Source organism: Desulfovibrio gilichinskyi (assembly GCF_900177375.1).
Lineage (GTDB): Bacteria > Desulfobacterota > Desulfovibrionia > Desulfovibrionales > Desulfovibrionaceae > Maridesulfovibrio > Maridesulfovibrio gilichinskyi.
Window position 1 is genome coordinate 57672 of record NZ_FWZU01000004.1, and the last position, 57671, is coordinate 115342.

Consider the following 57671-nt stretch of genomic DNA (forward strand, 5'->3'; position numbering starts at 1 on the left):
ATGACGAGGAAACTCCTGACTCAGCTTCCATGTGTACAAAAATACTGGAAGAAGCCGGTATTGCCCTCGTCCCCGGTTCCGCTTTCGGTGATGACCGTTGTATCCGCTTTTCTTACGCTCTTGATGATGAAATTCTTAAGAATGCGCTGGAAAAAGTCGGTAAAGTATTGATGAAAAAATAAAATGTTCGTAAAGATAGTCATATTTGATTAGTATAGGCTCTTGCCTCTCCCGGAGAATATTTCCGGGAGAGGATTACGAACCCTTAATAGCGGAGATCGAGTATGGCATCGAACATTATTGACTGGACTGACAGTTGGCAGGATAAGCTTGATATAAAATCAAAGTATGCATCTGCTGAAGCTATTTCCGGCAGATTCAGCAAAGAAGTTGCCGAAGGTAAACTCCCTTTTTGTTCCATGCCGTACATGGCGGAACTTTTATATGATCTTGAAGGCTTAGAGAGCTACGTTAAAGGATTCGAGCACATGCTGCTGCTCGGAATCGGCGGTTCCGCACTCGGAGCCAGAGCGTTACAGAAAGCTTTTTTCTCAGCGCAGGACGAACCTTGTCATGAAGGTCCATGGTTTTGGATAGGAGACAACGTTTGCGCAAAAACTCTTGAATCTTATCTCGAAAAACTCCCTCTTGAAAAAACACTTATTGCAGTTGTTTCCAAATCAGGCGGAACAATTGAAACTATCAGCCAATATTTTCTCATTCGCAAAAAAATGAAGCAGAAAATGGGTGATAAGTGGAATCGTAATTTTCTTTTTGTTACCGACAAAAAAAACGGTTTCCTTCGTGAACAGGCTGATGAATTATCCATCAAAACTTTAGAAGTTCCTGACAACCTGGGCGGAAGATATTCCGTTTTGTCAGCTGTAGGACTGCTGCCGGCCATGTTTATGGGTATTGATTACCGCTTGCTTGTGGAAGGTGCATCCGCCATCCTCGCTCCGCTTGCTTCACCGGAGCTTAGCAGTGAAGCCTTACTGAAACATCCCTCGTACAAGTTAGCCTGTTGGAACGCTGCGCTTATGGAAAAAGGTTACAATGAGCTGATATTTTTCTCTTATATTCCGCAATGGGCCTGTTTCGGTCAGTGGTTTGCGCAGCTATGGGCAGAAAGTTTGGGCAAAGAAGGCAAGGGCAGCCAGCCTATTCCGGCAGTCGGGGCAACTGATCAGCATTCTGTTAATCAGATGTTTTTGGACGGGCCGCGCAATAAGGGATGCCTGTTTTTAACCTGTGATTCTCTTGCTGACGGCGAAAAATTTGTCGAGGATATCCCTGATAAGTTTTCATATATCAAAGGGAAAAATTTCGGTGATTTGATTCATGCTGAAGGATTAGGAACTAAAATGGCTTTATCGGCCAACAAAGTTCCTCTTGTAGAAATAAAAATGGCTGAGTCGTCTGAAGAATGCGCCGGCCGCATGATGGGACTTCTTATGGCGGCCACTATTTTCACAGGTTGGTTGATGGGCATCAATCCTGTAGACCAGCCTGCTGTTGAACTTGGTAAGCGATTAGCCAAAGCGCGCCTCGGAGCTGACGGATTGCAGGATGAGAAAAATGATCTCGAAGCTTTTTTGAGCGTAAAACGTGAAGAACAAGTTTTTTAGTGGATAATGAGATATTTTCTGCCTCCGGCGGCTTAAACCCTTTTGGGAAAAGGGTTTAAGAATCCTAAAACTTTTTATTAAAGAAGAGTTTTGCAATTAAAAAAAATCGGTCATTCATTTTATAGTTTTTTAAAAAATCGGTCGTTCATATTAATGGATGACCGATTTGATTTTGTTGCATAAGACTAATAAAGAATATTTCAAAAGATCAGTCTAAACTAAAAGTTTTTGGAGATTTTTAAGAGCCTTTTTTTTAAAAGGATATTAAATCGCCAGAGCCTATTGTTTTTAAATCAGGAGTTTTAACATTTGGATTCTAAAGCTAAAGATCCACAGATTCAGTCGTTTCAATTAGTTAAGTTGCTATCATGGACGCTCTTGGTCGTAATTGTAGCTAGTAGTTTAGGGCTTTCTGTTTTTCTTGCAAAACATGCGGATGAAACTCTTCTGGAAAAACAGAAGGAATTTGCTTTGTTGCAGGCTGAAAACCTTAATCATCAAATATATAGAAGATTTATTCTTCCGACAGTTATCGGTTATGGTAAAATAGGGCTTAAAAATGAAGAACAGATGACTCGGCTGGATCAGGTTATCCGTTCCACAATTCACAGTTTTAAAGTCAGCGAAGTAAGAATTTACGATCCTAATCTTATTGTTTCGTATTCGTTGAATAAGGAAAATATCGGTAAGACAAATTTAGGCGGCGAGCTTATTAAAAATGTTATCGACAGCGGTAAGCCTAAATATGAATTTATAAGTAAAGAATCTACAGTCGAAGCAATTTTTGATTTTAACATGCGCCCGGGAACGATGCTTTTAAAGATTGTTTATCCGCTGCGTTCCGAACAGAGTTTGAAAATTGATGAGAATATAATTATAGGTGCTTTGGTCTTTACTCAGGACATTACAGAGGATTATCAGTCTGTTATAAATTTTGAAAGATTGATTCTTTTTACCTCTTGTTGCTCGGCACTTATTTTGTTTGCAACTATCATGGCAATCATCAAACGCGCTGATATAATTAACCAACAACGTATTAAAGATCGCCAGCTTTTTGAGAAAGAACTTAACCAGAGTGAAAAGCTTGCAAGTATCGGGCGAATGGTTTCCGGCGTTGCACATGAAATACGTAATCCTCTTGGAATAATAAGTTCGAGTTCAGAATTGCTTCTTAAAAGAATGAAAGAGGCTGATCCGATAAATATCAAAATACTTTCGGCTATTCATGAGGAATGCAAAAGACTGAGTAGAACTGTCAGTGATTTTCTGGATTATGCAAGACCGCGTAAACTCACTTTAGTTTCAATTGATCCGGCTGAGTTACTAGATAAAATAGCTGTATTTATGGATGCGAATTGTCATGAAAGCGGCATTGAAATTAAACGTGAGTATGTGCATGGACACATAGTATGCGCTGATGAAGATTTGCTATACCGGGCTTTTTATAATCTTGTAGGAAACGCTGTGCAGGCTGTTGAGAAAAACGGCTGTATACATATTTCCATAAAAGAAGTTGCAGACGGGATATCAGTTGTTTTTTCTGATACAGGGCCTGGTTTTAAATCTGAAATAGTCGACAAAGTTAAAGATCCTTTTTTTACAACCAAAGACAGTGGCACAGGGCTGGGGCTTGCCATTGTTAATAATATTGTGAAAAGCCATGATGGACGGTTTACTTTAGGAAATAATCCAGAAGGCGGGGCGCGGTTAGAAGTATTTTTATCCACAAAACATGAGTGTTAGCATTTAATTGGGTGCTGATTTAAAAATTTTGAATAGAGTGTAAAATTATGGCTACTAATATTTTGATACTTGATGATGAACTGAACTACCTTCTCATTTTGGAAGCAATGCTTTCAGATGAAGGGTATAAGATTACTGCGCTTTCAGACCCCGAAACAGGGTTGGCTTTTCTTGATGAATCAGAAGTTGATCTGGTTATAACCGATATGAAGATGCCCAAGCTTACCGGAAGCGATGTGCTGGCACATGTTAAAAAGAATTTTCCATACATCCCTGTGATAATTATGACTGCGTTCGGGTCTATTGAATCAGCTGTTGAAGCCATGAAAATAGGGGCTTTTGACTATATTACCAAGCCGTTCGCCAATGAAGAGTTGCTGCTTTCAGTCACTAAAGCGGCTCAATTTGCAAAAACGCAGCAGGAAAATAGAATGCTGCGTGAACAGATTAAAGATCGCTATTCTCCGAACAATATCATCGGCCGTTCAAAACCGATGCTTCATGTTTTTGAAATGATTCATAAGGCTGCCCCCGGTAATTCCACAGTTCTTATTACCGGAGAATCCGGTACCGGTAAGGAGTTGGTTGCGCAGGCTTTACATCAATCTTCCCCGCGCTGTGATAATCCTTTTGTTTCGGTAAACTGCATGGCTTTGAGCGCAGGAGTTCTTGAAAGCGAACTCTTTGGTCATGAGAAGGGGTCTTTCACCGGGGCAGTGGCTCTAAGGCGCGGACGCTTTGAAATGGCTGATAAGGGCACATTGTTTCTGGATGAGATAGGTGAACTTTCTCATGATATGCAGGTTAAACTTTTAAGAGTCTTGCAGGAAAAAACAATTGAACGTGTCGGCGGAGTTGATTCGATTAAAATTGATATCCGCATTGTTGCAGCGACTAATAAAAATTTAAAGCAGGCTGTTGAAAACGGTACTTTCCGCGAAGATCTTTACTACAGGTTAAATGTTGTAAGTATTGAACTGCCTCCTCTTCGTGAGCGCAGGGAAGACATTCCTTTTATGATTGATCATTTTCTGGCTAAGTATTCTGCTGATAATAATAAAACATTTGAAGGTTTTTCACCAGCTGCGATGGATTATATGTCTGCCTATGAATGGCCGGGAAACGTTCGCCAACTTCAAAATGTTATTGAACGGTGCGTTGTTCTTACTTCAGGTACAGTGATTAAAACTGACGATCTTCCTGCTGAAATTAAAGACGAAGAAACACAGTTTAAAAGTGCTGTCGATTTGTTGCCGACCAAAATAAATCTGGCTCAGGCTTTAGATAAAATTGAAGCAACGCTTGTCCGCAGAGCTTTGGTGCAAAGTAATTTTGTTAAAGTAGACGCCGCAGAAATGCTGGGCCTTTCTAAAAGTCTGCTTCAGTACAAGCTTAAAAAATACAATATAAGCGGGAAGTAAGCTTTCCGCTTACTCCTGAAAATCATAGACAGTATAGCTGCTCATAAGTTCCAGCAATATATACGGGCTGACGTTGTTTCTTATGCATATAACAGCGTCAGTTATCATTTTAAGCTTGATTTCAAGTTCCAGTGTATACGCTTTTTTGCGCTCGCTTAGTATCTTTTGCAGATATTCATCATCAATTTTTGCGAAAATCAGTGATAACCCTTTACGCAGAAATTGATCATCAACTTTCTGGGTGAATTTTTCCATTTCCGCATGTCCTTTTTCTTCCACCAGAAGCTTCAGTTTAAAAAGACTCATTGCAATATCTTCCGGTGGAAGGTGCTCCGTTACTGACGGATAAAGCAGAAGAGGAGCGTGTTTTATTAAACGTTCCTTTATCGTTTCACTGTCCGAAAAGAATAGTGCGAATTTTGAAGATAGCTCATTTGATTTTTGATTGCTGCTTAGCGAGAGAAGAAAAGTTTCAATTAAATCTGTCCGTTTTTTATAATCAGCTAAAATTTGAGAGCGTAATTTTTTTGATTCTTCAAGAACCTGTGCGTCGCTGTTGTCATCGATCGATAGTCTGAAAATTGATGAGCTGAATACGTCATCCAGCCGTTCTAAAATGAGATTTTGAACTTCAGGTTTCTTTCCGAAAAGACTTTTGTTGTTCTTTGCCGCCAGATTCCACCATGAAATAAGGTCGTGTAAGTCATTTTGATTGAAATTAAATATTGGGAGTGAATCAGAAAAATTTATCATTTCTGCTGACATATCAAAAAAGGAAGCTTCAATATCTCCTGCTTGGCCCTGCCTGATGAATCCTGAGTTTACCAGATCTTCTACTCTGTCAAGCAATGCTTCACAGGCTTGTTCAACATCAGTTAAAGAAAGCGGTAATTTTTCTGCGGCGTACGCATGTAGTAAAGAAGAAACTTTTTCCCGGCGGATTTTGTTTAAATTTGAAAGAATAATTTCCCGTGATTGGTCAGAAAAGGCAGCAAGTATTTTTGCTGTGGTTTCATTACTTATGTCACGGGTGAATACTTCCTGAAGATAATAATCCGGCATCAATGTAAGTGATTCCAGCCTTTGATCGGTCTTGAGATCAGATATTTTGATCATGGAAATTTTCTCCGTTGTTCATAAATTCAAAATCCCTTCCGCCGGTAGCGGAAGGGATTTTGATATGTAGTCGTTTGTAACTGCGATATTTAAAGAACCGGAAGGTATGTATTTAATTCATACTCAGTAACCTGAGTTCTGTAAGCATCCCATTCTTTGATTTTATTTTTGTATAGATTGCTGTGAATGTGATCGCCGAGACATTCTTTGACCAGTTCACTTTTCTTCATTGCCACTGCAGCTTCATATAAATTGCCGGGAAGAGCTGTGATTCCGTGTTCTGCGAGAGTCGGAGGATCCATTGCAAAAACGTTTTCTTCGATAGGTGAAGGAAGTTTGTACCCTTCATCAATTCCCTTAAGGCCAGCTTCAAGCATAACAGCAAAGCATAGATACGGATTTGCTGCCGGATCAGGAGAGCGCAGTTCCATTCTGGTTGCGCCTTCTTTACCCGGTTTATACATGGGAACACGTACCAGAGTAGAACGGTTTTTTCTGGCCCATGCTACGTAAACAGGAGCTTCGTATCCCGGAACAAGCCGTTTGTAGGAGTTTACCCACTGGTTGGTTACGCAGGTGAATTCTGGGCAATGTTTCAAAATACCGGCGATGTAGCTTTTGCCTTCAGGGCTGAGGTGGTATTCATCATTGGCATCGAAAAATACGTTTCTTCCGTTCTTAAATAAAGACTGGTGAACGTGCATGCCAGAACCGTTAACGCCATACATCGGTTTAGGCATGAAAGTAGCGTAGATGCCGTGTTTACGGGCAACTTCTTTAACTATTACGCGGTAGGTCATAGCCGTATCGGCCATTCTCATACCTTCGGAATAGCGAAGATCAATTTCATGCTGGCTCGGGGCTACTTCGTGGTGGCTGTATTCGACGTCATATCCCATCTGTTCGAGAGAGAAAATGATGTCGCGACGGATGTCGTTGCCGAGGTCAAGTGGAGGCGCATCGAAGTAACCGCCTTTATCAATGATCTTAGTTCCCTTTTCATTTTCAAACAGGAAGAATTCGAGTTCCGGTCCTACATAGAAAGTGAAACCTCTGTCCGCGGCTTTATCGAGTGTCTTTTTAAGAACCCACCTGCTGTCCCCTTCGTAAGGAGTGCCGTCAGGATTTTGAATATCGCAGAACATACGGGCCACAGGTCGGTCGGTCGGTCGCCATGAGCACATTTGAAAAGTTGTCGGATCAGGTAAAGCTATCATGTCTGATTCTTCGATTCTGGTGAAACCGAGAATTGATGATCCGTCAAATCCCATTCCTTCCTCAAAAGCTGATTCCAGTTCTTTAGGAGTAATCTGAAAGCTTTTCAGCGTACCGAGAATATCAACAAACCAGAATTGAACAAAGCTGATATTGTAGTCCCGTACAGCTTTAAGAACATCATCCGCATTTTTGCAATTAAAGACAGGCGCATCCATAGTTGCTTTCCTCCTGATTGAAGAAGTTATTATTTAATATGTTTTAAGATTGGCAATATCTGTTTAACGTGTTGTCATTTATGAAAAAAACACACGGGCTCAACTAATCATTAGATTATAGCTGAGTCAACGGTATTATTGCAAACAGTATTAGTAGAATTTCTAAACTGAAAATCAGATCTCATCAATCCGGTCACGAACTTCACGGAAGAAAGAAAAAAGAAACGGCTGGTCTTTAGGTTCTGAATTGATATCCAGCCTTGTAAAGAATGAAACAATGTTTCCTTTAGGGGTTCTTGTGCGCTGAAAATAAAGTTCGTGGAGCGGGCCAGCCGGAGTTTTGAATGAAAGAATCCATTCTACTCCTTGTTTGCGCCATATTTTAATGGAATTAATATCTTTTTTAGTTGTAACGAGATCAACAAGTTCTTTCAGCGTAAAGGGGTGGCCGGGTTTTCCGGGCATACCGAGAAAATCACCTTTATCAGAATGAATGACTACCGGAAGCTCAAGAAAGTCGTTTTCCGGATAAACTGGGCTGGAGTCGGATTCAATGGTGTATGAACTGGAATCACCATGTTCTTTTTTAATAGTAATAACTTTTTTGGCAGTAACCTTTTCAGATTGCGGCAATCCGCTCGCTGCAGAGATAATTTCTTTTATCTCAGAAAGTAAATGATCCTGGCCGGAGCTGTTAGCTTCCTGCTTTTCAATAAGTTCAGTCAGTTTTTTTTCAACTTTTGCAAGCCGCTGTTCAGCTCTTGCCTGTGAAGTTACAAGACCGGCCAAGCCGTTCATCATCTGCATTGTCACGCGCGTAAGTTTTTCCAGTTCTAAACTGGATTCATCACTTTTTTTCGTGCTTACCGATAAGGGCTTATTGTCTTTAACAGATTCAAATTCAATGAGAAGTTTATCACGTATCTGCTTTGACGATAAATTATTAGCAAAGAGTTCTTTTATACGCAGGCAAAGTTTATCCGCACCTTTTTTAAAGCGCAGGGGTTTACCGTGTCCTGCAATCATGAAAAATTCAGGAAATTTTTTGCGGTAACTTTTAATGGTGGTGACAGACACACCTGTTACTGCTGAAAGGTCTTTATGAGTAAATGTGTCTGCAGTCATTGGTCTGAAATATCCTGTTTTTTGAGTTATGTTAATGCGGGCTGTTCGTGGAACGCTATATCGTCGGCTCTAAAATTATCAGTAATATATTTGCCTGTTAGTTATCGATAACTGTAATAGTCATATAGGTCAATAGGTGAATGGTTTTATGGTTGGATATACGGAAAGATGGTGAATGTCAGGGCAAGGAGCGAGAGTAATATTTAGTGGATCAATTCGGATAATCAGTTCTGAAAGCGTGTAAGCAGCGAGATAATGAAAAGTACAACCAGCGCGGCCAACAAAATCGTATTGATGTTGATGCCGCCTTTAATCTTTTGTTTTCTGCGGTATCCGAAGATCAGAAAAAGGATGGCTATGAATATCAGCAGCTTGAACATATAGTGGTGAAAGCCGTTTAAAATTATTTAAAAATTCATCGTTAACGCAATCTGATCACTTTGCCTGATTTAGGTTGAGATCGCCAGAGTTATATTTGCTGAAAATAATGAGTTGAGCCGCAAATTGATGGGTTAATTAGCGGGGAAGCATTGCTTCCCCGCGGTATACATTCTGCTAGATTACTTTGTTAAGCGGATACTCAATGATGCCTTCTGCTCCCATTGAGATAAGTTCGGGGATGAGTTCGCGAACGGCGATTTCTTCAATCATGATTTCAACTGAAACCCATGATGCATCGGATAGCTCTGCAACCGTCGGTGAATTGAGGCTAGGCATAACTTTCATTGCTTCAGGAAGAACAGCTTTCGGCATATTCATCTTAAGGCCGACCATCTTCTGAGCTTTAAGCGCGCCCTGTAAAAGCAAGTTGATGTTTTCAATCTTTTTACGCTTCCAAGGGTCAGCCCATGCCTTTTTGTTGGCGATGAGCATTGTGTTTGTGGCCATCAGTTCGGATATGATGCGAAGTCCGTTTGCTTTGATGGTTGTACCTGTTTCGGTAACTTCAACAATAGCATCGCAAAGACCTTCTACAACCTTGGCTTCAGTTGCTCCCCATGAGTATGAAACTTCAACCGGAACGTTGATCGATTCAAAGTATCTTTTGGTGAATCCCATAAGTTCTGTGGAGATTCTTTTTCCGGCAAGATCCTGAGCAGTTTTGTAAGGAGAATCCCCTGCAACGGCTAAAACCCAGTGTGCTTGGCGATTACTTACCTTTGAGTAAATAAGGTTGGAAACTTCAACAACATCCGACTGATTCTCAAGGATCCAGTCTTTTCCGGTCAAACCTACATCGAGAGTTCCGTTTTCAACGTACTGAGAAATTTCCTGCGCACGGCACATGGCACATGTCAGTTCATCATCGTTTACATCAGGGAAATAATTGCGGGGGTGCAGATTTATTTTCCAGCCGGATTTTTCGAAAAGATTGATTGTTGCATCTTGCAGGGAGCCTTTCGGCAGACCGATTTTTAGCATATTGGACATTATTTATAAACCTCCTTGGGGTCAAAGATAAAGGGTGAACATTCTGTAACTTCGCCATCCTTCAGTTCACGGAAAAAGCAGCTTCTGTAACCTTTGTGGCACGCAGCTCCGCCGATCTGTTCGATCAGCAGTACCAAAGTATCATCATCGCAATCAATTCTGATGGACCTTATTTTCTGTACATGACCGGATGTGCCGCCTTTATGCCAGAGAGTTTGACGGCTTCTGCTCCAGTAATGTGCTTCACCTGTCTCAATGGTTTTATTCCACGATTCTTCATTCATGTATGCCATCATCAGGACTTCTCCTGTTTCAGCATCCTGTGCAATGGCAGGCACTAGTCCGTTCATTTTTTCAAAATCAGGCTTAATCATACAATCCTCTGCTTTGATAGGCTTTGTAGCCGCGTAATTTTAAATTTTTAAAATGGAATATTTTTCCAGGTACTCACCAATATTAATTAATCCTGTAAGTTAAAAAAAAAGCGCCAACCTGAGGTCAGGCGGCGCTTTTAAGATTGCTTGTAGGAAAAAATGCGATTTATTCGCTTTTGTCCTGACACTCCTTGCAAACGCCGAAGAGGTACATTTCATGATGGGAAAGCACAAATCCGTGCTTTTTAGCTAGTTCTTCCTGAAGATGTTCAATTTCAGGATCTACGGCTTCTATAGTCTTGCCGCAATGTTCGCAAACTAGATGGTCGTGATGTGCATGACCATATTTATGCTCGTAACGGAGCACACCATCATTAAAATCAACAGCTTTAGCAATGCCGGATTCGTCGAGGAGTTTTAAAGTACGGTAAACAGTTGCCTGTCCGATGGAAGAGTCTTCCTGACGGATAATATTGTACAGTTCTTCAGACGAAACATGACCTTCTTCATTCAGAAAAGCGTCAAGGATGGCTCTTCTCTGAGGGGTCATTTTTAGTCTCTGTTTGGACAGATATTCTGAAAAAATGTCTTTCGCTGATTTCATTAACTGTACTCGATTAACTGATTATTGCCGTTAGGACTAAAAACCCCCTACAATGTAATAAAGGTAAATGTCAAATCATCATTGCTCATAGCCGCACATAATAGTATGAATGTCGCAACTTAAAGGCAATTTTATGTCGATATTGATAAGAATTTGACAAGGAGCTTAGAAATGGAAGTTGAACAATTTATAGCCGAATGGGATGAAGACTCTACCGGAGCCAAGGAAATTTTTGTTACACTGAAAAATCTGCTTGAGTCACTTGAAGCAACTGATCTGGAGTTTAAAGCCAGACCGGGCATCACCTATTCACTTCGCGGAGTAAAAAATACTCAGAGCAAGTGGCCTCTCTATGTAATGGTTGATGTAATTGATGACGACCCGTCAGAACGTTGGCTTTCAGTCTGCTTTTTCGGCGATACAATAACCGACCCCGATGAACTCGGAGATCTCGTTCCCGGTGGACTTCTCGGTCAAGACGGGCACTGTTTTGACGCTGATGATTCTGATATGACCGACTACCTTGTCGCCAGAATTAAAGAAGCTCACGCCAATCAGTAATTCTGTTTAATAATGTTTTATTAAAGTTACATATTTTAAAAATCAACCGGTAAACATTTAAGGTGGTTGCCGGTTGATTTCTTTCTGTGCTTTGCGCACAGCTGTATTGTGTCTTATGGTTGTTTCAGCGGAGATACTCTAGGCTATGACTACCAGAAAAAATACTGAAACCGTATCTTGCAGGCTTCTGCCTTTCATGGGCAGCGGTGTGGAAGTTTTGCGCGCTCATTATGTGACTCAAGTGGATACCTGAATCATTATCGCCGCTGGCTGCTACCACAATAATTTCAGTATTCGGGTTTGCATGGTTTTTACCCGCCGGAGTCTATGATCTGCTAACTGTTGATCTGACGACTGCCGGAACGATAGCCTGGCTGGCAGTCGTATATTACGGAGTGGTTGTCACCGTCTTAGCTTATCTTTTCTGGTTTGCCGGAATTGTTTTAGTGCCTGCATCTGTAGCAAGTGTGTTTGCAGGAGTTATGCCTCTCTCGGCTGTTGCTCTTTCCGCTTTGATTCTTGGAGAAAAGCTGCAATGGTTTCATTATGCTGGGTGTTTTTTTGTACTGAGTGGTATTTTTTTAATCTCCGGTGTCGGTTCTGCCGGATTCAAATATAGATTTAAAAGAAAAACCCCCGCAACAACCCCGGCTGGTGATTGATAGAGATCTTTTTAGTTTTTGATTGAATTATTGAGCTTTTTCCTGATATCTCATAGACTCCTTAGGTTTATTGTTGCTGAAAAAAAACGGAGTAAACATGAGTAAGCAAAGAGTTAGCATTCAGGGTGATCGGCCTGTTATTGAAAAAATGCTGCTTCCGTTTAATCAATTTGTAAAAATTGAATCATCCGGAGGAGTCGTTCTTATACTTTGCACTATTGTTGCTTTGATATGGGCTAACTCCCCGTTTGCTCATTTTTATGAAACTTTTAAAAATATTCCTCTTACTGTCGGGGTCGGTGAATTTGTTCTTTCAAAACCTGCGATTCTTTGGATCAACGACGGCCTTATGGCTGTGTTTTTCTTTCTTGTAGGGCTTGAAATTAAACGTGAGGTTTTGGTAGGCGAACTGAACTCTCTGAGGCAGGCTTCCCTGCCTATTTGCGCAGCCTTCGGCGGAATGGTTGTTCCTGCTCTTATTTATGCTTTCTTTAATCAGGGTACACCTTCTGAAGGCGGATGGGGCATCCCCATGGCTACGGACATTGCGTTCAGCCTCGGCGTACTGTCGCTTTTAGGGGACAGGGTGCCTATGAGCTTGAAAATTTTCCTTACAGCAATCGCAATTGTTGATGACATCGGGGCAATTCTGGTTATTGCTGTTTTTTATTCAACCGGAGTGTCTCTGTGGATTATAGGTGTCGGCCTGTTTTTCTTTTTGCTGATGATCATGCTGAACAAAATGGGTGTTCGGGCTCCGCTTCCTTATTTAATTCTTGGTATATTTATGTGGCTGGCGTTCTTAAAAAGCGGCGTCCATGCAACTGTTGCCGGAGTGCTTGCTGCAATGACAATTCCTGCTTCCACAACTATTTGCTGTAAGGATTTTGCTTTTTCAGTCCGTAAAAGTTTATCGGAATATGAAGCTGCGGGCGGCAACAGTCCGGTTACTCTTTCAAATAAACAGATGCTTTCTTCACTTTCGGAGATGCATGAAGATATAATGATGGCTTCACCCCCATCAAAAAGAATTGAGCATAATCTTCATTACTATGTGGCTTTTGCTATTATGCCTATATTTGCTCTTGCAAATGCAGGTATAAATTTTTCAACTGGTGGCGGGGGAAGCGGGCTGGATATTTTTCATCCGGTAAGCATCGGGATTTTTTTGGGTCTTATTGTTGGTAAAACTATCGGAATTTGCCTTGCCAGTTGGCTGGCTATTACTATCGGAATTGCAGATAAACCTGACAATATGCAGTCTGGACATTTTGTGGGCGCTGCTTTGCTGGCAGGTATCGGATTTACTATGTCTATCTTCATTACAAATCTGGCATGGAAGGACAGTGCAACGTTTATTGTGGATGCAAAGTTCAGTATTCTCGCCGCATCCGTTGTTGCAGGTCTTTTAGGATTTCTGGTTTTGCGTAGTTGCCGCCTTGCAGCAAAGTGTGAGGCATAGCCGTAGTTATGTTATTAGAGTTCAGTAAAGATCAATTACAGATAGTGATAGCTCGCTACAGTGAAAATATTGAATGGTTAAAAGCGTTTAATCGTTTCGCAATTGTTTACAACAAAGGTGAAACTATTGTTGACGGGGCCGTTGTCCTGCCGAATATCGGTAGAGAAGGACATACATATCTGACACATATTGTTAGAAATTATTATGACCTCCCGGAATATACAGTCTTTTTGCAGGGTTCTCCTTTTTTCCATATGAAAGAAGGAGCTGATTGCGCAAAACTTGCGGATATTATTAATGAATCTCTTACTAAAAAAGTTCCTTTTAAAGGTTTTGCGTGGTTCCGGCTCAGGTGTGATCGTCTGGGAAGGCCACACCAAATGTCTGACCCTGCAAGTAAGGGAAAATGGTCCGGCTGGGGCAAAGATATTCCTGTAGGCGAGGTTTATGAAAAATTATTCAATAGAACCCCTCCTGAGCAATTTATTGCGAGCGCGGCGACAGGACTTTTTATGGTTCGCAAGGATAGAATTCTTACCCGTTCCTTGGAATTTTACAAAACGGCACTTTCAATTATTGAGGCTGATCCATGTGATGAGCATAATACAGGGCATGCTTTTGAACGATTATGGCAGGTTATTTTCAACGGCAGTAAAGCTATAAATCCTTAACGCTCATATTTTATATTTTTCTGCCGTCCTTCTGCTTTTTTTCTGCACATTATTCATGATCAAAAATGCAAGGCTCATCTTGATTATTTTCGTTATTTATTCTTTTTAAATAATTCACAGCAAAAAACGTGAACAGTGTTTACAATTTTGGTGAGGCTTGATATTTCGGGCTTTATGACAATAGCAGCAAAAAAGAAAATTGATCATGATCGCATGAAACGTATGATTTTAGATGCAGCGAAAGAGCTCTTTGCCAAGGACGGATTTGATAATGTTTCAATACGCAAAATAGCGTCACGTATTAATTACAGTCCTGCCGCTCTTTATCGATATTTTAGCAGCAAAGAAGATATTATTCTCTGCCTTAAGCAGGAAGGTATGCAAAAGTTCGGAGATGCTCAAAAGTATCTGGCAGATATCGAAGACCCATTTGAAAGGGTTAAAGAGTGTGGGCGGATTTACTTAGCTTATGCCTGTAATGAACCTGAATATTATGATCTCCTTTTTAATAAAGTTGCGCCTTCTTTTTGTAATCCTGAAAAATGGGCAGGAAAATCTAGTCAGTCTTTTCTTAATTTCAAAGAAACTGTTCGCGAGTGCATTGAAACAGGAGTGCTTGGCGATGTTTCAGTTGATACTACTGTGGCTGCTTTGTGGGCTTGTGTTCACGGGTTGTCGTCACTGGCGATGACCGGAAGGCTTAAAAGTTCGCTGCCTGATATTGATGTTGATAGTGTTTTTGAAAATGTTCTTAGTTTTATAACAATTCCCCAAATTGAGCGGGAGAAAATGAGAAAGGCGAAGTCAGATGAAGATAAAAAGTAGCTGTGTTGATTTTTTGCTTTCTTTTATACTGCTTACGTTGATCAATCTTGTATATCCTGCAACGGTCATGGCTGCGTCGTCTGATATTTTTGAAGCGGTGGCCGCGCCGCGGGTGATCTCTTTGACTGGATTCACCAGACCGAGAGTTGAAATGACTCTGGTGAGTGAAGAATCTGCCATGTGCATTGCTGTACATGCCGATGTAGGTGACACCATCGGCGCAGACGGGCTGTTTGTGAATCTTGATCCAAAATTTATCAATCTTGAAATAGCACAGCTGAAGTCTGATATCGACAGGCTTAAGTCAGATATGAGCTACTACCATAAAGAGGCTGACCGTTATATTAAGCTGGTTAAAAAGAATACGGCTTCTCAATCAGAACTTGACCTGCATATACGTTATTTGAACAGTGCTGAAAGCCTTCTCAGGTCAACTCAGCTTAAGCTTAACGTTAATGAGGAGCATTTACGCCGTTATACTCTGCGTGCTCCTGCCGGTTGGAGAGTTATCAAACGTTATATAGAGCCGGGTGAGTGGGTTACTAAAGGTGAAAAAGTAGCCGAACTGGGAAATTTTAAGACTCTTTTAGTTCCGTATGCTCTTACAGTGAAAGAGCTTGATAAGATTGACAGTATGGGGGGCAAAGTCACCCTTGATCTTCCTGATATTGATAAATCTGTTATAGCAAATCTTGAACGAATCTCCCCTGATTTTGACCCTGAATCACGTAAAATTGATGTTGATTTTAAGATTGCGACCGGTGATTTTAATTTCAGAGGCGGACTTCGTACAGAGCTTAAGATTGAAATGGTTGATCCGGGCGGGGCAGTGATTGTTCCTGCATCTGCTGTTGTTAAAACATATGACGATTACTTTCTTGTCAGGCCTGACGGAGTGAGGGTTAAAGTGCTTATTCTGGGTAAAATGGAAGATGGAAAACTTCGTGCTTCATCAAGGGCGGTAAAAGCCGGTCAAAAGTTTTTGCTGAAACCTTAGTTTTGGAATGTAATCAATGAAGATTTATATTTATTCAGTTGATTGCAAGACGGGTGCAATCAGTCAAGGAGCCTTTGCATGAAGGGACTTATAAGTTTCACTTTGAAGCAGACGGTTTTTATCAATATAATTTTTGTAGTGTTGATGGTCGTCGGGATTTATTGTGCCTATGATCTGCCTGTTGAACGTTATCCTAATGTTCACATGGGTAAGGTTGTGATCACGGGATTCTTACCGGGTGCTTCCCCCTCAGACGTTGAGGCTCTTGTAACAAAGAAGATTGAAGATGCGCTTGATGATCTGGAGAACGTCGAGTACATACGCTCACGCTCTTTCCGTGAACGTGCCAGTATTCTTGTAAAATTCATTGATGATACTGATTACCAGAAAAGTTATGATGAACTTCGCTTCAGAGTCCTTTCTATTCAAAATGACCTGCCCAAAGATATGGACCCGCCTAATTTCTCAGAAATCAATGTAAGCGAGTGGTTACCTGTTATCAGAGTGTGTCTTGTCGGTGACAGGGCTAACCGTGCACTTTCGATGATGGCTGATGAAATGAAGGTCCCGCTTCGCAAAATTCCCGGCGTTAACCAAGTTGATATTGAAGGCGAATATGTTCGTGAATTTCATGTTAACCTTGACCCCAAAAAATTAATCCGCGCGAAAGTCACTTTTGATGATGCTGCCAGAGCTTTGGAAGATGCTAATATTTCTATTCCTGCCGGAGATTTTGTTTCAAATAACGGAGAGTATGTAATTGTCGTTGACCAGCGGTACCGTACCAGAGAGGAAATAGCGGGAACAATTATCCGCATGGACGGTGACGGATCATTTGTAACAATTGGCGATGTTATGAGTGATGCTAGGGTTTCGTACCGCGATCCTCAGGTGATAACTTCCATTAACGGCCAGAATGCCGTGACCCTTAAGATTGTTAAAACGCAGGACGGAAACGCAGTTACCATCGCAGAAGATGTTGAAGCTGTTGTTGCCTCATTCAAAGATGCTCTGGAGAGGGAAGGGGTTAAACTGGTACTGACCAATGACCAGCGAATCCACATCGATGAAGCCATGAAAACGCTTGGCCTCAACTTGCTTGTAGGTATTGTGCTGGTTTTTGTGATTATTTATCTGGTTATGGGATTTCGCAACGCAATGCTGACTACAGTAGGTGTTCCTTTCGCATTTCTTGTGACCATGCTGATCATGCATCTGACCGGTAATTCTCTTAATCAGATAACACTTTTTTCTTTTGTTCTGGTGAGCGGGATTATTGTCGATGACGCCATAGTTGTTGTTGAAAATATCTTCCGTCATGCGCAGGAAGGTAAAAATTTACGTAATGCCGTCATTGACGGAACTTCCGAGGTCTTCTGGCCTGTTATTTCGGCAACTGCAACTACGGTTGCGGCCTTTTTGCCCATGCTTATTATGACCGGTTCAACCGGTGAATTTTTTGCTCAGGTTCCAAAGGCGGTAACTTTCGCGCTTATAGCTTCATTGATTGAAAGTTTGCTGATTCTTCCCTCTCATTTTCTGGATTGGCCCGGAGCAAAAAAACTTTCAGAGGCCGGCGATAAACTAGCTCATGAACCTGTTTTTATGAGACCTCTTAGACGCTGGACGGATAAACTGCTTTCACTTGTCATGCGTTTCCGTTTTACCTCGTTAACGATAGTTTTCGGTGCTTTTGTTCTGGCTATAGCCATTCTTGTTGTTTCCGTTTCCGGCGCGATTCCGTTAATTAAAATTAAGTTTTATCCTGATGATTACAGTTTGTATTATATTGAACTGGAAGGGCCAGTTGCAACATCCATCGAAGTTACTTCTGATAAATTGAAAAGGATATCGGTATTTATTGAAAAAATGGGTCCGGGCATGTCTACATCTGCCACGGCTTTTGCTGGATTCTACTTTAGCGAAGACTATGAAATGATGTACGGAAGTAATCTAGGAAATATTGTTGTAGAATTGCCGGCAAAAGATAAGCAGGTTTTTGCTGATGCGCCTAATAATGATCCGGGAACTCATCTGACATATATACGCAAGGCTATTGATAAATTCGGAGGGGATGGCTGGACTATTCGTGTCCGCCCTGAAAAAGACGGCCCGCCTACTGGGAAGGATTTAAATATAAGGATCCTTGGGTCTGATCATGTGGCTGTGCAGGGTCTGACTGCGAAGATTCTTAATTTTATAAAAGAGAATAAAGAACTTGGACCACAGCTTGTTAACCTGAGTAAAGATGAGGGGACCCCTAATAGAATATTCAGATTTTCACCTATGAATGAGCGTATTGCAGAATATGGCTTAACTCCGAAACAGGTTGCAAGTCTGTCTGGATCAATTTTAGACGGTCGCTTTGTCGGTAAATTCAGACTTGCAGATGAGGATGTGGATCTGCGTTTAAAGATCGATCCTGAATTTTTAAATTCGCCTGAAGACGCACTCGGCATTCCGGTGCTTGAGCATAACGAAAGCCCTATCCGTCTAAGTGATTTGTGCAAGATTTCAATTTATATGGAGCCGGGACAGTTTAACAGATTTATGACTCAGAGGGCCGTTACTATTACAGCTAATATTAAATCCGGATCAAGGCTTTCTCCGGCTATTGCTGTAAACAGAGTTAAAAAGTTTTATGAATCCGTGCGTAATGATTACCCCGGAGCCTCAATCAACTTCTCTGGCGAATATGAATCAACAAAAAAGTCTTATACTTCACTTCTTTATGCGTTTTTTACGGCTATTTCGATAATTTATCTTATACTGGCTACCCAGTTCAAATCATATTTGCAGCCGGTAATCATTCTTTCTGCTGTAGTCTTTTCACTTACCGGGGTTATTCTCGGAACCTTCTTGTCTCAAACAGTTTTTACGGTGAACAGCTTTATCGCAACTGTGGGGGTAACAGGGGTTGTCGTTAACGATTCTCTGGTGTTACTGGATTTTATTAATAAACTTTATTTGGCCGGTATGAGCCGCAAAGAGTCTCTGCGCGAAGGGGTCAGAATAAGGCTCAGGCCGATTTTGTTGACAACTTTAACCACAACACTCGGATTGTTGCCCATGGCAATAGGTTTTCCTTCATATTCGCTTGTATGGGGAGCCATGGCTTCAACTTTTGTGACGGGGCTGTGTACCGCTACTTTCCTGACTTTATTTATCATTCCCGTTGAGTGGGATTTGCTTATGGGATTTATGGAGTGGAAAGAAAAGCGTAAAGAGCGTAAGCAGACTATCCAGCTTGATAATTAATCTACAACTCTCTGCAACTTTTACTGTACATTAGGTGGCAAAAAGCGTGAATGAACTTGAACAAAAACTGGCAGAACTTAACAAGCGGTACGGAGCTGATCTTGGTGACCGCGTTGAAGGCTTAGAAGGCTTTTTGTCTGAATATGTTTCATCCGGCAGCAAAATTGCTCTTGAAAAATTGTATAAAGGAGCTCATGCCCTTGCCGGTTCAGCAAAAACTTTCGGGTTCGCCGATGTAAGCGTTGTCGCAAAGAAACTTGAATTGTCTGCCCGTGAGTCTGATGATGCAGAAATTTTATTCGTCAGATTATCTGAGCTTAAAAAACTGATTTCTTCCTGATTATTACAGGGTTTAATAATAACAAGAGGGTGCTGTTTTCATCCAGATTTAAGGGGTGAAGGCGGCTTCTATGCTGTTTTTATGGTTGCATAGTGTTCTCTTGATGGTTATAGGCACCAAACTATGAGTAAAGATCTTATTATCGTCGAGTCCCCAGCAAAGGTAAAAACCATCAGCAAGTTTCTTGGTAAAAATTATCAAGTGGCCGCATCAGTCGGTCACGTTCGAGATTTGCCGAAAAACAAGCTTGGTGTTGATGAGGGTGGTGATTTTACACCCCAGTATCAGATCATCCCCGGTAAAGAGGATGTAGTTAATAAACTGAAGAAAGCGGCAGCCACAGCTGACCACGTCTATCTGGCACCTGACCCCGACCGCGAGGGAGAGGCTATCGGATGGCATGTTGCGGCCATTCTTAAGGACGTAAATCAAAACATAAGCCGTATTCAGTTTAACGAAATTACAGCCCGCGCCGTTAAAGAAGCTCTTGAGCACCCGCTTCCGCTCAATGAGCAGCTCTTTGATTCTCAGCAGGCCCGCCGGATTCTTGACCGCCTTGTGGGTTATAAAATTTCTCCTATTTTATGGAAAAAAGTTAAGCGCGGTATCTCTGCCGGAAGGGTACAGTCCGTTGCGCTTAAGATTGTAGTAGAGCGCGAAAAAGAAAGACGTCTCTTTATACCTGAAGAATACTGGCTCTTTAAAGCTGAACTGGAAGGGAATAATCCTCCTCCGTTCAGCGCAGATCTTTGGAAGATAAAAGGTAAAAAGGCTGAAATAGGTTCTGCCGATGAAGCCGAAGCTCTTGAAAAATCTATTAAAGATGTTCCTTTCAAGATTACCGATCTTACTGAAAAAGAGCGCAAGCGTGATCCGCTTCCTCCGTTTATTACTTCCACCCTTCAGCAGGAAGCAAACCGCAGACTCGGATATTCCGCCAAGCGGACAATGACTCTTGCCCAAAGACTTTATGAAGGGGTTGAATTAGGCGATAAAGGAACAACCGCACTTATTACTTATATGCGTACTGACTCCGTCAGAATCGCCGATGAAGCCCGTGATGCGGCAAAAAAACTCATTCTTGAGAAATTCGGGAAGGAATTTTATCCTCCCAAAGCCAGAGTATTTAAGTCAAAGGGCAGTGCGCAGGATGCTCATGAAGCTGTCAGACCGGTTGATGCTACTATTCTGCCTGAAGACGTAAAAGCTTTTCTGCCGCCTGATCAGTATAAAGTTTATAAACTTATCTGGGATAGATTCATTGCTTCCCAGATGGCGCAGGCCCGTTTCTGGGATACGGTTGTGACCGTTGAATCCGGAGACACTCTCTGGCGTTCGAAAGGTGAGAGACTGCTCTTCCCCGGTTTCATGCGGGTAACAGGTAAAACCGGTGATGAAAAACTTATTGAGCTTCCAAAACTGGAAATCGGTGAGGATCTTAAGGTCAATAAGATAGACAAAGAACAGAAATTTACTCAGCCGCCGGCCCGTTACTCCGAAGCTTCGCTCGTGCGTGAGCTTGAAGAAAAAGGAATCGGCCGTCCTTCCACTTACGCTGCAATTATTTCTACAATTCAGGATCGCGAATACGTAATCATTGAAGATAAGAAGTTTGTTCCGACCGAGCTTGGCTTTGTTGTCAGTGATCAGCTTAGTGAACATTTCAAGGAACTTATGGATGTCGGTTTTACCGCAGCCATGGAAAAACAGCTTGATGATGTAGCTGAAGGGAAGGTCCAGTGGACTTCCTTAATGAAAAATTTTGCTGACGGATTTTACCCAACCCTTGAGGCTGCGCAGAAAGATATGAAGCGCGGCGGAGAAGATACCGGCATTGTATGTGATAAATGCGGGTCTTCCATGGTTATCAAGTTCGGGAAGACCGGAGAATTTTTAGGCTGTTCAAATTATCCAGACTGTAAAAGTATTGTTAATTTTGCCCGTGACGAAAAAGGCAAGATTATGATCCTTGAAGATCAGCCTGCCGAAGACACAGGGGTTACTTGCGAAAAATGCGGTTTGCCGATGGCGATCAAGCGTTCCAGCAGAGGTGAATTCCTCGGTTGTACCGGTTACCCTGACTGTCGCAATATTAAGAACTTTGCGCGGGATGACGAAGGTGTAATCAAGGTTGTTGAAACAGAAGAGTCGCAGGTTGTAGGCACATGCCCTGAATGTAAGGGTGATCTGATTATTAAGAGAGCCAGAACAGGAAGCCGCTTTATTGCCTGCAGTAATTATCCTGATTGTAAGTTTGCAAAACCATTCTCTACAGGGGTTAAATGCCCGAAAGAAGGGTGCGAGGGTGAACTTGTTGAAAAGAGTTCCCGCCGCGGTAAGATCTTTTTCTCCTGCGATCACTATCCTGATTGCGATTATGCTGTCTGGTACCCGCCTGTTGACGGCCCCTGTCCTAAGTGCGGACACCCTGTTCTTGTTAAAAAGACCACTAAAGCAAAAGGAACACACATTGCCTGCCCTGAAAAAGGATGCGGTTATACTCAAGAAGAAGAGTAGTGTGTATCTCACTGTTTTATGAATGTTTTTGCATAAGTCTAGAAAAAGTACAGATTTAATCTAGATTTATATATGTATTTAAAAGCCCTTTCCGAGCATGCTTGGGAAGGGCTTGATTGTTAAAAGTATGGTTATCGTCAGTATAAATAACTGACGATAACTGAGTTGGCGTGTACTGCTTTTTTCGTGTAGTGCTTTCAGTAGCGAAAAATTAAAAAATCAAACAAGATAATTTTCTTCCACAGTGTTAACAAAGACACGGATTGAAATAATAAATGAGGATTAATCAATGTCAGAATTCAAATTTGGGTTTGTAGCCCTTTTAGGTCCGCCGAATGCAGGCAAAAGTACTCTTATGAACCATTATCTGGGGCAGAAGGTGGCGATCGTCTCTCCAAAGCCTCAGACAACCCGTAACCGTATCAGCGGTATTTTAAGCGATGATGATTCGCAGGTTGTATTTTTGGATACCCCCGGTGTTCATAAATTGCGCGGCAAGATGAATCGCTTTCTGCTTGAGACCGCCTGGGATGCTCTTGCAAATTCAGATGTAATTGTCGTTTTGTTTGATGCAGCTTTTTTTGCATCGAAACCTCATCTCATGGAACAGGAGCTTTCTCCTCTGCTCAAACCTGTTAACGGCTCTGGTCGTCCTGTTTACGTTGCCGTAAATAAAATCGACAAAGTTAAAGATAAAGCTATGCTTTTGCCGGTCATGCAAAAGGCGCAGGAAATGTGGCCGGATGCTGAATTTTTCCCTATTTCCGCGCGCAAGGGTGACGGGGCGGATGTTCTGCTTGAAAAGATTAAAGCCGCACTTCCTGAAGGCGCACCCATGTTTCCTGAAGATCAGATCTCAACTGTTCCGATGCGCTTTATGGCTGCCGAAGTTATTCGTGAAAAGCTTTTCATGAGTCTTCAGCAGGAGCTGCCTTATTCTACTGCTGTTGAAATTGAGTTCTGGAATGAGGATCCTGAGAAGAATCTGGTTAATATCGGAGCCATTATCTACACGACCAAGAATAACCATAAGGGAATGATCATCGGTAAAGGCGGTCAAAACCTTAAGCAGATCGGCATCAAAGCCCGTACTGAAATAGAAGAAATGCTTGAACAGAAGGTTATGCTTGAACTTTGGGTAAAGGTCAGAGAAGGCTGGACCGAAGATGTCGGATTCCTCAGATCAATCGGTCTTGGAGAATAGCAAACAGCCTGTTTAGCTGGGTCGCAAGACGGGAAAGTTTTTTATTCGCCTAATGATTCTGTTTTCGATAGGTAAATTAAGAGCTTTCTTGTCCTTTTATTTTCTTTTTATTAAAGAAATATTTATTAACAACCGAAATCTAATATATACCGGTTCAATGCGGTTGGTAGTAAGCTAATGGAAAATAGGGAAAAAGAACTTTTAGAAAATATTGCTGCGGTCAACAAAGATATTGCTGACGCGGTTGAAAAGGCAGGAAGAAAGCCCGGATCTGTCACACTTATGGCCGTTTCCAAGCTCCATCCTGCTTCTGACATTGAAATCTTATTTCGGGCTGGTCAGAGATGTTTCGGCGAGTCTTACATGCAGGAATCTCTGGCAAAACAGGAAGAACTGGCTCATTTGGATATAGACTGGCATTACATAGGCGGTCTTCAATCCAAAAAAGCGAAGTATGTTTCTGGAAGGTTTTGCGCTATACATAGTGTTGATTCAATTAAGCTGGCAGAACTTTTGAACAAAAAAGCGTGTTCGCTTGGAGTTGTTCAAAATATTCTTATCCAGGTTAATACTGCCGGAGAAGAGCAGAAAAGCGGTGTTGCTGAAGAACAGGTCCCTGCCTTAATTGAACAGATTGCTTCGCTTGATAATTTGAAACTGACCGGACTCATGGCTCTTCCTCCGTTTTTTGGAGATCCTGAAGGTGCGCGTCCATATTTCGCAAGGTTACGCATGCTTTCCGAAGGCATGGAAAAGTTGTTCGGAATTAAGCTTCCTGAGTTATCAATGGGCATGACCGGGGATTTTAGAGTTGCAATTGAGGAAGGCTCTACAATGGTCAGAGTCGGGACAAGAATTTTTGGACAGAGATCGGGTTAAGCTCCCGGCTCACAACACACGGGTAGGCGGACTAAATGGATCTGGGTACCGTAATAGGAATAGTTCTTTCATTCGGGCTGGTACTTGCGGCTATTCTAGTCGGAAGTCCTTTGGCTATTTTTATTTCTGTTCCTTCTGTACTTATTGTTATCGGGGGGACAATCGGAGCTTCGCTTGTTAATTATCCGGCAGGGCACATTGTCGGTGTTATCGGAATTATTAAGAAAACATTTTTTTCAAGCCTCGAATCTCCTTCTGATATCATTGCTAAATTTATGGATTTTGCCAATCGCGCCCGTCGTGAAGGAATCCTTTCCCTCGAACCCGCACTTAAAAGTATTGAAGATGATTTTTTACGCAAAGGGCTGCAACTGACTGTTGACGGGCTTGAACCTCAGGTCATTCAGGATATTCTTGAAACTGAAATTCAGTATCTTGAAAACAGACACGAAACAGGGGCAGAAATCTTGAAGGTTTTTGCTGACTTTGCTCCGGCAATGGGAATGATCGGAACTGTTATCGGTCTGGTGCAGATGCTCCAAACTATGAGTGACCCCAGTTCCATCGGCCCTGCAATGGCCGTAGCTCTGCTCACCACGCTCTACGGAGCGATTCTGGCAAACCTTGTGTTTACTCCTATGTCCGGTAAGCTTAAAATCCGTAGTAAAGAGGAAGTTCTCTTGCGTGAAATGGTCATGGAAGGGATTATTTCAATTTCTAAAGGAGAAAATCCTAAAATAATTGAAGAAAAGCTCAACAGTTTTCTTCCTCCTAAAATTCGCAGAGTTGTAGATTAGTTTTTTTTCTGAACTTTGACCGGGGTCTCAATGGGTAGAGAGAAAAAACCTGTACCGCCTGATGGGCAGCCGCTCTGGCTTATAACATTCAGTGATCTTATGACGCTGATGCTTACTTTTTTTGTGCTTCTGGTAAGTATGTCTGTTGTTGATGAGCGGAGAAAGCTGGTAGTTCTCGGGTCGATTATCGGTACTTTCGGCTTCGGAACTCAGGGTTATGACGTTCTTTCCACAACTGATACACGCAGAACTGTTGAAGTGGGACCGCTTGAAGTAAAAAATGACCTTGAGCTGGTAAAGCCTCTGCTCTGGGAGTTTGCAGACGACGATTTGCGGTTTGAGTCTAACAGGTTTGTTCAGATTATTTCTATCGGCGGTGATGTTCTGTTCGCCCCGGACAGTTCCCAGCTTTCGGATAAAGGACTTAAGATTTTAGACACAATTATGCCGATTTTAAAGCGTGTGAAAAATCCTATTCTGCTTGCCGGGCATACTTCAATTTTGCGCGATGAGCTGGGCGAAGATTACAAAGTCGAGGATAAGGATCTTATTCCTGACATTTCTTGGAAAATTTCTTTGAACAGAGTGCTCGCTGTCTATACACATCTAGTTCAGAGCGGGATGAATCCGGATATGCTTAAGATGGAAGCTTTCGGGAAATTTAATCCCCGTTATCCCAATGACACTCCTGATGGGCGACTTAAAAATCGCAGAGTTGATATAGTGCTTGATACAAGAAATCCTGCTATTGAGCGTGAGCTTAAAGAATATCAGCCTAAAAAAAGTGTTAAGCGCGACGGCAATTTTGATTATGACGGGTTTGTTTTTCCGATAAAGGATTCTGTGAATCCAAAACAGGGTAAGCAGTAACAATTATTTAAATTATGGGTAAAAAAAAGCAGAAAAAATTTCCTGATCCGGGTGGAGCCTGGCTGGTCACCTTTTCTGATCTTGTTACGCTTCTTTTGACTTTTTTTGTGCTCTTGCTCAGTATGGCTTCCATGGACCAGAGTTTTATTACGAGAGTTACGATTACTCCGGCGGAGCTTGGCTTTCTTTCCAAAAGAGGTTCGGGCAAGGTCACAGCCAAAGTCGCTTTGGTAAGTGAAATGATGGAACGCCCTTGGGAAGTGATTGAAAAGCAGAACAGGATTAAGGACTTATTATTCCCTGATGATATCCTTCCAGCGGATATGGATAAGTCCACACTTGAAGAGAATCTGAAAGTTCTTGCAAAACCAGAAGGGGTTGCTCTTGTGCTTACAGACAAGTTGCTCTTTCCTCTCGGCACGTATGAACTTGATGACAATGCGAAAGTTCTGCTTTATCAACTGGTTCCTGTGCTTGAATATCTTGCAACGGCTGATATTAATATTTCGGGATATACTGATGATGTGGGAGGGATGAATCCTTCCAATTTTGAACTTTCCGGGCGGCGCGCAATGTCTGTGCTTACTTATTTTGTTGAGCAGGGTATTACTAATCACAGACTTACAGTGTCGGCTTATGGTCCAACTTACCCGATGTTCAGTAATAAAACACCGGAAGGCAGGAGCCAGAACAGACGTGTTGAGATTTTGATTAAGACAACTCCCCATTTGGGCGGGTATTCGTAGTTTCGCATAGTTAACACATAAGAGGGCTGATTATTATGGCCGATGAAGTAGAACAAGAGTCGAAGAAAAAGGGCGGTTTGCTGAAGTGGATTATTCTTATTCTGCTCCTTGCTGTTCTTGGTGGCGGTGGTTTTTTTGCTTACAAAAAGTTTTTTGCAGCAGCTCCTAAAGATGCAGCTGAAACCACGCAGGCGGAAGAAAAGGCCGCTGATCCTAATGCGGCTCCTCTGCCAGGAAATGGATTCAGTGTTACCTTGCCGACCTTTGTAGTAAACCTTGCGGACCCTCTCGGGCGCAGATATTTGAAGCTGGGTATTGATGTTGAAGTCATAAGCGAAGAGGCCGTTGCTGAGCTTAATAAAAAAGAGCCTATGGTCAAAGACTCGCTCATTTTGCTGCTTTCCAGTAAGACTTTTCAAGATCTGTCCAGCATGGAGAATAAGATTCTCCTTAAAAAAGAAATTGTGGACCGACTCAACCAGATAATGGGCGGAGCTAAAGTTTTACAAGTATATTTTACAGATATGGTTATTCAGTAGCACGCTTTTTGCTAATGCTGTATTGTACTGTCGGATTAATGACGTTTTAACACGGATTGCTCGGCAGACAATAAATGATTAAGCCGGAGGTTTGAGGCAATTATGGCTGACGATCTTGAACAGGATAAGCTCGCTCAGGAGTGGGCTGACGCACTAAACGAAGATTCTAAAAGCGGTGATGCTTTAGGGTCAGACCCCGGCAACGGCAATGATGATGCTCTTGCTGACGAGTGGGCTTCAGCTCTTTCCGAACAAGGTGACGGAGACGGCGGTGAAGACGCGCTTGCCGATGAATGGGCGGCAGCTCTAGGTGAGCAGGGCGATGACGAAGGTGCTGCCGGCGGCGGTGGTGATGCCGCGCTCGCTGATGAATGGGCTTCTGCGCTTGCTGAAGATACCGGAGACGATATCCGTAAGGAGAAAGAGCAGGAATTTCTTCGTACTCAGACTCGGGATGCTGATTTTAAAGATTTTACAAGCGAAGCAAAAAATCCGCGCCATGACGGATCAAGAAGAGATTTAGATTTTATTTTAGATATTCCCCTTGATGTTTCCGCTGAACTGGGCCGCACCAAAATGCTTATTAATGAGCTGTTGCAGCTTGGGGCAGGTTCTGTTGTGGAACTTACCAAACTTGCAGGTGAGCCTCTTGAAATTTATGTGAACGGAAAGCTCGTTGCCAGAGGCGAAGCTGTTGTAATTAATGAAAAATTTGGTATCAGGCTGACTGATATTATTAGTCCTATTGAAAGGGTTAAACATCTTGCTTAACGCATCCATGCCGATTGCAATGGCTCCTCCGGAGGTTGGATTCAGTTCTGTGCTTAAAATGTCCGGAGCACTGTTTTTTATTCTGGCAATGCTGCTGCTGGCTTTTTATATTCTGCGGCGCCTTAATCTCGGTGGAACTTTCTCCCCGTTGCGTTCAAGAGATTTGCAGGTTGTAGAGCGGCTTCCGCTCGGACCGCGTCAAAATATTACGGTTGTTAAGTATCGTGGTCAGGATCTTGTACTCGGTGTTACTCAGGATAGAATTACTCTGCTTCAAACAAGGGACGAAGTTAATGGAAAGGATGACAAAAAATTTGCCGGGATTCTTAAAAAAGAAACTTCCGGCTCTGCTGACTCTTAGCGCAGTCTTGCTGCTGGTTTTGCCCGCGGTTGTTTTTGCGCAGGACCAGACCATTCCGACTTTGACTCTGAACCTTGCTGCCGGGCAGGAAGAGCCTGAGCAGGTTTCACGTCTGCTTGAAATCCTTTTTTTGCTGACAGTTTTGGGTATGGCTCCATCCATACTTCTGACCATGACTTCTTTTACAAGAATTATTATTGTCTTTCATTTTTTGAGGCAGGCAATGGGTACCCAGCAGATGCCGCCGAACCAGATTCTTGCAAGTCTTGCAATTTTTATGACTGTAGTAATAATGATGCCGACAGGGAAAGCTATTAACGACACAGCATTACAGCCATATCTGAACGAAGAAATCGGTTTTAAAGAGGCTCTGAACAAAGCGCAGATTCCAGCTAGAAAGTTTATGTTCAAGCATACCAGAGAGAAAGATCTTTCAATTTTCTATTCCATAACAGGTGAAGTAAGACCCAAAACTAAAGAAGACGTTAACACCATGCTTTTGGTTGCAGCTTATACAATCAGCGAACTTAAGACCGGGTTTACCATCGGATTTTTGATTTATGTACCGTTCTTGATTCTTGATATGGTTATTGCCAGTATTCTGCTGGCTATGGGTATGATGATGCTGCCGCCTGCAATGGTTTCGTTACCGTTTAAAATTCTTTTGTTTATTATGGTCGACGGCTGGTCCTTGCTGACCGGTTCGCTTGTTAATACTTTTCAGTGACGAAGCCGTAGATTTGTTCTGATGGAGTGGTGCGACCTTGAAGTGGTTTGTTAATATACGGAGATAGTTATGACCCCTGAATTCGTTATCGGATTCGCAAGACAGTCAATTGAATTGTCCCTTACGCTGGCGTTGCCGATGCTCGGGGTCGGTTTGGTCGTAGGTATTTTTGTAAGTGTTATTCAGGCCGCCACGCAGATTCAGGAAATGACACTTACTTTTGTTCCGAAAATCGTATCTATGTTTATTGCTCTGCTTATAGCCTTTCCGTGGATAATGGACAAAATGATTGATTTTACTCGCAATATTTTTATAAATCTTCCTAATTACATACGGTAATTTTTTGATTAATTTATCATAAAAAAGTCCTTGGAACTGCTAAGTTTCAAGGACTTTCTAATTTATAAAGCAGAGTTGATTAAACTAAATTTCTGGAAAATTCGCTGATAAGTATTGCACCGGCCTGTGCAACGTTAAGCGAGTCGAATTCTCGCCTGAAAGGGATGTGAATCAGCTCCTGACATCGTTTTTCAACACCGAGTCTGATTCCTTTTTCCTCGTTACCGAGAACTAATATTGCCGGCCCCGTAAGCTTTACATCATATACAGGATTTGAATCGTCTGCCAGCCCAGCTCCATAGGTGTTTATGCCCATATCAAGGGCTTTATCTAATGCCTGAGAAATATTTGAAACTCTGGCAATAGGCAGTTTTGTCAACGCTCCGGCACTTGCCTTAACAGCTCCTGGTCCGAGAAATGCCGCGCCGTGGCGAGCCACAACGAGTCCTGCTCCGCCTAAAGAATACAATGTTCTGGCGAGAGTGCCGACGTTGCCGGGGTCTTGAACCTGATCAAGTACCACGAGAAGAGGGAGTGGTGCCTCGGAAAGGCCTGCTAAAAGTTCATCGAAGTCTACAAATGACAGTGCTGCCACTTTCGCGATTAGACCTTGATGATTCCCAGAAAAAATACGGGCCAGTTCTTCTTTTTCTCCAATTTTATATTTGATGCCGAACTTTTTACATCTTTCAATCGTTCTTTCGAAATTTTTGTCCTGACGGCCTTTTTGAATATAAAGCATGTCAATGCTCTTGGGGTCGTTTAAAAGCAGTTCCTGGACAGGTTTCCGGCCTACAATGATGGAATTCTCATCTTCTTGTGAATTATTTTTCATTAAAATTACCTTGTATTGCGAAATTATTATTTTGCGGTAGTTATGGTTGAGAGCATTTACACTGATTTTTACCCGATTGAGCAAGGTAAATGAACAAAAAAATGGTATTTGTCTATTCAGCCGTATTAATTGTCAAAAAAATTCTAAATTAACATTTAGTGATAAATGAATGTCATTTTCGCTAAGTATATGTGAACCGGAAATCATAAAAAATAGCATAAACCCCCGCTGTTGAGCCGACTGTGGCTCTTTAATCCTTTTGTTTTGCTATTGCAAACCTTCAAACTTTAGTATAGCTCTACTAATGTTTAATATTGACCCTTGAAATGGATAAAAGAGCTTTATTCTTAAACGGTTAAATGCTTTTTAACTTAACTAACCAACTAAAACCTATAGTTTTTCTAGAAAATTTATGGATATAAATAGCATATATAACTCAAAGGTGGAGCAGACTATGAGTAGACCGAAATTATTCCGTTTGATTGCGCTGCTGGCCCTTTTCCTTATTTTTTCAGGGTGTGCGCATAAAACCGTAACTTCGGAGTCAGAACCTGAAGTTCTTTTTACAGATAATAGTACTGCCGAGGCTGATTATACTGATGCAGGAGTTGAAACTCTTGATCCTGAGCTTGAAGCAGTGCCTGCTGAACCTCAAGAATTGACACCGGAAGAACAGAAAGCGCTGCTTTCCAGTAGTTGCGGAATAAATTTTGACCTTGATGTTCATGATACTAAAGAAGTACAGCAGCATTTTGGTTACTTTACACATAAAGCTCGTAAAACTTTTACAAACTGGCTTAAACGGGCCGAACCGTTTTTGCCTTATGTCCGCGAAGTTCTCTCACAGAATGATATGCCACAGGATCTCGCGATGCTTCCTTTCGCTGAAAGCGGGTATAACTCCATGGCTTATTCAAGAGCCGGAGCTGCAGGGATGTGGCAGTTTATGCCTTATACAGGGCGTAAATACGGCCTTAGGGTAAACTGGTGGGTAGATGAACGTAGAGATCCACATAAAGCAACACTTGCTGCAGTTGAATATTTGAAAGTCCTTCATGAAATGTTCGGTGATTGGTATTTGGCACTTGCTGCATATAATGCCGGGGAAGGTAAAATCGGCAGAGCCCTGGAAAAAACAGGAGCAGAAGACTTTTTCGATCTTACACAAAAGAATCACCAACTTAGCAGAAAGTATAGACTGAGAGCTGAAACAAAAAATTACGTTCCTAAATTTATTGCTATTTCTAAGATTTTTAAAAATCTTGAACCACTTGGATTTGAAAAAATTAATTGGGAAAATGGTTTAGAAGTAGAGTCTATTAAAGTTCCTGGTGGAACAGATTTACTAGCTCTTGCAAAATCCTGTGATATGAAGTGGAGTGATTTTCATAAGTTGAATCCTCATTTCCGCAGACAAGTCAGCCCGCCTGATGTTGTTACAAATGCATATTTACCGCTTAGATTAATGGCGAAGGCTTCAAGCTATCTTGAAAGCCCTCGTTCAAGGCCTTTTGCCGGATATAAACGTTACAAAGTTCGTAGTGGTGATTCATGGAATCGTATCGCCCGTAACAACCGTGTTCCAGTTGATGTTCTTAAAAGTGTGAATAACGCTAGATCCAATTTGATTAGACCCGGCCAGTTTGTAATGATTCCTGGAAAAGGTGGGGCAGACTTTTTTGATACTCGTGAAGTCACAAAAACTCGCCGTACAGCGCAGAACAGGGCAAATTATAAAGTCCGAAACGGGGATACCCTATGGGATATAGCCAGCCGTTACAGTGTTAGTGTAAATACTCTTAAGCGCTCAAACGGGTTGCGTACTTCTAAGCTTAAAATCGGGCAAAAAATATTTATCCCTGACAATTCAGCTCAGAGTACAAAGATCTCCAATGCCAAGGCTGAAAATGTAAATAACCAGTTGGTTCAGTATAAAGTTAGGCGTGGTGATAATCTGTATGGGATAGCTCGCCGCTTTGGTGTTAAGGTGTCTTCACTAATGGAGTGGAACAGACTTAATTCCAAAAGCATTATTAGACCGGGTGACAGCATCAAGGTCTATGTCCAGTAAGTTTTAATAGTTGTTTATTAAAAAAAATGCCCGTTGCAGTCACTGCAACGGGCATTTTTTTTCCTGAATAAAATTTATAAATGCTCTAGTAAAAGTTCTCTGGCTCTTAACTCATCTAAATCGAGTCCTGTCCATATTTTAAACTGCGCTAACCCCTGATGTAAAAACATTTCAATTCCGCTGAGGGTTTTACAACCTTTTGCTTTCGCTTCTTTAAGAAAAATTGTTTCAAGAGGGTTGTAGATTAGATCGTAGGCTATTGTTTTCTTATCAACATTATCCATGATCATCGGGTTGAGTTCTTGCTTGTCACCAGACATTCCAAGTGAGGTTGAATTTATGATTAGATCATAATGTTCATCACCACGTTTCTTCCAATCAAGACTTGATATCCCGAATTCTTCAGCTAGATCGTCAGCTTTGGATTTTGTTCTGTTTGTAATTGAAATTTCTTTTATTTGCAGACTTTTAAGACCTACAATAGCCGCGCGGGAGGCCCCGCCTGCGCCGAGAAGTAATGCGTTTTTAACATGATCACAATGCGGCCTGAGCGGCTCTGAGCAACCTGCTGTATCGGTATTGTCACCGATCAGTTTATCTTGTTCCCAGTATAGAGTGTTAACAGCTCCCACTCCCTTTGCGCGTATGGTCAGTTCATCAATGTAGTCCATTACGGAAATCTTGTGCGGAATGGTAACGCTTGCTCCTGAAATTGGAAGAGTTTTGAACGCATTCATAAAGTCGGCTATCTTTTCAGGAGCTGTAGGCCATGCCATATATACAGCATTTATGTCTTTTTGTGCAAAACCCCAGTTATGTAGAAGAGGGCTCATTGAGTGGCCGAGAGGGTAGCCGATTATTCCGAAAAGTTTTTCAGGCTTGAAAACGTTCATTCTTGGCTCCTTGGATTAAAAGAAAGCCCGGATAGATATGCAAAAAAGCTTTTCTATCCGGGACTTGATAGCCGTTATGATTACTGTGAATCTGTTAATTACGCAACCGCGTCCGCTCCGGCTTGCAGGGCTTCGGCGTTTTTTGGAATAAGGTGGCTGTAATGAGCTGAGATTACATTAGGAAGGCTGTCAATAACGGACTTAAGGTCCATAATACCGCTTGCTTTAATGAATGCCCCAAGGGCTACCATGTTCGCCATGCGTGTATTGCCCAGTTTGTCTGCAATATCGTTGGCAGGAACGAGGTATGACCTGATGCGTCCTGTCTCAACCAGTTCTTTATCAATCAGAGATGAGTTTACGATCTGGATTCCACCGTCCATAAGCCTCGACTGGAATTTATCGAGCGAAGGGCGGTTCATCGTAATCAGACTGTGCGGGTTGCGGATGATTGGAGATCCGATTTCTTCTTCCGAAAGAACAACGGTGCAGTTGGCTGTTCCACCACGCATTTCAGGTCCGTATACAGGGATATAAGTGACATTAAGTCCGGCGTTCATACCCGCATACGCCAACAGATTGCCGATAAGCATGACACCCTGTCCGCCGAATCCGGCAATAATGCTGTCAATATACTTGCTCATCTGGTTAATCCTCCGTTTCCACTGTTAAATCTTTAAAAACTCCCAGCGGAAAGTAAGGAATCAGTTCTTCTTCGATTCTTTCGTTCGCTTTGATAGGGGTCATTCTCCAGTTTGTCGGGCAGGTTGCCAGAAGCTCTATAAATCCGAACCCAAGTTCTTTCTGCTGAACTTCAAAAGCTTTTTTCATAGCTTTTTTGGCTTTACGGATATTTTTAACATTGTTCAAAGCGACGCGGGCAGAAAAAGCTGTTCCACCAAGCTGACTGATTATTTCAGCCATGCGGATAGGCATACCTTCTTTACTGGCATTACGTCCGGCAGGGGATGTTGTGGTCTTTTGACCCACCATTGTAGTAGGTGCCATCTGTCCACCTGTCATTCCGTAAACGGTGTTATTTACAAAGATGATTGAAACGTTCTCACCACGGTTTGCGCAGTGCATAATTTCAGCCATACCGATTGATGCAAGGTCCCCGTCTCCTTGATAGGAAAGGACAAACTTGTCTGGACGTGCCCTTTTAACACCTGTTGCGACAGCCGGAGCGCGTCCGTGAGGAGCTTCAACGCTATCAACATTAAGGTAGTTGTAAAGGAATACAGAACAGCCGATGGCGGTAATGAGAAGAGTGTTCTCGGTCAGTCCCATTTCGCTGAGCAGTTCTCCTGCCAGTCTTTGCGCTACGCCGTGCTGACAGCCGGGGCAGTAGTGGGTAGGGATATCTACAAGTGCATCGGCTTTGTCGAATGCTAGAATTTCTTGTTCACTCATATCTATTTGCCTCCAAGACTTTTGAGGATTGGCTCCTCGAAGTCATCGGGAGTGGGGAGGTTGCCAGGCAGAAATCCGAAGAAGTCTGAATCCGTAATGGTGCGGATTGATAGGCGGACGTCTTCAACCATCTGCCCAAGGTTGTGTTCAATTGTCAGGAATTTTTTACCTTGTTCAGCAAGTTTCTTAAGGTCATTTGAAGGGAACGGGTAAAGTGTAATAGGTCTGAACAAACCTACTTTATGGCCGCTGCTTCTGAGTTTTTTGACGGTGCTTTTCACTATTCTGCCGATTGAACCATAGGCCACCACAACAAGCTCGGCATCATCAATTTGGTATTCTTCCTGTTGAGTGAATTCTCCCATGTCTTCGTACTTTTTCTGCAGGTGTTCATGGTGAGCGGCTAAAGAGCCTTCACTGAGGAATAAAGATTTGAGAATGCGTCCTTCGCGTCCTTTGGCTCCGCAGATACGCCAGTCATGACCTTCATTTTTATCAACTTCTTCAGGAGTCCATGTAATGACAGGTTCTTTCATCTGTCCAAGAATGGCATCACCTAAAATCATGACAGGGTTGCGATATTTAAAAGCAAGATCAAAGGCTTTAATTACCAGATCGTATGCTTCCTGACATGTCCCGGGAGCGAGTACTAAGACTCTGTAGTCACCGTGCCCGCCGCCTTTTACTGATTGAAAATAGTCTCCCTGACTCGGGCCGATATCGCCAAGTCCCGGTCCACCGCGGTTCATATTGACTATCACGGTAGGCAACTGACTTCCGGCAAGATAGGAAATGGCTTCCTGCTTCAGTGATATGCCCGGGCTTGATGATGACGTCATGCTTCTGACGCCGCATGCAGCAGCTCCGATGAGCATGTTTGCAGCCGCAACTTCACTTTCAGCCTGAACAAATTCTCCGCCCACAGCCGGTAATGCTGCCGACATATATTCAGGGATGTCGTTTTGCGGGGTAATGGGGTAGCCAAAGTAACATTTGAGGCCTGCGGCTATAGCTCCGCGGGCAATGGCCTCATTACCTTTGATAAAAAGTTTTTCACCGTTTTTCGACATTTTATTCTGCTCCTTTGGCTTTCGGGGTCCTGTAGACGCGAATGGCCACGTCCGGACACATAAGTGCGCAGGAGGTACATCCTGTACATTTATCCATGTCTTCAGCCGGAACTTCTGCTACTTTGTAGCCGTGCTGATTGAAACGGTCGGATTGCCTTATAATTTGCTTTGGACAGGCAACAGTGCAAAGAAGGCACCCCTTACACCGTTCTTCCAAAAATTCAACTCGGGACATCCTGAACTCCTGTTACCGTGATAGAAAAACCCGCAATTATACGGGCTGGAGACCACTACGGACTTTAATAATTTTTGAAAGGCCTACAGTATAGGCCGACTATTAATTAGCAGCGTATAATGAAATCAAATTGGGTGCAAACTTTTGGAGTGTTCTGACCTCATATTACTTGATGTACATCGAATCACCATACGAAAAAAATCTGAATTTGTTTTCAATAGCTTTCTGGTATGCATTCAAGACATTATCCCTGCCGGCAAGGGCCGAAATCATAATGACGAGTGAAGATTCCGGTAAGTGAAAATTAGTTATCATACGGTCTACAACTTTAAATTCATAACCTGGGTAGATAAAAATATTTGTTTCTCCCTTAAATTCACAGATTTTGCCTGTTTGCTGAAAAGCTCCTTCAAGAGTTCTGGCAGAAGTTGTGCCGACTGCAATTACAGGGCGTCCTTCATCTTTAGCTTTTTGGATTGCGCGGGCTGTTGTTTCCGGAATTTCAATGTACTCGTTGTGCATTTCATGTTCGCGGATGTCTGTGGTCCTCACGGGACTGAAGGTTCCGTACCCGACATATAAAGTTACTTCGGCTTTTTCTATATTTTTTTCACGAAGTCTGTCTTCAATTTCCTTTGAAAAATGGAGACCTGCTGTCGGAGCTGCTACCGATCCGGCTTTATCGTCACAGGCGTATAGTGTTTGATATCTGGTCGTATCATTTTCATCGGCTGCGCGTCTGATGTATGGGGGGAGTGGGATTTTCCCATAAGTTTCAAAAATTTCTTTTAAATTACCTTTCCATTTAAGCTCTACTTCTGAAAGCCCGAATTGTCCTTTACCTAAAACAGTAAGGTTCATTTCGCAGTCGAATATTACTTCGCTACCTGTTTTTGTCGGCTTGGATGATCGCAGTAACCCTTTAACTATAGCTTTATTGCCTTCAGGCGTAACTGTAGGTTCAATTAAAGGAACGGGGGTTAGAAGTAAAAACTCAACTCTGCCGCCGGAAGGCTTTTTTCCGAAAATTCTGGCAGGGATAACTTTTGAATTATTTGCAACCAGCAAAGCTCCTTCAGGTAAAATATCAGGAACGTCAGTGAACGATTTTAGCTCAGTCCCACCTGTAACCTTATCTAAAACCATCAGTTTGGAACCGTGTCTTTTTTCGGTAGGGCACTGCGCAATGCGATCTTCCGGTAATTCAAAATCGTAACTTTTTAAATTTAAATCTTTTGGGATTGTCTTCATTTTTTCAGTTTTCATTATTGGTGATAATCTGGTAAGAATCTTTTGAACAAGCAGGATGGTCCTTTTTAGAACATCGCCTTATGCTTGATTGTACGTTTAAATATGTTGTTTTATTCTCACGTTGATCACGAACTTACGGATTATACTATGAAATGGTTATCAGTTGCGGAAATATCCAAGATTACTATGATTCCTGCTCCTACGGCAAGGCGTTATGCTTCGCTGTTTAAGGAGTACCTTTCCTGTAGAAAAATGGGCAGAGTAACAAAATACCCAGAATCTGCAGTTGAAATTTTTAACCGTATAGTTTCCCTCTATAATGAAGGTCTGGTGACCACCGAGATAGAGGAAAGGCTTCGCTCAGAATTTCCTCGTACTATCGAGGTCAGTTCAACTGAAAGGTCAGTCGCTGCCCAGCCTTTAATGAATGTGCAGGCGGAGCTTAGCGGTGTTTTTTCAGAAATGATGGCGAATATGGCAAAGTCGCTTGAAGTTGTTGCCAATCAAAAGTCCATCATTGATGAACAGCGCGAAGATATATACAAACTCAAAAAAGCATTTGTTCTTCTTGCTCGCAGTCAAAAAAAAATCAAGGCTCTTCCTCAGCTTGACATCAGTTCGATTACCGAGGGATACGACGAAAGAGCTACCGCTCTTGAGCAGAAGGATATCGAACTTGAAGAAGTTACTTCTGAGTTAGCTCAAGAAAACAGTAGCTTGCGAACTAAAGTTGAAGTTATGGAGGCTGAGCTTGTCAGACTTCGCCGCGATCGTAGAGAGATGGAGAATTATTTCCTTGATAAAATAAAACGTCTTAACGGTTAGGCTTGTTTAAGACAATTGATTTATGATTCTATTGTATGTAGAAAAAGTCTAGAAGATATTTTGATTATGCTTTATCTAAAGCGTAAGTTGTTTGATGCTTATCTTTTAAGATATTAATTTAAATTTAATTATTGCAACATGACTTTGTTTTAAATACCGGAGGAATAGATATGCGCAATGTACTAAGATTATTAATTATTTCAATATTTGTTATGCAACTTTTTGCTTGTGTAGGTGCTAAAACAACAAGCTCAGAAGAACCGGCTGTTGCTGCTGTCGGAGCAAGTGAGAGTTATGAAGAATTTGTACCTTATACCGAATTTGACGATATAGCCGTTCCTAACGAGTTAAGCCGTGTACCAGAAAGGACCTTTATTTTTGAAAATAAAGAATTCAAGACAGGTATGATTGTAATGAAAGGCCGCGTTGAAAATCAGTCCCTGATTGATTTTTTCGTTAATCAGATGGGAAAAGATAATTGGACAAAAGAAAGTTCTATAATTTCACGTATGTCTACTCTAGTTTTTCATAAACCTTACAAAAGCTGTATGATCCGTATTACCGATGGCACATATAATACTGAAGTTGAAATTTATGCGGTAGAACTTAAAGCTGAATCTATGCGCGAAAGTGGCGGGGTTCAAGAGCAGAATATAAAATAATGAATGAACATCTAAGTTTTGACTGTTTTCTAGGAAAACGGATTCACCTCGGAGTTTGCGGAAGCGTTGCAGCTTATAAGTCTTTGGATCTTTTGCGAATGTATCGCAAGGCCGGGATAGAAGTCAGCGCAACTTTAACTTCAGGTGCACAGGAATTTATAAGGGGCCTCAGTTTTGAGGCCCTTGGTGCTTTTAAAGTATGGGATTCCATGTTTCCGGCCGGAGATGATATTTTCGGTCATCTTGAGCCAGGGCAGGCTGCAGACGCTATGGTTATAGCTCCGGCTACGGCTTCAACCCTTGCGCGCATGGCTAACGGCTTAGCTGATGATATGCTTTCCTGTCAGGCTCTTGCTTTTTCAGGTCCTAAGCTTGTCGCTCCTGCTATGAACCCGGCTATGTGGAACGCTCCTGCTACTCGTGATAATTGTGCTTTGCTTGCAAAGCGCGGAGTAGAATTTATCGGTCCTGATTGCGGGGATGTTGCTTGCGGTGATCACGGTAGCGGTCGCTTGGCAACGATGGAATCAATTTTTACTCATTCACTCAGAGCTGTTTCACCTGATGACATGAGCGGAAAGCATGTGCTGATCACACTAGGCCCTACTCGTGAAAAGTGGGATGCTGTCAGATTCTGGTCTAACCCTTCATCGGGACTTATGGGAGCCTGCATTGCAATGGCTGCTTGGCTCAGAGGAGCAAAAGTCACTGTTGTTTCCGGTCCTGTTAAGTGGTGGTTCCCTGAAGATATAAATGTGATCAAGGTAGACAGTGCTCAGCAGATGTTTGAGGCTGCAACCGATGTTTGGCCGGATTGTACAACCGGATGTCTTACTGCCGCTGTTGCTGATTTCCGCCCTGTTCCCCATGGTGACAGCAAGTTTAAAAAAGCCGGACAGGAATCTCTTTCTGTCAGTTTTGAGTCTAATCCTGATATTTTAAAAACTATCGGTTCTATGAAACGGAGTGATCAGGAGTTGATCGGTTTTGCGGCTGAAACTTCTGATATAGAAAAAGCTGCTGCTGGAAAACTTAAGGCCAAAAATTTAGATCTGATAATTGCCAACCCTATAAATAAGCCGGGAGCAGGGTTTGAGTCTTCCACAAATTCTGTTTATGTTTTAGATAAATCCGGCCGGGCCGAAGAATGGCCTAATCTTCCAAAAACAGAAATAGCGTGGCGAATATGGGATCTCCTTCTGCAGAATTAAATGTTCTTGAAAGCCTCAGGCCGTGGTATCAAAACGGCCTGAGTTTTATATTTAAAGATGCCTTGCCAGGTCTTGCTCAGATTGAGCAGGCTGTTAAGCAGAAGAGTCTAAATACTGGTAGTGGGCCGCAGTCCTCTTCTTTACATGCTCATGTTCCCGTCCAGGGAGCCGCTCAGACGCAAACTCAGGTGCAACCGCGTCAGAGTTCACCTCAGGCAAACAGTAATAATGGTCAGCAGTCTTCGCCTGTCAGCAGAGCTGCTGCTACGCCTATGCCTAGCCATTTAAAGCAGTCAACTCCACCTCTAAAGCCTTCACGAATTCCTCCTAGACCTGTTAAGGAACCGACACCACCTATGTGTCATCCTGATGCGGGTTCATGGCCTGATCCATGGTGTCAGCTTGCCTCGCGTATAACCAATCGTTTGCAAATTTTTTGGACCTACCCACAGCTGGGGCAGGACCTTTCCGGTGACGCCGACCCCGCAAGGCGTAAACTTTTTCAATCCTTGATCGGGTACATGGGGCTTCCTAAGGGGGCTATTTCTTTCTGGCCTTGCACAGCTTGGAATGGAAATGTTCTTGAAAATAGGCCTGATATTTTCTGGAAAGGAGTTGAAGCTTATGGTGTTAAATTTGTCGCTTGTTTTGGGTCACAGGGTCTTTCAATAATTGCACCTGAGGCTCCGTCCGGTGCATCCTCTGCTCATGTTAACGGGATACAGGTTATAGTTTTGCAAGATCCTGATCTGCTGAAGGTTCTCCCTGCTGATGAGCAGCAGCTGCTTTCTATTGCTCTTTTGCGGCTTCCTCTTTTTTAACTGTAAATGATCGCATTGATTTTATATTGATATCTTACTTAGGTTAAATCTTTTTCAAATTCATTTGTCACATCTTTTGATTTTTTAATTATCCACTCTTGTCTATTTCTTCCATTTTAAATTTGTTTTGTTTATTTATCGCCATTTGTTTGGCATGATGGATTACAAAAGCAATAAGCAGGGAGAGCTCACATGTTACTTTTAAAATATTTCAAATCATTGTCTTCATCCATGATCATCGCATTTGTGATTATCATATTAATGTCAGGCTCAGTCTGTGCCGGGAAAAATGTAAAAGTTCTGTATGGTCAGATAGAAGGGACTATCAGCTTGGCGCAGGTTAATCTGATTGAGGGTATTATTAAACAGGCTGTTGATGATGAAGATGATCTGATTTTATTGCGTCTTGAAACCCCAGGCGGGTTGACAACTTCTATGCGTGAAATTGTTAAAATGATGATGAATCCGCCCGTGCCGATTTGCATATGGGTCGGTCCTGAAGGTACGCACGCCGCCTCTGCAGGAACATTTCTAGTTGCTGCTGCCAATGTTTCAGCTATGGCTCCCAGCACCACCGTAGGGGCCGCTTCTCCAGTGTCATCATCCGGTGATGATCTGCCGGAGACCATGAACAAGAAAGTGACAAATGACTTAATCAGCCTGATCAAAGGAATTGCACTTAAAAGAGGCAGGAATATCAATTGGTACGCTGACTCAGTAGGTAAAGGTGTCAGTATTAATGCTCAAGAGGCAGTCACACTGAATGTTATCAATTATATAGCGGTTTCGCCTGAGGACTTTCTTGAGCAGCTTGGCGCAAAGGGGCTTTTAATTAATGGTCAGGAATTAAAATTTTCTAAGGACGGATACACACTTGTTAATTACGAAGCCGGCCTCAGTTATTCTGTGCTTTCGTGGCTGCTTGATCCGCAGGTTGCTTACTATTTGCTGATAGCAGGAATTCTGGGAATCTTTTTCGAGCTGGTTACACCCGGAGTCATTCTTCCCGGTGTTATCGGTGGTTTTTGCCTTGTTACTGCCTTTTATGCCATGTCTATTCTTCCTACCAATGCAGCAGGGCTGCTTTTAATGCTCTTTGGCGGGATTCTGTTTATTCTTGAATTATTTGTAACAAGTTACGGTTTGCTCAGCGTTGCCGCTGCAATAAGCCTTTTTGTCGGCTCGCTGGTGTTATTTAAAGGAGGAGAAGTGCAGCAAATACCGCTAGGATCAATTATCGGTACAGTTTTATCTTTTTCTGTTTTCGCCGCAATTGTTGTGTTTCTTGTAGCAAAGGCTCATTCTCGTAAGCCTGCGGTAGGTATGCAGGGTATGGTTGGTTTAGAAGGTGAAGTTTTCCGTACTTTCAGTGGAAAATTTAAAGTCAGAGTTCGCGGCGAAATTTGGAACGCAGTTAATGTTGACGGGTCCGGTTTAGCACTCGGATCAAAAGTAAAAGTAGTTAGTGCAGAAGGATTAACTTTGACAGTGACGCGTATATCTTGATTTTAACTTTATTTAACGGAGGTCTGTTATGACTTATATGATTCCTGCAATTCTTTTTTTGATTTTCTTTCTTATAACCTCTCTTAAAGTTTTAAATGAATATGAGCGCGGGGTCATTTTCAGACTCGGCCGAGTTATCGATTCTAAAGGGCCCGGGCTTATAATTCTGATCCCTATCGTTGATAAAATGGTGCGTGTATCGCTTAGAATAATGACACTTGATGTGCCGAGTCAGGACGTAATCACTAAAGATAATGTCAGTATCAAGGTTAATGCGGTAATTTATTTTAGAGTAACTGACCCGACTAAAGCTATTTTGGAAATTGAGGATTTTATGTTTGCCACTTCTCAGCTTGCCCAAACCACCTTGCGTAGCGTATGTGGAGGCGTCGAGCTTGACGATATCCTTTCTCAAAGGGAAAAAATTAATGGTGAAATTCAGGAAATTCTGGATATTCATACTGACCCTTGGGGAATAAAAGTAAGTACGGTTGAACTTAAATATGTAGACCTTCCGCAGGAAATGCAGAGGGCTATGGCCAAGCAGGCTGAGGCAGAACGTGAACGTAGAGCCAAGGTCATTAATGCATTGGGTGAATTTCAGGCTGCGGAAAAACTTACGCAGGCCGCTAAAATTATTTCAGCTCACCCTGAAGCTTTGCAACTCAGGTACTTACAGACACTCCGTGAGATGTCTGCTGAGGGTAAATCTTCTACCATAATCCCGCTTCCCCTTGATTTGATGAGGATGTTGGCGCCGGGTGCCAGCAGTGGGGAGTTAATCAAAAAAAACATCCAAGAGAGTAGCGAAGAATGAAAGTTCTTGTAACCGGAGCAGCCGGATTTATCGGCTTCCACCTTTCTAAACGCCTTCTATCGGAAGGACATGAAGTAGTCGGTCTTGATATTTTAAATGATTACTATGACGTTCAGGTCAAAAAGAATCGCCTTAAACAAATAGAAGATCACGAAAAATTCACATTTGCGTATTTGGACATGGCTGATAGAGACGCTATGGCTAAATTGTTTGCTGATCATCAGTTCACACATGTTGTTAACCTTGCCGCTCAGGCTGGTGTTCGCTATTCGCTTGAAAATCCTCAGGCATACATTGATTCCAATGTTGTCGGTTTTATGAATATTCTTGAAGGATGCAGGCATAACGGCGTTAAACATCTTGCTTACGCTTCTTCCAGTTCTGTCTACGGGCTCAACACCAACATGCCTTTCAGCACTCATGATAATGTTGATCACCCGATCTCCATGTACGCCGCAACTAAAAAATCTAATGAATTGATGGCTCATTCATACAGCCATCTTTTCAATATTCCTACTACAGGGCTTAGGTTCTTCACTGTTTACGGACCTTGGGGAAGACCTGATATGGCGTTGTTCTTGTTTACTAAAGCCATTGTGAATAATGAACCTATCAATGTCTTCAACCACGGGAAAATGCTCCGTGACTTTACTTTCATTGATGACATTGTTGAGGGTGTTGTAAGAGTTCTTAAGAACACCGCTCAGCCAAACCCAGACTGGTCCGGTGATGCTCCTGACCCTTGTACAAGTCCTGCTCCGTTTAGAATTTATAATATCGGCAACAACCAGCCGACAGAACTTATGCGTTATATTGAAGTGCTTGAAGAATGCCTCGGCAAGAAAGCAATTAAAAATATGATGCCTTTGCAGGCAGGGGACGTCCCTTGCACATATGCAAATGTTGACGACCTTGTTAAGGATGTAGGGTTTAAACCTTGCACCACAATTGAAGAAGGAATTGCTAAGTTTGTTGCATGGTATAAAGAGTACTACAACGTTTAGTTACATTTCTTTTTAATTTGATTTTTAAGGCCGCTGATATCAGCGGCCTTTTTTTGTTCATGATGATCAGTTAATTTTGTGGGGAAATAATTTTTTTTAACTCCTTTTTACAGCTAGTTGTGTATGATTATGTCGTGATTGTTCTGGAAATAAGGTACTTTTTTATTTTTGATTTCTTGATTTAAATAAAATTTCAGTCTAATTTTCTGTACATGTTTTCATATCAGTTTTTGGCGTGATGTTTCACGTGAAACATGAAAATTGGAATCTCATGAACAAGGCGGTTTCCGTGTCAAAAAGAATTGTTGTAGCAAATCAGAAGGGTGGGGTTGGTAAAACAACTACCGCTATCAATTTGGCAGCTTCGCTTGCGGTAATGGAAAAAAAGGTATTACTTGTGGATTGTGATCCGCAGGGAAACTGTTCAAGCGGTCTCGGGTTTTATCCAGGAGACTCAAGGGAAAATGTATACTCTGTATTATTTACTCCGGAAAGAGCCAGAGATGCAATCTTTGCAACTGATATACCCTTCCTATTTTTAATGCCAGCCAGCCAGGATTTGGCCGGAGCAGAAATTGAGTTGATCGACAAAATGGGACGTGAATATTATATACGTGAGCTGATTGATAAAGTTGAAGATGACTATGAATACATAGTATTCGACTGTCCTCCTTCGCTTGGGCTGCTTACAGTAAATGCGCTTTGCGCTGCAAGAGAACTTTTAGTTCCACTGCAAACAGAATATTACGCTCTTGAAGGTGTCGCTCAGCTTTTAATGACTTTCGAATTGGTCAAGAAAAGACTGAATCCAGATATGACAATCCTAGGTGTTGTTTTAACTATGTACGACCGCCGTAACAGGCTTGCCCGTCAAGTTAAGTACGAAGTCAGAAAAGCTTTCCCTGATAGCTTGTTTGAAACAATTGTTCCACGAAATGTCCGGCTGTCTGAAGCTCCAAGTTTCGGTAAGCCTGCAATTTCATATGATGCCAAATCAAATGGAGCTCAGGCTTATATAAGTCTTGCGCAGGAAGTTGTTAAAAGACACGCGGAAATTGATGCAGAATAAATAAAAAAGGCCGACATTTGTCGGCCTGATTCATGCAAAATGAGAGTGAGTAGATAGACTCTACAGCTTATTAGTGAACTTGTATTTTGCTTCGTAATTATTGTCTTTTTCATCGACAAAAGCAGTACATTGAGTGGTTATTTCGTCCTTGAAATGTCTTTTTGTAATGCGGGCCTGACATTTTGAACACTTAAAGGAAACCAGTCCCCCAAGGTTAGCGGAGACAAGTCTGAACTTGCGAGGTTCATCAGTTTCCCAGTTTTCTGTTGTGTTCTCGCAAAGGTCACAGGTCACGTCTCGATCAATAGGATAGGGGAAATCCCAATATTCTTTAAGTTGTCTCCACGCGCTTATGGGTTCAGGACGTTCATCTGGTTCAGCTTTTGGAAGGAATTGGGTGACATGGGGTTTAACTTTTGTCCACAGCTCTGCTGTGATCAGGGCCCCGATGAGGTTGCCTTTTTTGTCAAAAAGTTCTGTAAGATCATTATCGTGATTAGACATGTCGCCTCCGACGTTTATTTAGATGTAACATTGTTAAACGCTACTTTAATCACGCTTTCGATCAAGTCAAAGGAAATAATAGATAGCTGTTTTTCTTTGCCGGTCGCAATTTCATAAAAAGAAGGAGAAGTCCATGGCAGGCGTAACAGGAGGGCTCGGAAGAGGGCTTGACGCACTACTTGGCGGCACAAAAATTAATGCTCAGGAGTCTTCCTCATCGGTAGATGTCCGGCAGATAGATATAGATAAAATAGTTGCAAATCCCAACCAGCCTCGCAAAGAATTTGCTCCTGAGGCATTAAATGATCTTGCAGAATCCATAAAAGCTAAAGGGGTATTGCAACCAATACTTGTCAGGCCGATTGCAGGACGGAAAGATTCTTTTGAATTGGTAGCCGGAGAACGTAGGTTAAGAGCTTCCAAACTGGCAGGGCTGAAAGAAATGCCTGTGCTTGTAAAAGAAATGACTGACCTTGAGAGCATGGCTATTGCACTGATTGAGAATTTACAGCGTGAAGATTTGAACCCGATTGAAGAAGCGAAAGGGTTTCAAGAGTTGATCACAAAATTCGGGCTCAGTCAGGAACAGCTTTCAGGGCAGGTCGGTAAAAGTCGCTCTGCTCTATCGAATTCTATGAGGCTTTTATCACTTGCGGAGCCGATTCAAGGTGCTATTGGAAAAGGCGAAATTTCAGCAGGTCATGGACGGGCTTTAATGTCTATTACCGATGAAGGTGTCCGCTTAGAATTGTTTGCAAAGGTTCTTTCAGATGGTTTATCTGTAAGGCAGACTGAAAGTTCTGCTTTGTATTTTAAAGAACACGGTTCGCTGCCGTCAGGGGAGACTGAGCCCGTTAAACCTGCTGAGCGTAAAAAGAAAGCACCGAAGCAGATTGATGAAGAACTTCAAAATGTGAAAGTTCGTTTGGAAGATTCTTTAGGAGTAAAAGTGTCATTTAGCGGATCTAATAATAAGGGAAATCTTACGATAAAATACTCTTCAGAACAAGAGCTTGCCCGTATAATTTCTCTACTTGAAATGTAATTTTAAGCTACAGTCAGATCAATATAGAAGGATGTTTTTTAGATATGGTTAAATCAATTTTGAGCGCATTGCCTCAGCTTAAGGGGCAGAAAGTACTGATCATCGGTGATGTTATGCTTGATCATTATGTAATCGGATCAGTTGAGCGCATTTCGCCTGAAGCTCCTGTCCCTGTTGTTCAGGTCACAGAGGAAAAATACCTTCTCGGCGGAGCAGGTAACGTTGCCAGAAATATTGTCGCGCTTGGCGGAACTCCTCATTTGACAGGATTTATCGGAGCTGACGTAGAAGGGCAGGTCTTCAACACACTTTGCACAGATTCAGAAATTCCATGCAGCCTGTTTGAATCGACAGATCGTCCTACCACAAAAAAGACGCGCGTAATGGCGCAGAATCAGCAAATGGTCAGAGTTGATAGAGAGAAAACTGATGAATATTCAGTCTATCATATGGATAAACTTTTTGCCTTTTTGAATAGTGAAATTTGCGATTACCGCGTAGTTATTTTGTCTGACTACGGAAAAGGTACTTTATCTCAGACCTTTTTTGACAGGTTCTGGGCGTTGCTTAAAAAGAAGAATCATAGCCCGCATGTTCTGGTTGATCCTAAAACAGTTAACTATGATCACTACAAAGGCGTTAACCTGCTTACCCCGAACGCTAAAGAAGCCGGAGAAGGGGCAGGAATGGTGGTTAAGTGCAAGGAAGATGTGCTTGAGGCCGGTAGAAGGTTATTTGATCGTCTTGATCCGACTCATCTGCTCATCACTCTTGGCGGCGACGGTATGGCGCTTTTCGAATCGCGTAATGTTGTAAAACATGTGCCGACTTTTGCGCAGAAAGTTTTTGACGTAACCGGAGCAGGTGACACTGTTATCGCCACTTTGGGACTTGGACTTGCTTCAGGGCTTGATTCGCTTACTTCCGCGCTGCTTGCAAATTATGCGGCAGGAATTGTTGTCGGACAGGTCGGGGCAGCAACTGCGACAGTTGATGAACTTGCGGAAGCCGTTCGCAACTGGCCGGAACCGGAAGTAAATAGTTGGAGTGAGTAGTTCATTAGTAATTTAAAATTAGTTTGAAATAGTATAGAGTATAAACTTGCATGATCGGGCCGTCTTCTGCACATATCTATTCGAGTGCTGTTTAAGGTGGAAATAAGCGGGGAAAGTGTTTTGACTAACCAAGCCGGTAGATTGAAAAAGCTCATTCAGGCAAATGAAGTTCTGGCGAGCATAGAGTCGCTGGTAGATTTACTGCCTCAGCTGTTAAGGTTGGCGCAGGATGTTACCGGCGCTGAAGCGTCTTCTATCATGCTCTATAATAAAGATAAAAATATCCTTGAATTTGCTTTGGCCATGAATGATGTGCTGAGTGAAACGAGGATGGACATTTTGAAAGAGCGCATTGAGTTACCGCTTGGTAAAGGCATTGCCGGATGGGTGGCTTTACGTAAAGAGTCTTTAAATGTTGTAGACGCTCAAAATGACATTCGTTTTTCTCGTGAAGCGGATAAAAAAACAGGCTTTGAAACACGGTGTATACTATGTGTGCCTATAATTCATAAGAACGAACTGCTGGGTGTTGTACAGGTTTTAAATTCAAGTGCTAAAGATTGTTTTGATGATGAAGATCAAGAACTACTTGAGAGTTTCGGGCATCTGGCCGGAGTTGCGCTTGTTCGTTCTGAACTGATGATTCAAAGACTTCATCAGCAGAGATTTGAAACACAGCTTGAGGCTGCATCAAGAATTCAAAAACAGTTTAACCCCAAAAATCCTAAACTTTCCGGCGGAAATCATATATGGGGGAATTCTGTCCCTGCTCATTTTGTGGGTGGTGATTTATATGATTTTATACCCAATTCAGACGGAAGCTGGTATGTTTATGTTGCTGATGTTTCAGGGAAAGGGTTGCCTGCCGCGCTGATTATGTCTGCTTTATGGACTAGAATCAGAGCCGCTGCGGCAAAAGAGCTGCTGCCTGATGACATGATGGCTGAAGTTAATAAGGCCGCTTTTGAATTCATGAGCGGTGAAATGTTTGCGACGATGGTGCTAGTCCGTTTTTATCCTGAGAGCGGGAAATGCAGCTACTGTGTTGCAGGTCATCCTGCTCCGCTGCTTGTAACTGATGGAGAAGTTCAGGAACTTGAAAGGCCGTTAGGACTTCCAGTTGGTATTGTAGGTAAAGAGAAATACGGCATAGCTGATATATATCTTAAAGAAGGGCAGTCCTTTGTTGTTGTCACGGATGGTGTTGATGAAGCCCGTAACAATGATAAAGAGTTTTTCGGAACAGATCGGCTTGCAGAAAATTTGAAAAATGCAGAAGTACTTCCACGCGGTAAGGCTCTGATTAAGGGTGTTTCTAAGTGGAGAGGAAGAACCCCGCCGAATGATGATACAACTGTAATTGAAATTTACAAATCGTGAAGACTGTTTTTAAGTAAGGAGTTGTATATGAGTTTTGGTTGGAAACTAGATGTTAGTGCCCAAGAAGCTCTGATCAAAATCAGTGGTGAAATTGATTTTACAGGAACTCCTGCGCTTCGCGATGAGCTTCATAAGTGCATTGAAATTACCTCTGGTGAACTCAGGGTTGATCTCTCTGAGCTTGAATATTTAGACAGTTCCGGTCTTGCTGCTTTAATCGAACTCAGGCGAATCCTTACACAGAAAAATAGATCTGTTACGATAATTGCTGTCACAGAACAGGTTGGTAGACTCCTCCATCTTACACAGGTGAAAAGCTTATTCGGTATGGAATAGAAAAGTGAGCCTGTTTCATGAAAGGCTGGTATGAACAAGCGGAGCCGCTGTTATGAAAGATTTGAAGGTGCTGGCATGGATGATTTCCCGACTTTTGGGAAGCCTGCGCCTGAGAACGGGGCGGGAAAAAACTTTTTATCGTCAAAAACTTTATAAAGATCTTGCAAGCGTCGGCGCTGATTCTATTCCTATCGTCAGCGTGATCGCCGGTTGTACAGGCATAATTCTCGCTTTGCAGTCTGCGCAGCAACTTGAAAAGGTCGGTGCTGTCAGCTATGTCGCCAGCCTTGTCGGGCTTACAATTATCAATGAACTTGGTCCTCTTTTAACCGCGATTATCATCACCGGACGCTCAGGAGCAGCTTTTACTGCCGAAATTGCAACCATGCAAATCTCTGAAGAGATTGATGCCCTTGAAGTTATGGGTATCGAACCTGTCCGTTTTCTTGTCGTTCCTAAAATGATCGCCATGCTTATCATGGTTCCCTGTCTTACTGTCTGGGCTGATTTTGTCGGAATAGTTTCAGGCGGTATTTTTTCATCTGTAGCTTTAGGGATTAACGAAGTTACATATTTCAATAACACCGTTGAATTTTTAAAGTTGAACGACGTTTTCGCCGGACTGGTAAAGAGCGGCGGCTTCGCCGTTGCGATCACTGTGATTGGATGCTGGCAGGGTTTTCTTGCGCGTGAAGGCGCGGCGGATGTCGGCCGTAAAACTACAAATTCTGTTGTTATATCAATATTTATGATTATTTTGTTAGATTTGTTTTTTACAACACTTAATTTTCTTTTCCGCTAAATGATCATGAAAGTATCAAGACTTGCACAAGAGATAACATTAAAAGAACTCAGTCTCGGATATCCCGGTAAGGTTCTTATGGAAAACTTAAATGCGGTGCTTCCGTCAGGCAAGATCAGTGTTATTCTCGGCGGATCAGGGTGCGGGAAATCAACATTGCTAAGGCATATTCTGGGATTGAATATTCCTGTTTCTGGTGAAATATTCCTTGGGGATACTAATCTTACTGAGCTTAAGGATGAAGAGGAATTAAGACTTATCCGGACCCGCATGGGGGTGTTGTTTCAGGACGGAGCCATGCTCGGTTCGCTCACTCTGGGTGAAAATGTGGCTTTGCCGCTGCAGGAGCATACAGATCTTCCGGATGTAATTATCGAGGAAGTTGTGCAGATGAAGCTTCGGATGGTCGGTCTTGGTGAGTTTACTCATTATTACCCAAACCAGCTTTCAGGTGGTATGCGAAAGCGGGCAGGGCTTGCGCGCGCAATGGTTATGGACCCGACGACTCTGCTTTGCGATGAACCTTCATCAGGTCTTGATCCGATTACAGCCGCTGACCTTGATCAGCTGATCTTGAAACTTAAAGAGACATTTAATGTTACTATAGTCGTTGTCACACATGATCTCGACAGTCTTTTTAATATTGCTGATCATGTTGTAGTGCTGCATCAGGGGAGATGTTTGTATCAGGGCGATCTGGACGGGTTACGAGAGTCTGAAGATCAATACCTGATTGATTTTTTAGAAAGACGGCCTACTATGATAGATGATTCAATGGCGAGATCCGTAAAGTTTAGAAGCAGATTATGATTTTCGGGAGATAAAATGGTACTCAATCCGCGCAGCTCGAAGACTGATATTGTTAAGGCAGGGTTAGCCGCTCTTGCGGGACTGACCGTGCTGGGATTATTTATTGTTTTTCTGGGCGGACACGATTTTTTTTCTGACTATTCCACTTATAAAATTCAATTTCTAAACATAAAAGATCTGACTTCAGGACGACCTGTAAAATACGCAGGGCTAAGCGTCGGCAAGGTAAAATCCATAGAAGTTAATAAAGAACATCCTGAGCACATTTCTGTAGTCATTAACGTTGATAAAGATTTTGACCTCTATGAGGGGACTGTCGCAACAATTACTCAAAAAGGACTTGTCGGTGACAATTACATTCTTTTAGAACTTAAAAGTGAACCGGGCCCGAAACTTGTCCCTGGATCTATCATTCCGGTTGCTTTGACTCTAAGTATGGGGGATGTTGCTGCAGAAATCGGCAAAGCGGTAGCGGCGGTAGCTCCAAAGCTAGAAAAGGCCGCAGAAGGGCTTCAGACGCTTCTGACAGGAGATAATAGGGCAAACCTTGAAAAAAGTTTAAAAATTGCTCCTGACGTACTTCTGCAAACCAATGCAACTCTCGCTTCTTTCCAAAAAGAATGGATTAAGCTTTCTCGAACAGCATCCACTGGTATAAAATCTGGAACAAAAAATCTTGAGGCTTTAACTTTTGAAGTTTCGACTACTTTAAATAAGGCAGGAAAAGTTCTTGAATCTTTGAACAGGGATGTAAAAAACTCATTGCAGAATATGGATGGTGAAATCTCAAGAGTCGCTGATGGAGTTGACGGACTGACACTGGATCTGCGCAAAAATCTTGAATACGATCAGGAAGAAATCGAAGCAATTCTTTTGAATGTAAACAGGCTTTCCAGAGAAATGAACAGATTGGCCAGATCGCTTCGAGAGCGGCCGTGGCAGGTCCTTAATCCTCCTGAAGGGGCTGAAAAATGACGAAAAATATTTTTGGCATACCGTTACTTATCGGAGTTCTCTTTATTGCCGGATGTATCGGCGGAAAATCTGTCGAAACGTCATATTTGCGTGTCGGATTAAATCACGGTCTTGAAACGGCCTGCGAAAAAGTTAGATCTGATCTGCCGACTGTGGCGGTAAAAAGGTTTACAAGTCTTCCTGCTCTGGACCGTGAAACAGTCATTCTTGCTTCCGGTCCTGTCCTGACTCCTGATTATAGATGGAGCTGGGAAGGGACTCCTTCTGAAATATTTGACGCGGCTACAGGACCGGCCCTTGGCTGCATGAAGCATTATGAAGTCATTGCGCCTTATCGCCCGGGTGCCGATCGTGATCTGCTCCTTTCAGGGGAAATTTTATCATTTGAGGTTCAACAAAGTGAAGCAAATATTTTTAAGGGCGCAGTCAGATATTCTTTATGGGATGGAAGTGGTAAACGGTTGCTTGGACGAAAGCTTGTGGAAGCGTCGATTCCTGTTGAAAAATTAAACGGCCGGGCTATTGCTGTGGCTGCATCCGCCGCCTTGGGTTCAATTATGAGTCAGACTGCCGCATGGATTGATGGATACAGTAAAGAGATTGATCACTAGAAGAGGGCTTTGTGATGTATTTTATTGGTGCAATTGCTGAGGCTAAAATTAGAGAAGCAGAGGCAAAAGGAGATTTTAAAAATCTATCCTGCAAAGGGAAGCCGCTGACACTTGAAGATGACTCTATGATTCCAGCCGAACTGCGGATGGCATATAAAGCTTTAAAAAATGCAGGATATCTTCCACTGGAAATGCAGCTTCGAAAGGATATTCATTCAGCTCTTGACCTGCTTGAAAGCATGGAGGAAGAAAAAGAGCGTTATTGTCAGATGCAGAAGGTAAATGTACTTTTTGAAAAAATTAAACATATGCGCGGACAGAAAATTTCAATCGACAGCGAAGATGCATATTATCAGACAATAGTCGAACGGATGACCCTGAACAGCAATAAATTCAAGGATAAATAGGGATGATTCTTAGATTTTCAAAGGTTAAACTTCTTATTCTTTTCTTTGCCCTGATATTGGTAAGTATTCCGCTTTCATTAAGAGCGCAAAGCAACTCAAGTAGTAAAGAGCGAGTCGGACAAACCTATATAGACGTTCCGGCAGAGCTGAATAAAGGTACAGCTAAATCGTTAAAAGATTATGTTTCCGAGTTGTTGAGTAAAAAATATGTGAGCGTTGGAAAATTGTATGATGCTCCGTTTGAAGGACTTGAAGATAAAATATATATTTCGGTTACAAAGGAGAAGGCTATTCCTATTATTGCCGGCGGAGTCTCCTCTTATGCAGGAACTGAAGAAGGTCTTGCCGCGGCACTTTATGACGGGTCTATCCGTCTCTGGAGCACTTATCCTTGTAAAAAAGTGAAATTACCGTCCGGCAAAGGGGCGAGTCTTGTCGCATATGCACCGGGAAGCCCTGTTTTAGCTGCCACAGACAGTGATGGTGATAATTTATTTATTTATGATTTGAAAACATGTACCAGAATACCGGGAGATATTCCGGTTGAACATGGCCCTGTAAAAATGATGGCTATTTCCCGCACCGGCGACTGGCTGGGCTTGATAGATAGTTTTAATACGTTATTGTGTGGTCCTTCAAACGGTCCGTTAAAAGAATTATCCGTGCTGGAAGGAACTCCTCTTTTTATCGGTTACACACCGGGGCAGGGGATTTTGGTAGAGGTTGAAGCGTCCGGTAAAATTGTTTTGTGGGGTATGAATGATTTGTCCACAATCAACTCAGATGAAGTCCCGGATGGACCTTTTACCTCGGTTAGAATGTCCGGTTATGTTGTCTGTCTGCGCCGCGATGACGGCAAAGAAATTTATTGGGATCTGCGTAAGCGTAGTTTGGTTAAGAAATCTGAAGCATTAAAAGAATCTCCCTCTTGGGTTTATGAAAAGGACGGGGCACTTGTTTACTCAACAGGTGTAGATCGCTGGAAAGTCGCGGAGCATTTCGGGATGCCTATGTTCATAGTATCCTACTCTGCAAAAGAAAAATTGATCAGAGTTCGTGACCTTGACTCTAAAACTCGTTACTATAGCACCTTAGATGGAAAAGAGTTTTCAGAAATTAATACATCGGACTGGAAATTTGTCTCTCCTAAAAACGGTATATACAAGGCTGGTAAAAAGTCTTTTCGGTTTTTTGACTCTGTATGTCAAAAAGGAATTCAAAGACTTTATTGTCGGTATATTGATGGGAAAGGTTTTTATCTGTGGTGGCAGCAGGCAGGAAATGTAGCTGATCTGAATCCTCATCCTATGGAACTACCCGTCAGAGAATGTATTCTGGCTGATCAGCCCGCAGTTTGGACACCCCTGATTCAGGGAGAAATACGGTAACTTCACTTATTACTGGAGGTCGGACAGTATGTCCGAAGGAGTTTGAAAGTGGTAAAAAACTCAGTTAAAAAGAAAGAGCTGATAAATACCGAGATAGCTGTTCTTGGACAGGCTAAAATACCTTCTCCCTTGAAACGATGCTATTTCATTGAAGATAACGATAGGACTTTGGTTAATCTGGCTGAAGAAGACATGGGCTTAACTGATGACAATACTGTTTATCAGGAGTTCGAAAAAGCAGGCCCGCGTGCGTTTACTTATTTTGACCCGTCAAAGACGAAGTGTGCTGTAGTTACTTGCGGCGGTCTTTGCCCGGGGCTTAACGATGTGATCCGTTCAATTGTACTTGAAGCTCATTATCTTTATAAAGTTTCATCCGTGCTTGGCATTAAGTTTGGCTTGCAGGGATTCATTCCTAAATACGGCCACGACGTTGTAGAGCTGACACCTGATAAGGTCGCGAATATTCATCAATTCGGCGGGACTATGCTTGGTTCTTCCCGCGGTCCGCAGGACCCTGAAGAAGTGGTCGATGCCCTTGAACGTATGAACATCAGCGTTTTGTTTATGATCGGCGGTGATGGGACTATGCGTGCTGCACAGAAGATTGTTGCTGAGATTAGCAAGCGTAATGTCCGTATCTCAATAATCGGCATTCCGAAGACCATTGATAACGATATCGGGTTTGTTACGAAGTCTTTCGGGTTTGATACTGCAGTAGATAAGGCCACAGAAGCCATTCAGTCGGCTCATGTGGAATCTTTAGGGGTTGTGAATGGTATCGGCCTCGTAAAATTAATGGGGCGCGAGTCGGGCTTTATTGCGGCTCAGGCTACCTTAGCTCTTAAAGACGTAAATTTTGTGCTTGTTCCTGAACATCCTTTTGAATTTGACGGTGAATACGGCCTGCTCAAATCGCTCGAAACACGGCTGGATGAACGGCAGCATGCCGTAATCGTATGTGCTGAGGGAGCAGGGCAGGAGCAATGTGAATATACCGGAGAAAAGGACCCTTCAGGTAACCCTATTTTGTGTGATATCTGTACGTTGCTTATCCGCAAGGTCAAAGAGCATTTTAAAGAAGTCGGGAAAGATGTCACCCTTAAATTTATTGACCCTAGCTATATAATCCGTTCAGTTCGAGCCAATGCGAATGACTGTGTGTATTGCGGTTTTCTCGGCCAGCACGCGGTACATGCGGCAATGGCGGGTAAAACAGGCATGGTCGTGAGCAGGCTCCAAGCTAGATATGTCCATTTGCCGCTTGATTTAGTGACGCTGAAGCGGAAAAAATTGAATGTTAAATCTGATTACTGGAGAGCAGTGCTTGAGTCCACAGGGCAGGGGCATCTGCGTAATGATATGGAAAAAGATATCAGCTAGTTTTGATCGGGATTAAAGAGCAAAAAAGGCCGCGAAGTTATTAACTTCGCGGCCTTTTTTGCGCTTTAAGTAGCCATGGATTGAACATGGATACTCGGTTTACGCTTTAAGTAGCCATGGATTGAACATGGATACTCGGTTTACGCTTTAAGTAGCCATGGATTGAACATGGATACTCGGTTTACGCTTTAAGTAGCCATGGATTGAACATGGATACTCGGTTTACGCTTTAAGTAGCCATGGATTGAACATGGATACTCGGTTTACGCTTTAAGTAGCCATGGATTGAACATGGATACTCGGTTTACGCTTTAAGTAGCCATGGATTGAACATGGATACTCGGTTTACGCTTTAAGTAGCCATGGATTGAACATGGATACTCGGCTTGCGCTTTAAGTAACCATGGATTGAACATGGATACTCGGTTTGCGCTTTAAGTAACCATGGATTGAACATGGATACTCGGTTTACGCTTTAAGTAACCATGGATTGAACATGGATACTCGGTTTACGCTTTAAGTAACCATGGATTGAACATGGATACTCGGCTTGCACTTGAGTTATAAATATAAAATTATTAATAATGCGTCAAGGGGTGTTTTAAAAAAATCTTACTAATTAATAAATTTTTTCGTAGAAGGTGGATAACTCGGAATCAGAGTCTTAATTCTCAAAGAGGTAGCTTCTTGAATTATTAAGATTAAGCCAAAAGTCGAAATTGATAGGGGTGTTCATATAGTCCCGTAAACCTCCTTGTTCCATCATAAAATTGGTGATAATTACTTAGCAAAGAACTATCTTACTAATTTTTATTAAGTTTTTATGTACTATGGGTATTTTAATAAAAAGGCTCTAACTCCATTGGTTGCCAGCATGGATATTCGCAGCCATCTGTTCTACTCATTATTTTTCGAATAGATTCAAACGCCATTTCAGGATTACGACCTTCAAGAATGTGCAATGGAAAAGGTGGTTGAGGATAAACTCCAAGAACTTCTTTGTACATTTCTTCAGCCGTGGTTCTGTCATGGTGAGGGGATAAAATTAATGATTCATCAGACGCTTTTGCGAAGTGATAATTAAAAAAATGAGCAGCATCTTTCTCTAGTTGATAATCAGTTGTTTTATTGGGTTTGTTTGTAAAAGCATTCCAATTTTTTGGCATAGAGCAAGCTACAAAGCATAACATAGGAGTTAGTGGATAAAATAAGCAAGTATTTGGCAACTCAATAAAACCTGTCATAAAAACGGGATTATCACTTCTTACAAAAAAATCATCTTCATGAGCTAATAGCATACACCAATCTCTATTCGCTAAGAACTTGATATCCATACATTGCGTACATCCGACACGATCACGTTTAGGTTTTTTAGTGATACCAAATAGCTTCTTAGATGTATTTTCATACCTGATGAAGGCTGGTGTGCGAACCAGTTGAGATAGTAGGAACTGAGACCAGAGAATTCGTTCATCATCCGTTAATTCATTATAGCTACAGATTTTTTTGTATACAAGATTAGCGGTAGTCTCCAAATCTTTATTTAATGAATTTTCAACATCCCAAGACCATAACCCTCTCTTTCTACCCCATTGCTTCCAACCTTTGGGACATTTTTTGATTTGATTAGCATAAGAATGCCTATAATATGATATATACTTCCCATCATCCGCCCAAGCTTTGTTGGCAAACTTGGGGGAGTAATGGGATAAAGGTGGATTAGCCATAAGTTAACTCCAATATATTTTTAGCTGATACCATATTGTAGTGTTTTTTAACGTTCGATATTTCCATCTGTTAAGTATCTAAAATTGAAATTTTGCATCATTTCTATATGAAGTCTATTGGCTTAAGTTAATATTTTGAATGTCGGAATATTTCTTATATTATT

Annotated in this window: 58 protein-coding genes (1 of these 58 only partly in view); 43 read left to right on the forward strand and 15 right to left on the reverse strand. The window is 42.2% G+C overall.

All coding sequences use genetic code 11. From position 1 onward, the window contains the following. From B9N78_RS11720 to B9N78_RS11735, 4 genes are all read left to right on the forward strand, one after another. Window positions 1–182, forward strand: partial view of a pyridoxal phosphate-dependent aminotransferase gene (locus B9N78_RS11720; protein WP_085102484.1) — the end only. 994 nt of this gene lie to the left of the window's left edge; the window shows 182 of its 1176 coding nt (coding positions 995–1176); its start codon lies off the left edge, out of view; the stop codon is at window positions 180–182. 102 nt (window positions 183–284) lie between these two features. Continuing rightward, window positions 285–1628, forward strand: a complete 1344-nt coding sequence (locus tag B9N78_RS11725; protein WP_085102486.1) for a glucose-6-phosphate isomerase — start codon at window positions 285–287, stop codon at window positions 1626–1628. A gap of 309 nt (window positions 1629–1937) precedes the next feature. After that, on the forward strand, window positions 1938–3371 hold the full coding sequence (locus B9N78_RS11730; RefSeq protein WP_085102488.1) for an ATP-binding protein: 1434 nt from the start codon (window positions 1938–1940) through the stop codon (window positions 3369–3371). 47 nt (window positions 3372–3418) lie between these two features. After that, window positions 3419–4792 (forward strand): sigma-54-dependent transcriptional regulator, encoded by a 1374-nt coding sequence (locus B9N78_RS11735; protein WP_085102490.1) that lies wholly within the window; start codon window positions 3419–3421, stop codon window positions 4790–4792. 9 nt (window positions 4793–4801) lie between these two features. On the opposite strand, the gene B9N78_RS11740 is transcribed toward B9N78_RS11735, so the two are convergent. From B9N78_RS11740 to B9N78_RS11765, 6 genes are all read right to left on the reverse strand, one after another. Continuing rightward, complete coding sequence (locus B9N78_RS11740; RefSeq protein ID WP_085102492.1) at window positions 4802–5908, reverse strand: FliG C-terminal domain-containing protein; 1107 nt, start codon at window positions 5906–5908, stop codon at window positions 4802–4804. Window positions 5909–5997: 89 nt separating this feature from the next. After that, window positions 5998–7341 (reverse strand): glutamine synthetase family protein, encoded by a 1344-nt coding sequence (locus B9N78_RS11745; protein ID WP_085102494.1) that lies wholly within the window; start codon window positions 7339–7341, stop codon window positions 5998–6000. 174 nt (window positions 7342–7515) lie between these two features. Further along, the gene (locus tag B9N78_RS11750) at window positions 7516–8466 is read right to left on the reverse strand and encodes a MerR family transcriptional regulator (RefSeq protein WP_085102496.1); all 951 of its coding nucleotides are present in this window, start codon (window positions 8464–8466) and stop codon (window positions 7516–7518) included. 555 nt (window positions 8467–9021) lie between these two features. Continuing rightward, on the reverse strand, window positions 9022–9897 hold the full coding sequence (gene hisG / locus B9N78_RS11755; RefSeq protein ID WP_085102498.1) for an ATP phosphoribosyltransferase: 876 nt from the start codon (window positions 9895–9897) through the stop codon (window positions 9022–9024). Beyond that, a complete protein-coding gene (gene hisI / locus B9N78_RS11760) occupies window positions 9897–10271 on the reverse strand; it encodes a phosphoribosyl-AMP cyclohydrolase (protein ID WP_085102500.1) in 375 nt (124 codons plus the stop codon). Before hisI ends, hisG begins: the two co-directional genes overlap by 1 nt. 166 nt (window positions 10272–10437) lie before the next feature. Next, window positions 10438–10875, reverse strand: a complete 438-nt coding sequence (locus B9N78_RS11765) for a Fur family transcriptional regulator (RefSeq protein ID WP_085102502.1) — start codon at window positions 10873–10875, stop codon at window positions 10438–10440. Between the two features lie 171 nt (window positions 10876–11046). Here B9N78_RS11765 and B9N78_RS11770 point away from each other — a divergent pair, with 171 nt between their 5' ends. The 19 genes from B9N78_RS11770 (at window position 11047) to fliQ (ending at window position 29401) form a co-directional block, all read left to right on the forward strand. After that, window positions 11047–11436, forward strand: a complete 390-nt coding sequence (locus B9N78_RS11770; protein WP_085102504.1) for a hypothetical protein — start codon at window positions 11047–11049, stop codon at window positions 11434–11436. Window positions 11437–11720: 284 nt separating this feature from the next. Beyond that, window positions 11721–12098: a DMT family transporter gene (locus tag B9N78_RS11775; protein WP_245805559.1), complete on the forward strand. Its 378-nt coding sequence runs from the start codon at window positions 11721–11723 to the stop codon at window positions 12096–12098. Window positions 12099–12195: 97 nt separating this feature from the next. Continuing rightward, entirely contained in the window at window positions 12196–13560 is a 1365-nt protein-coding gene (nhaA, locus tag B9N78_RS11780; protein WP_085102508.1) for a Na+/H+ antiporter NhaA, read from the forward strand. Between the two features lie 8 nt (window positions 13561–13568). After that, window positions 13569–14231 carry a DUF3431 domain-containing protein gene (locus tag B9N78_RS11785; protein WP_085102510.1) on the forward strand — a complete coding sequence of 221 codons (663 nt, stop codon included), beginning with the start codon at window positions 13569–13571 and terminating at the stop codon, window positions 14229–14231. A 174-nt stretch (window positions 14232–14405) separates the two neighbouring features. Next, complete coding sequence (locus B9N78_RS11790; protein WP_245805541.1) at window positions 14406–15056, forward strand: TetR/AcrR family transcriptional regulator; 651 nt, start codon at window positions 14406–14408, stop codon at window positions 15054–15056. Further along, window positions 15040–16053, forward strand: coding sequence for an efflux RND transporter periplasmic adaptor subunit (locus tag B9N78_RS11795; RefSeq protein ID WP_085102512.1), 1014 nt, complete (start codon window positions 15040–15042; stop codon window positions 16051–16053). Before B9N78_RS11790 ends, B9N78_RS11795 begins: the two co-directional genes overlap by 17 nt. Window positions 16054–16131: 78 nt before the next feature. Next, complete coding sequence (locus B9N78_RS11800; RefSeq protein ID WP_085102514.1) at window positions 16132–19311, forward strand: efflux RND transporter permease subunit; 3180 nt, start codon at window positions 16132–16134, stop codon at window positions 19309–19311. 46 nt (window positions 19312–19357) lie between these two features. Continuing rightward, window positions 19358–19651 carry an Hpt domain-containing protein gene (locus B9N78_RS11805; RefSeq protein ID WP_085102516.1) on the forward strand — a complete coding sequence of 98 codons (294 nt, stop codon included), beginning with the start codon at window positions 19358–19360 and terminating at the stop codon, window positions 19649–19651. A gap of 123 nt (window positions 19652–19774) precedes the next feature. Further along, complete coding sequence (gene topA / locus B9N78_RS11810) at window positions 19775–22168, forward strand: type I DNA topoisomerase (RefSeq protein WP_085102518.1); 2394 nt, start codon at window positions 19775–19777, stop codon at window positions 22166–22168. A 289-nt stretch (window positions 22169–22457) separates the two neighbouring features. Further along, window positions 22458–23372, forward strand: a complete 915-nt coding sequence (gene era / locus B9N78_RS11815) for a GTPase Era (RefSeq protein ID WP_085102520.1) — start codon at window positions 22458–22460, stop codon at window positions 23370–23372. A 177-nt stretch (window positions 23373–23549) separates the two neighbouring features. After that, entirely contained in the window at window positions 23550–24251 is a 702-nt protein-coding gene (locus tag B9N78_RS11820; RefSeq protein ID WP_085102522.1) for a YggS family pyridoxal phosphate-dependent enzyme, read from the forward strand. Between the two features lie 35 nt (window positions 24252–24286). Next, window positions 24287–25048 carry a motility protein A gene (locus B9N78_RS11825; RefSeq protein ID WP_085102524.1) on the forward strand — a complete coding sequence of 254 codons (762 nt, stop codon included), beginning with the start codon at window positions 24287–24289 and terminating at the stop codon, window positions 25046–25048. 30 nt (window positions 25049–25078) lie between these two features. Then, window positions 25079–25918, forward strand: coding sequence for an OmpA/MotB family protein (locus tag B9N78_RS11830; RefSeq protein WP_085102526.1), 840 nt, complete (start codon window positions 25079–25081; stop codon window positions 25916–25918). A 14-nt stretch (window positions 25919–25932) separates the two neighbouring features. Next, entirely contained in the window at window positions 25933–26664 is a 732-nt protein-coding gene (locus B9N78_RS11835; protein WP_085102528.1) for an OmpA/MotB family protein, read from the forward strand. A gap of 35 nt (window positions 26665–26699) precedes the next feature. After that, on the forward strand, window positions 26700–27203 hold the full coding sequence (locus tag B9N78_RS11840; RefSeq protein ID WP_085102530.1) for a flagellar basal body-associated FliL family protein: 504 nt from the start codon (window positions 26700–26702) through the stop codon (window positions 27201–27203). A 99-nt stretch (window positions 27204–27302) separates the two neighbouring features. Next, on the forward strand, window positions 27303–27974 hold the full coding sequence (gene fliN, locus B9N78_RS11845; protein ID WP_137982533.1) for a flagellar motor switch protein FliN: 672 nt from the start codon (window positions 27303–27305) through the stop codon (window positions 27972–27974). Beyond that, the gene (gene fliO, locus B9N78_RS11850) at window positions 27967–28335 is read left to right on the forward strand and encodes a flagellar biosynthetic protein FliO (RefSeq protein ID WP_245805542.1); all 369 of its coding nucleotides are present in this window, start codon (window positions 27967–27969) and stop codon (window positions 28333–28335) included. The genes fliN and fliO overlap by 8 nt, the downstream gene beginning before the upstream one ends. Next, a complete protein-coding gene (fliP, locus tag B9N78_RS11855) occupies window positions 28268–29062 on the forward strand; it encodes a flagellar type III secretion system pore protein FliP (protein WP_137982534.1) in 795 nt (264 codons plus the stop codon). Before fliO ends, fliP begins: the two co-directional genes overlap by 68 nt. 69 nt (window positions 29063–29131) lie before the next feature. Further along, the gene (gene fliQ / locus B9N78_RS11860) at window positions 29132–29401 is read left to right on the forward strand and encodes a flagellar biosynthesis protein FliQ (protein WP_085102536.1); all 270 of its coding nucleotides are present in this window, start codon (window positions 29132–29134) and stop codon (window positions 29399–29401) included. A gap of 79 nt (window positions 29402–29480) precedes the next feature. On the opposite strand, the gene rlmB is transcribed toward fliQ, so the two are convergent. Beyond that, window positions 29481–30236: a 23S rRNA (guanosine(2251)-2'-O)-methyltransferase RlmB gene (gene rlmB / locus B9N78_RS11865; RefSeq protein ID WP_085102538.1), complete on the reverse strand. Its 756-nt coding sequence runs from the start codon at window positions 30234–30236 to the stop codon at window positions 29481–29483. A gap of 454 nt (window positions 30237–30690) precedes the next feature. Between rlmB and B9N78_RS11870 the strand changes: the two genes are divergently transcribed. After that, a complete protein-coding gene (locus tag B9N78_RS11870; RefSeq protein ID WP_085102540.1) occupies window positions 30691–32307 on the forward strand; it encodes a LysM peptidoglycan-binding domain-containing protein in 1617 nt (538 codons plus the stop codon). A gap of 74 nt (window positions 32308–32381) precedes the next feature. Here the strand turns inward: B9N78_RS11870 and aroE are convergent, their stop codons facing one another. From aroE to queA, 6 genes are all read right to left on the reverse strand, one after another. Beyond that, on the reverse strand, window positions 32382–33200 hold the full coding sequence (gene aroE, locus B9N78_RS11875) for a shikimate dehydrogenase (RefSeq protein ID WP_085102542.1): 819 nt from the start codon (window positions 33198–33200) through the stop codon (window positions 32382–32384). 98 nt (window positions 33201–33298) lie between these two features. Beyond that, window positions 33299–33844: a 2-oxoacid:ferredoxin oxidoreductase subunit gamma family protein gene (locus B9N78_RS11880; RefSeq protein WP_085102544.1), complete on the reverse strand. Its 546-nt coding sequence runs from the start codon at window positions 33842–33844 to the stop codon at window positions 33299–33301. A 4-nt stretch (window positions 33845–33848) separates the two neighbouring features. After that, window positions 33849–34613 (reverse strand): thiamine pyrophosphate-dependent enzyme, encoded by a 765-nt coding sequence (locus tag B9N78_RS11885; protein WP_085102546.1) that lies wholly within the window; start codon window positions 34611–34613, stop codon window positions 33849–33851. A 2-nt stretch (window positions 34614–34615) separates the two neighbouring features. Next, the gene (locus B9N78_RS11890; RefSeq protein ID WP_085102548.1) at window positions 34616–35683 is read right to left on the reverse strand and encodes a 3-methyl-2-oxobutanoate dehydrogenase subunit VorB; all 1068 of its coding nucleotides are present in this window, start codon (window positions 35681–35683) and stop codon (window positions 34616–34618) included. Between the two features lies 1 nt (window position 35684). Beyond that, a complete protein-coding gene (locus B9N78_RS11895) occupies window positions 35685–35918 on the reverse strand; it encodes a 4Fe-4S binding protein (RefSeq protein WP_085102550.1) in 234 nt (77 codons plus the stop codon). Between the two features lie 165 nt (window positions 35919–36083). Then, complete coding sequence (gene queA, locus B9N78_RS11900) at window positions 36084–37184, reverse strand: tRNA preQ1(34) S-adenosylmethionine ribosyltransferase-isomerase QueA (protein WP_245805543.1); 1101 nt, start codon at window positions 37182–37184, stop codon at window positions 36084–36086. Between the two features lie 132 nt (window positions 37185–37316). On the opposite strand from queA, the gene B9N78_RS11905 reads away from it, so the two are divergent. From B9N78_RS11905 to B9N78_RS11940, 8 genes are all read left to right on the forward strand, one after another. Continuing rightward, the gene (locus B9N78_RS11905) at window positions 37317–37994 is read left to right on the forward strand and encodes a hypothetical protein (protein ID WP_085102553.1); all 678 of its coding nucleotides are present in this window, start codon (window positions 37317–37319) and stop codon (window positions 37992–37994) included. 170 nt (window positions 37995–38164) lie between these two features. Further along, entirely contained in the window at window positions 38165–38656 is a 492-nt protein-coding gene (locus B9N78_RS11910; protein ID WP_085102555.1) for a hypothetical protein, read from the forward strand. Then, the gene (gene coaBC / locus B9N78_RS11915; RefSeq protein WP_085102557.1) at window positions 38656–39867 is read left to right on the forward strand and encodes a bifunctional phosphopantothenoylcysteine decarboxylase/phosphopantothenate--cysteine ligase CoaBC; all 1212 of its coding nucleotides are present in this window, start codon (window positions 38656–38658) and stop codon (window positions 39865–39867) included. Before B9N78_RS11910 ends, coaBC begins: the two co-directional genes overlap by 1 nt. After that, complete coding sequence (locus B9N78_RS11920) at window positions 39843–40688, forward strand: hypothetical protein (protein WP_085102558.1); 846 nt, start codon at window positions 39843–39845, stop codon at window positions 40686–40688. The genes coaBC and B9N78_RS11920 overlap by 25 nt, the downstream gene beginning before the upstream one ends. A gap of 192 nt (window positions 40689–40880) precedes the next feature. Then, entirely contained in the window at window positions 40881–42194 is a 1314-nt protein-coding gene (locus B9N78_RS11925) for an NfeD family protein (protein ID WP_085102560.1), read from the forward strand. A gap of 28 nt (window positions 42195–42222) precedes the next feature. Continuing rightward, complete coding sequence (locus tag B9N78_RS11930) at window positions 42223–43011, forward strand: slipin family protein (protein ID WP_085102562.1); 789 nt, start codon at window positions 42223–42225, stop codon at window positions 43009–43011. Beyond that, window positions 43008–44015, forward strand: a complete 1008-nt coding sequence (locus B9N78_RS11935) for an NAD-dependent epimerase (protein ID WP_085102564.1) — start codon at window positions 43008–43010, stop codon at window positions 44013–44015. The genes B9N78_RS11930 and B9N78_RS11935 overlap by 4 nt, the downstream gene beginning before the upstream one ends. 289 nt (window positions 44016–44304) lie before the next feature. Then, window positions 44305–45084 (forward strand): ParA family protein, encoded by a 780-nt coding sequence (locus B9N78_RS11940; protein WP_085102566.1) that lies wholly within the window; start codon window positions 44305–44307, stop codon window positions 45082–45084. A gap of 60 nt (window positions 45085–45144) precedes the next feature. Here B9N78_RS11940 and B9N78_RS11945 read toward each other — a convergent pair whose 3' ends face one another. Then, the gene (locus tag B9N78_RS11945) at window positions 45145–45588 is read right to left on the reverse strand and encodes a hypothetical protein (protein WP_085102568.1); all 444 of its coding nucleotides are present in this window, start codon (window positions 45586–45588) and stop codon (window positions 45145–45147) included. 133 nt (window positions 45589–45721) lie between these two features. Here B9N78_RS11945 and B9N78_RS11950 point away from each other — a divergent pair, with 133 nt between their 5' ends. The 11 genes from B9N78_RS11950 (at window position 45722) to B9N78_RS12000 (ending at window position 55780) form a co-directional block, all read left to right on the forward strand. Then, window positions 45722–46633 carry a ParB/RepB/Spo0J family partition protein gene (locus tag B9N78_RS11950; RefSeq protein ID WP_085102570.1) on the forward strand — a complete coding sequence of 304 codons (912 nt, stop codon included), beginning with the start codon at window positions 45722–45724 and terminating at the stop codon, window positions 46631–46633. A gap of 44 nt (window positions 46634–46677) precedes the next feature. After that, window positions 46678–47688: a D-glycero-beta-D-manno-heptose-7-phosphate kinase gene (gene rfaE1 / locus B9N78_RS11955; RefSeq protein ID WP_085102572.1), complete on the forward strand. Its 1011-nt coding sequence runs from the start codon at window positions 46678–46680 to the stop codon at window positions 47686–47688. 120 nt (window positions 47689–47808) lie between these two features. Continuing rightward, on the forward strand, window positions 47809–49068 hold the full coding sequence (locus tag B9N78_RS11960) for a PP2C family protein-serine/threonine phosphatase (protein ID WP_085103327.1): 1260 nt from the start codon (window positions 47809–47811) through the stop codon (window positions 49066–49068). Between the two features lie 27 nt (window positions 49069–49095). After that, entirely contained in the window at window positions 49096–49404 is a 309-nt protein-coding gene (locus B9N78_RS11965; protein ID WP_085102574.1) for an STAS domain-containing protein, read from the forward strand. Between the two features lie 52 nt (window positions 49405–49456). After that, window positions 49457–50206 (forward strand): ABC transporter permease, encoded by a 750-nt coding sequence (locus B9N78_RS11970; protein WP_085102576.1) that lies wholly within the window; start codon window positions 49457–49459, stop codon window positions 50204–50206. A gap of 6 nt (window positions 50207–50212) precedes the next feature. Beyond that, window positions 50213–51016, forward strand: coding sequence for an ABC transporter ATP-binding protein (locus B9N78_RS11975; protein WP_085102578.1), 804 nt, complete (start codon window positions 50213–50215; stop codon window positions 51014–51016). A 15-nt stretch (window positions 51017–51031) separates the two neighbouring features. Continuing rightward, window positions 51032–51991 carry an MlaD family protein gene (locus tag B9N78_RS11980; protein WP_085102580.1) on the forward strand — a complete coding sequence of 320 codons (960 nt, stop codon included), beginning with the start codon at window positions 51032–51034 and terminating at the stop codon, window positions 51989–51991. Then, window positions 51988–52602 (forward strand): hypothetical protein, encoded by a 615-nt coding sequence (locus B9N78_RS11985; protein ID WP_085102582.1) that lies wholly within the window; start codon window positions 51988–51990, stop codon window positions 52600–52602. Before B9N78_RS11980 ends, B9N78_RS11985 begins: the two co-directional genes overlap by 4 nt. Before the next feature lie 14 nt (window positions 52603–52616). Next, window positions 52617–53009 carry a DnaJ family domain-containing protein gene (locus B9N78_RS11990; RefSeq protein WP_085102584.1) on the forward strand — a complete coding sequence of 131 codons (393 nt, stop codon included), beginning with the start codon at window positions 52617–52619 and terminating at the stop codon, window positions 53007–53009. Window positions 53010–53011: 2 nt separating this feature from the next. Beyond that, a complete protein-coding gene (locus B9N78_RS11995) occupies window positions 53012–54397 on the forward strand; it encodes a WD40 repeat domain-containing protein (RefSeq protein WP_085102586.1) in 1386 nt (461 codons plus the stop codon). A 48-nt stretch (window positions 54398–54445) separates the two neighbouring features. After that, window positions 54446–55780: an ATP-dependent 6-phosphofructokinase gene (locus tag B9N78_RS12000; RefSeq protein ID WP_085102588.1), complete on the forward strand. Its 1335-nt coding sequence runs from the start codon at window positions 54446–54448 to the stop codon at window positions 55778–55780. A gap of 839 nt (window positions 55781–56619) precedes the next feature. Here the strand turns inward: B9N78_RS12000 and B9N78_RS12005 are convergent. After that, a complete protein-coding gene (locus tag B9N78_RS12005) occupies window positions 56620–57507 on the reverse strand; it encodes a DUF4238 domain-containing protein (protein ID WP_085102590.1) in 888 nt (295 codons plus the stop codon). Between the last annotated feature and the right edge of the window lie 164 nt (window positions 57508–57671).

Excerpts from the sequence above, each read along its gene's own strand:
- B9N78_RS11725 (WP_085102486.1), top strand. The coding sequence starts at position 285 with ATGGCATCGAACATTATTGACTGGACTGACAGTTGGCAGGATAAGCTT.
- B9N78_RS11735 (WP_085102490.1), top strand. The coding sequence starts at position 3,419 with ATGGCTACTAATATTTTGATACTTGATGATGAACTGAACTACCTTCTC.
- B9N78_RS11740 (WP_085102492.1), bottom strand. The coding sequence starts at position 5,908 with ATGATCAAAATATCTGATCTCAAGACCGATCAAAGGCTGGAATCACTT.
- B9N78_RS11745 (WP_085102494.1), bottom strand. The coding sequence starts at position 7,341 with ATGGATGCGCCTGTCTTTAATTGCAAAAATGCGGATGATGTTCTTAAA.
- B9N78_RS11750 (WP_085102496.1), bottom strand. The coding sequence starts at position 8,466 with ATGACTGCAGACACATTTACTCATAAAGACCTTTCAGCAGTAACAGGT.
- hisG (WP_085102498.1), bottom strand. The coding sequence starts at position 9,897 with ATGTCCAATATGCTAAAAATCGGTCTGCCGAAAGGCTCCCTGCAAGAT.
- hisI (WP_085102500.1), bottom strand. The coding sequence starts at position 10,271 with ATGATTAAGCCTGATTTTGAAAAAATGAACGGACTAGTGCCTGCCATT.
- B9N78_RS11765 (WP_085102502.1), bottom strand. The coding sequence starts at position 10,875 with ATGAAATCAGCGAAAGACATTTTTTCAGAATATCTGTCCAAACAGAGA.
- B9N78_RS11770 (WP_085102504.1), top strand. The coding sequence starts at position 11,047 with ATGGAAGTTGAACAATTTATAGCCGAATGGGATGAAGACTCTACCGGA.
- nhaA (WP_085102508.1), top strand. The coding sequence starts at position 12,196 with ATGAGTAAGCAAAGAGTTAGCATTCAGGGTGATCGGCCTGTTATTGAA.
- B9N78_RS11785 (WP_085102510.1), top strand. The coding sequence starts at position 13,569 with ATGTTATTAGAGTTCAGTAAAGATCAATTACAGATAGTGATAGCTCGC.
- B9N78_RS11790 (WP_245805541.1), top strand. The coding sequence starts at position 14,406 with ATGACAATAGCAGCAAAAAAGAAAATTGATCATGATCGCATGAAACGT.
- B9N78_RS11795 (WP_085102512.1), top strand. The coding sequence starts at position 15,040 with ATGAAGATAAAAAGTAGCTGTGTTGATTTTTTGCTTTCTTTTATACTG.
- B9N78_RS11800 (WP_085102514.1), top strand. The coding sequence starts at position 16,132 with ATGAAGGGACTTATAAGTTTCACTTTGAAGCAGACGGTTTTTATCAAT.
- topA (WP_085102518.1), top strand. The coding sequence starts at position 19,775 with ATGAGTAAAGATCTTATTATCGTCGAGTCCCCAGCAAAGGTAAAAACC.
- era (WP_085102520.1), top strand. The coding sequence starts at position 22,458 with ATGTCAGAATTCAAATTTGGGTTTGTAGCCCTTTTAGGTCCGCCGAAT.
- B9N78_RS11820 (WP_085102522.1), top strand. The coding sequence starts at position 23,550 with ATGGAAAATAGGGAAAAAGAACTTTTAGAAAATATTGCTGCGGTCAAC.
- B9N78_RS11825 (WP_085102524.1), top strand. The coding sequence starts at position 24,287 with ATGGATCTGGGTACCGTAATAGGAATAGTTCTTTCATTCGGGCTGGTA.
- B9N78_RS11830 (WP_085102526.1), top strand. The coding sequence starts at position 25,079 with ATGGGTAGAGAGAAAAAACCTGTACCGCCTGATGGGCAGCCGCTCTGG.
- B9N78_RS11835 (WP_085102528.1), top strand. The coding sequence starts at position 25,933 with ATGGGTAAAAAAAAGCAGAAAAAATTTCCTGATCCGGGTGGAGCCTGG.
- B9N78_RS11840 (WP_085102530.1), top strand. The coding sequence starts at position 26,700 with ATGGCCGATGAAGTAGAACAAGAGTCGAAGAAAAAGGGCGGTTTGCTG.
- fliP (WP_137982534.1), top strand. The coding sequence starts at position 28,268 with ATGGAAAGGATGACAAAAAATTTGCCGGGATTCTTAAAAAAGAAACTT.
- fliQ (WP_085102536.1), top strand. The coding sequence starts at position 29,132 with ATGACCCCTGAATTCGTTATCGGATTCGCAAGACAGTCAATTGAATTG.
- rlmB (WP_085102538.1), bottom strand. The coding sequence starts at position 30,236 with ATGAAAAATAATTCACAAGAAGATGAGAATTCCATCATTGTAGGCCGG.
- B9N78_RS11870 (WP_085102540.1), top strand. The coding sequence starts at position 30,691 with ATGAGTAGACCGAAATTATTCCGTTTGATTGCGCTGCTGGCCCTTTTC.
- aroE (WP_085102542.1), bottom strand. The coding sequence starts at position 33,200 with ATGAACGTTTTCAAGCCTGAAAAACTTTTCGGAATAATCGGCTACCCT.
- B9N78_RS11880 (WP_085102544.1), bottom strand. The coding sequence starts at position 33,844 with ATGAGCAAGTATATTGACAGCATTATTGCCGGATTCGGCGGACAGGGT.
- B9N78_RS11885 (WP_085102546.1), bottom strand. The coding sequence starts at position 34,613 with ATGAGTGAACAAGAAATTCTAGCATTCGACAAAGCCGATGCACTTGTA.
- B9N78_RS11890 (WP_085102548.1), bottom strand. The coding sequence starts at position 35,683 with ATGTCGAAAAACGGTGAAAAACTTTTTATCAAAGGTAATGAGGCCATT.
- B9N78_RS11895 (WP_085102550.1), bottom strand. The coding sequence starts at position 35,918 with ATGTCCCGAGTTGAATTTTTGGAAGAACGGTGTAAGGGGTGCCTTCTT.
- queA (WP_245805543.1), bottom strand. The coding sequence starts at position 37,184 with ATGAAAACTGAAAAAATGAAGACAATCCCAAAAGATTTAAATTTAAAA.
- B9N78_RS11905 (WP_085102553.1), top strand. The coding sequence starts at position 37,317 with ATGAAATGGTTATCAGTTGCGGAAATATCCAAGATTACTATGATTCCT.
- B9N78_RS11910 (WP_085102555.1), top strand. The coding sequence starts at position 38,165 with ATGCGCAATGTACTAAGATTATTAATTATTTCAATATTTGTTATGCAA.
- coaBC (WP_085102557.1), top strand. The coding sequence starts at position 38,656 with ATGAATGAACATCTAAGTTTTGACTGTTTTCTAGGAAAACGGATTCAC.
- B9N78_RS11920 (WP_085102558.1), top strand. The coding sequence starts at position 39,843 with ATGGGATCTCCTTCTGCAGAATTAAATGTTCTTGAAAGCCTCAGGCCG.
- B9N78_RS11925 (WP_085102560.1), top strand. The coding sequence starts at position 40,881 with ATGTTACTTTTAAAATATTTCAAATCATTGTCTTCATCCATGATCATC.
- B9N78_RS11930 (WP_085102562.1), top strand. The coding sequence starts at position 42,223 with ATGACTTATATGATTCCTGCAATTCTTTTTTTGATTTTCTTTCTTATA.
- B9N78_RS11935 (WP_085102564.1), top strand. The coding sequence starts at position 43,008 with ATGAAAGTTCTTGTAACCGGAGCAGCCGGATTTATCGGCTTCCACCTT.
- B9N78_RS11945 (WP_085102568.1), bottom strand. The coding sequence starts at position 45,588 with ATGTCTAATCACGATAATGATCTTACAGAACTTTTTGACAAAAAAGGC.
- B9N78_RS11950 (WP_085102570.1), top strand. The coding sequence starts at position 45,722 with ATGGCAGGCGTAACAGGAGGGCTCGGAAGAGGGCTTGACGCACTACTT.
- rfaE1 (WP_085102572.1), top strand. The coding sequence starts at position 46,678 with ATGGTTAAATCAATTTTGAGCGCATTGCCTCAGCTTAAGGGGCAGAAA.
- B9N78_RS11965 (WP_085102574.1), top strand. The coding sequence starts at position 49,096 with ATGAGTTTTGGTTGGAAACTAGATGTTAGTGCCCAAGAAGCTCTGATC.
- B9N78_RS11970 (WP_085102576.1), top strand. The coding sequence starts at position 49,457 with ATGAAAGATTTGAAGGTGCTGGCATGGATGATTTCCCGACTTTTGGGA.
- B9N78_RS11975 (WP_085102578.1), top strand. The coding sequence starts at position 50,213 with ATGAAAGTATCAAGACTTGCACAAGAGATAACATTAAAAGAACTCAGT.
- B9N78_RS11980 (WP_085102580.1), top strand. The coding sequence starts at position 51,032 with ATGGTACTCAATCCGCGCAGCTCGAAGACTGATATTGTTAAGGCAGGG.
- B9N78_RS11985 (WP_085102582.1), top strand. The coding sequence starts at position 51,988 with ATGACGAAAAATATTTTTGGCATACCGTTACTTATCGGAGTTCTCTTT.
- B9N78_RS11990 (WP_085102584.1), top strand. The coding sequence starts at position 52,617 with ATGTATTTTATTGGTGCAATTGCTGAGGCTAAAATTAGAGAAGCAGAG.
- B9N78_RS11995 (WP_085102586.1), top strand. The coding sequence starts at position 53,012 with ATGATTCTTAGATTTTCAAAGGTTAAACTTCTTATTCTTTTCTTTGCC.
- B9N78_RS12005 (WP_085102590.1), bottom strand. The coding sequence starts at position 57,507 with ATGGCTAATCCACCTTTATCCCATTACTCCCCCAAGTTTGCCAACAAA.